This window comes from Nonomuraea sp. PA05 (genome assembly GCF_008086045.1).
GTDB lineage: Bacteria > Actinomycetota > Actinomycetes > Streptosporangiales > Streptosporangiaceae > Nonomuraea > Nonomuraea monospora.
The window spans coordinates 278185-335855 of the sequence record NZ_VSEY01000007.1; the positions used below are offsets into that span (position 1 = coordinate 278185).

The 57671-nt window shown below is 72.3% G+C and carries 46 protein-coding genes (2 of these 46 only partly in view); 30 read left to right on the forward strand and 16 right to left on the reverse strand.

Features of this window, described 5'->3' with window-relative positions; genetic code table 11:
- From FXF51_RS13955 to FXF51_RS60770, 16 genes are all read left to right on the forward strand, one after another.
- Window positions 1–1434 carry the 3' portion of a peptidoglycan D,D-transpeptidase FtsI family protein gene (locus FXF51_RS13955; protein WP_262379506.1) on the forward strand. Its footprint begins 354 nt before the window's first position, so only the last 1434 of its 1788 coding nucleotides appear in the window; the start codon falls outside the window, past its left edge; it ends in the stop codon at window positions 1432–1434.
- Between the two features lie 40 nt (window positions 1435–1474).
- Window positions 1475–3004 carry a UDP-N-acetylmuramoyl-L-alanyl-D-glutamate--2,6-diaminopimelate ligase gene (locus FXF51_RS13960; RefSeq protein WP_148434843.1) on the forward strand — a complete coding sequence of 510 codons (1530 nt, stop codon included), beginning with the start codon at window positions 1475–1477 and terminating at the stop codon, window positions 3002–3004.
- Entirely contained in the window at window positions 3004–4710 is a 1707-nt protein-coding gene (locus FXF51_RS13965; RefSeq protein WP_316247620.1) for a UDP-N-acetylmuramoyl-tripeptide--D-alanyl-D-alanine ligase, read from the forward strand. Before FXF51_RS13960 ends, FXF51_RS13965 begins: the two co-directional genes overlap by 1 nt.
- On the forward strand, window positions 4707–5762 hold the full coding sequence (mraY, locus tag FXF51_RS13970; RefSeq protein WP_148434844.1) for a phospho-N-acetylmuramoyl-pentapeptide-transferase: 1056 nt from the start codon (window positions 4707–4709) through the stop codon (window positions 5760–5762). Before FXF51_RS13965 ends, mraY begins: the two co-directional genes overlap by 4 nt.
- Window positions 5762–7138, forward strand: coding sequence for a UDP-N-acetylmuramoyl-L-alanine--D-glutamate ligase (gene murD / locus FXF51_RS13975; protein ID WP_148434845.1), 1377 nt, complete (start codon window positions 5762–5764; stop codon window positions 7136–7138). Before mraY ends, murD begins: the two co-directional genes overlap by 1 nt.
- Window positions 7122–8411, forward strand: coding sequence for a putative lipid II flippase FtsW (gene ftsW, locus FXF51_RS13980; RefSeq protein ID WP_148434846.1), 1290 nt, complete (start codon window positions 7122–7124; stop codon window positions 8409–8411). Before murD ends, ftsW begins: the two co-directional genes overlap by 17 nt.
- 12 nt (window positions 8412–8423) lie before the next feature.
- The gene (gene murG, locus FXF51_RS13985) at window positions 8424–9500 is read left to right on the forward strand and encodes an undecaprenyldiphospho-muramoylpentapeptide beta-N-acetylglucosaminyltransferase (protein ID WP_148434847.1); all 1077 of its coding nucleotides are present in this window, start codon (window positions 8424–8426) and stop codon (window positions 9498–9500) included.
- Window positions 9497–10894, forward strand: a complete 1398-nt coding sequence (gene murC / locus FXF51_RS13990; protein WP_148434848.1) for a UDP-N-acetylmuramate--L-alanine ligase — start codon at window positions 9497–9499, stop codon at window positions 10892–10894. The genes murG and murC overlap by 4 nt, the downstream gene beginning before the upstream one ends.
- 199 nt (window positions 10895–11093) lie before the next feature.
- The gene (locus FXF51_RS13995) at window positions 11094–11762 is read left to right on the forward strand and encodes a cell division protein FtsQ/DivIB (protein WP_148434849.1); all 669 of its coding nucleotides are present in this window, start codon (window positions 11094–11096) and stop codon (window positions 11760–11762) included.
- A 336-nt stretch (window positions 11763–12098) separates the two neighbouring features.
- Window positions 12099–13550 (forward strand): cell division protein FtsZ, encoded by a 1452-nt coding sequence (gene ftsZ, locus FXF51_RS14000; RefSeq protein WP_148434850.1) that lies wholly within the window; start codon window positions 12099–12101, stop codon window positions 13548–13550.
- 124 nt (window positions 13551–13674) lie between these two features.
- On the forward strand, window positions 13675–14367 hold the full coding sequence (locus FXF51_RS14005) for a YggS family pyridoxal phosphate-dependent enzyme (RefSeq protein ID WP_148434851.1): 693 nt from the start codon (window positions 13675–13677) through the stop codon (window positions 14365–14367).
- Between the two features lie 138 nt (window positions 14368–14505).
- A complete protein-coding gene (locus tag FXF51_RS14010) occupies window positions 14506–15006 on the forward strand; it encodes a cell division protein SepF (protein ID WP_148434852.1) in 501 nt (166 codons plus the stop codon).
- A gap of 80 nt (window positions 15007–15086) precedes the next feature.
- Window positions 15087–15380, forward strand: a complete 294-nt coding sequence (locus FXF51_RS14015) for a YggT family protein (protein WP_148434853.1) — start codon at window positions 15087–15089, stop codon at window positions 15378–15380.
- A gap of 104 nt (window positions 15381–15484) precedes the next feature.
- Window positions 15485–16363, forward strand: a complete 879-nt coding sequence (locus FXF51_RS14020; protein ID WP_148434854.1) for a DivIVA domain-containing protein — start codon at window positions 15485–15487, stop codon at window positions 16361–16363.
- Between the two features lie 77 nt (window positions 16364–16440).
- On the forward strand, window positions 16441–18525 hold the full coding sequence (locus tag FXF51_RS14025; protein WP_148434855.1) for a hypothetical protein: 2085 nt from the start codon (window positions 16441–16443) through the stop codon (window positions 18523–18525).
- 133 nt (window positions 18526–18658) lie between these two features.
- Window positions 18659–18811 carry a hypothetical protein gene (locus FXF51_RS60770; protein ID WP_187414360.1) on the forward strand — a complete coding sequence of 51 codons (153 nt, stop codon included), beginning with the start codon at window positions 18659–18661 and terminating at the stop codon, window positions 18809–18811.
- Between the two features lie 80 nt (window positions 18812–18891).
- Here the strand turns inward: FXF51_RS60770 and ileS are convergent, their stop codons facing one another.
- On the reverse strand, window positions 18892–22038 hold the full coding sequence (gene ileS / locus FXF51_RS14030; protein WP_148434856.1) for an isoleucine--tRNA ligase: 3147 nt from the start codon (window positions 22036–22038) through the stop codon (window positions 18892–18894).
- 455 nt (window positions 22039–22493) lie between these two features.
- Between ileS and FXF51_RS14035 the strand changes: the two genes are divergently transcribed.
- From FXF51_RS14035 to FXF51_RS14045, 3 genes are all read left to right on the forward strand, one after another.
- On the forward strand, window positions 22494–22883 hold the full coding sequence (locus FXF51_RS14035) for a TraR/DksA family transcriptional regulator (RefSeq protein WP_187414361.1): 390 nt from the start codon (window positions 22494–22496) through the stop codon (window positions 22881–22883).
- Window positions 22884–22948: 65 nt separating this feature from the next.
- On the forward strand, window positions 22949–23461 hold the full coding sequence (gene lspA, locus FXF51_RS14040; protein WP_222871265.1) for a signal peptidase II: 513 nt from the start codon (window positions 22949–22951) through the stop codon (window positions 23459–23461).
- Window positions 23454–24383, forward strand: coding sequence for an RluA family pseudouridine synthase (locus tag FXF51_RS14045; protein WP_148434859.1), 930 nt, complete (start codon window positions 23454–23456; stop codon window positions 24381–24383). Before lspA ends, FXF51_RS14045 begins: the two co-directional genes overlap by 8 nt.
- A 6-nt stretch (window positions 24384–24389) precedes the next feature.
- On the opposite strand, the gene FXF51_RS60775 is transcribed toward FXF51_RS14045, so the two are convergent.
- Genes FXF51_RS60775 through FXF51_RS14075 form a run of 6 tightly spaced genes read right to left on the reverse strand, consistent with a single transcriptional unit; the run spans window position 24390 to window position 31273 of the window.
- Window positions 24390–25718, reverse strand: coding sequence for a serine/threonine-protein kinase (locus FXF51_RS60775; RefSeq protein WP_187414362.1), 1329 nt, complete (start codon window positions 25716–25718; stop codon window positions 24390–24392).
- 9 nt (window positions 25719–25727) lie between these two features.
- Entirely contained in the window at window positions 25728–26039 is a 312-nt protein-coding gene (locus FXF51_RS14055) for an AzlD domain-containing protein (RefSeq protein ID WP_148434860.1), read from the reverse strand.
- On the reverse strand, window positions 26036–26698 hold the full coding sequence (locus FXF51_RS14060) for an AzlC family ABC transporter permease (RefSeq protein ID WP_148434861.1): 663 nt from the start codon (window positions 26696–26698) through the stop codon (window positions 26036–26038). The genes FXF51_RS14055 and FXF51_RS14060 overlap by 4 nt, the downstream gene beginning before the upstream one ends.
- 11 nt (window positions 26699–26709) lie before the next feature.
- A complete protein-coding gene (locus tag FXF51_RS14065; protein ID WP_262379507.1) occupies window positions 26710–27552 on the reverse strand; it encodes an AraC family transcriptional regulator in 843 nt (280 codons plus the stop codon).
- Window positions 27549–29285 carry a serine/threonine-protein kinase gene (locus FXF51_RS14070; RefSeq protein ID WP_148434862.1) on the reverse strand — a complete coding sequence of 579 codons (1737 nt, stop codon included), beginning with the start codon at window positions 29283–29285 and terminating at the stop codon, window positions 27549–27551. The genes FXF51_RS14065 and FXF51_RS14070 overlap by 4 nt, the downstream gene beginning before the upstream one ends.
- Before the next feature lie 14 nt (window positions 29286–29299).
- Window positions 29300–31273, reverse strand: a complete 1974-nt coding sequence (locus tag FXF51_RS14075; RefSeq protein ID WP_148434863.1) for a serine/threonine-protein kinase — start codon at window positions 31271–31273, stop codon at window positions 29300–29302.
- 285 nt (window positions 31274–31558) lie between these two features.
- Between FXF51_RS14075 and FXF51_RS63455 the strand changes: the two genes are divergently transcribed.
- A complete protein-coding gene (locus FXF51_RS63455) occupies window positions 31559–32416 on the forward strand; it encodes a chorismate mutase (RefSeq protein ID WP_148434864.1) in 858 nt (285 codons plus the stop codon).
- Here FXF51_RS63455 and FXF51_RS14085 read toward each other — a convergent pair.
- Together FXF51_RS14085 and FXF51_RS14090 are read right to left on the reverse strand one after the other, a co-directional pair.
- Window positions 32370–33581 (reverse strand): SGNH/GDSL hydrolase family protein, encoded by a 1212-nt coding sequence (locus FXF51_RS14085; RefSeq protein ID WP_262379508.1) that lies wholly within the window; start codon window positions 33579–33581, stop codon window positions 32370–32372. The two genes, FXF51_RS63455 and FXF51_RS14085, sit on opposite strands and share 47 nt — an antisense overlap.
- 97 nt (window positions 33582–33678) lie before the next feature.
- Complete coding sequence (locus FXF51_RS14090) at window positions 33679–35016, reverse strand: amino acid permease (protein ID WP_222871266.1); 1338 nt, start codon at window positions 35014–35016, stop codon at window positions 33679–33681.
- A gap of 166 nt (window positions 35017–35182) precedes the next feature.
- On the opposite strand from FXF51_RS14090, the gene dnaE reads away from it, so the two are divergent.
- The 3 genes from dnaE to FXF51_RS14105 all read left to right on the forward strand — a co-directional run bounded on the left by dnaE (window position 35183) and on the right by FXF51_RS14105 (window position 42768).
- Window positions 35183–38710 (forward strand): DNA polymerase III subunit alpha, encoded by a 3528-nt coding sequence (gene dnaE / locus FXF51_RS14095; protein WP_148434930.1) that lies wholly within the window; start codon window positions 35183–35185, stop codon window positions 38708–38710.
- A 76-nt stretch (window positions 38711–38786) separates the two neighbouring features.
- Window positions 38787–40169, forward strand: a complete 1383-nt coding sequence (locus FXF51_RS14100) for an amidase (protein WP_148434865.1) — start codon at window positions 38787–38789, stop codon at window positions 40167–40169.
- Window positions 40170–40332: 163 nt separating this feature from the next.
- Complete coding sequence (locus tag FXF51_RS14105) at window positions 40333–42768, forward strand: alpha/beta-hydrolase family protein (RefSeq protein WP_148434866.1); 2436 nt, start codon at window positions 40333–40335, stop codon at window positions 42766–42768.
- 75 nt (window positions 42769–42843) lie between these two features.
- Here FXF51_RS14105 and FXF51_RS14110 read toward each other — a convergent pair whose 3' ends face one another.
- Window positions 42844–43368 (reverse strand): hypothetical protein, encoded by a 525-nt coding sequence (locus FXF51_RS14110; RefSeq protein ID WP_148434867.1) that lies wholly within the window; start codon window positions 43366–43368, stop codon window positions 42844–42846.
- A gap of 185 nt (window positions 43369–43553) precedes the next feature.
- Here FXF51_RS14110 and murA point away from each other — a divergent pair, with 185 nt between their 5' ends.
- Complete coding sequence (gene murA, locus FXF51_RS14115) at window positions 43554–44864, forward strand: UDP-N-acetylglucosamine 1-carboxyvinyltransferase (protein ID WP_262379509.1); 1311 nt, start codon at window positions 43554–43556, stop codon at window positions 44862–44864.
- Window positions 44865–44917: 53 nt separating this feature from the next.
- A complete protein-coding gene (locus FXF51_RS14120; RefSeq protein WP_262379510.1) occupies window positions 44918–47266 on the forward strand; it encodes a transglycosylase domain-containing protein in 2349 nt (782 codons plus the stop codon).
- A 52-nt stretch (window positions 47267–47318) separates the two neighbouring features.
- Here FXF51_RS14120 and ybaK read toward each other — a convergent pair whose 3' ends face one another.
- Window positions 47319–47774, reverse strand: a complete 456-nt coding sequence (gene ybaK, locus FXF51_RS14125) for a Cys-tRNA(Pro) deacylase (RefSeq protein WP_148434933.1) — start codon at window positions 47772–47774, stop codon at window positions 47319–47321.
- A gap of 377 nt (window positions 47775–48151) precedes the next feature.
- Window positions 48152–48961: an AraC family transcriptional regulator gene (locus tag FXF51_RS14130; protein WP_148434868.1), complete on the reverse strand. Its 810-nt coding sequence runs from the start codon at window positions 48959–48961 to the stop codon at window positions 48152–48154.
- Between the two features lie 54 nt (window positions 48962–49015).
- Here FXF51_RS14130 and FXF51_RS14135 point away from each other — a divergent pair, with 54 nt between their 5' ends.
- Entirely contained in the window at window positions 49016–50137 is a 1122-nt protein-coding gene (locus FXF51_RS14135) for an MFS transporter (protein WP_262379512.1), read from the forward strand.
- A gap of 17 nt (window positions 50138–50154) precedes the next feature.
- On the opposite strand, the gene FXF51_RS14140 is transcribed toward FXF51_RS14135, so the two are convergent.
- From FXF51_RS14140 to FXF51_RS14155, 4 genes are all read right to left on the reverse strand, one after another.
- Complete coding sequence (locus tag FXF51_RS14140) at window positions 50155–51924, reverse strand: DUF11 domain-containing protein (RefSeq protein WP_148434870.1); 1770 nt, start codon at window positions 51922–51924, stop codon at window positions 50155–50157.
- A 90-nt stretch (window positions 51925–52014) separates the two neighbouring features.
- On the reverse strand, window positions 52015–53019 hold the full coding sequence (gene ligD / locus FXF51_RS14145; protein WP_148434871.1) for a non-homologous end-joining DNA ligase: 1005 nt from the start codon (window positions 53017–53019) through the stop codon (window positions 52015–52017).
- 48 nt (window positions 53020–53067) lie between these two features.
- Window positions 53068–53262, reverse strand: coding sequence for a hypothetical protein (locus FXF51_RS14150; protein WP_148434872.1), 195 nt, complete (start codon window positions 53260–53262; stop codon window positions 53068–53070).
- 51 nt (window positions 53263–53313) lie between these two features.
- Window positions 53314–54237: a hypothetical protein gene (locus tag FXF51_RS14155; RefSeq protein ID WP_148434873.1), complete on the reverse strand. Its 924-nt coding sequence runs from the start codon at window positions 54235–54237 to the stop codon at window positions 53314–53316.
- Between the two features lie 326 nt (window positions 54238–54563).
- Here FXF51_RS14155 and hisD point away from each other — a divergent pair, with 326 nt between their 5' ends.
- The 4 genes in view from hisD to FXF51_RS60780 are tightly spaced (each overlapping or abutting the next) and all read left to right on the forward strand, a layout consistent with a single transcriptional unit that may run on beyond the window.
- A complete protein-coding gene (hisD, locus tag FXF51_RS14160; protein WP_148434874.1) occupies window positions 54564–55871 on the forward strand; it encodes a histidinol dehydrogenase in 1308 nt (435 codons plus the stop codon).
- Window positions 55868–56938 carry a histidinol-phosphate transaminase gene (locus FXF51_RS14165; protein WP_148434875.1) on the forward strand — a complete coding sequence of 357 codons (1071 nt, stop codon included), beginning with the start codon at window positions 55868–55870 and terminating at the stop codon, window positions 56936–56938. The genes hisD and FXF51_RS14165 overlap by 4 nt, the downstream gene beginning before the upstream one ends.
- On the forward strand, window positions 56935–57528 hold the full coding sequence (gene hisB / locus FXF51_RS14170) for an imidazoleglycerol-phosphate dehydratase HisB (protein WP_148434876.1): 594 nt from the start codon (window positions 56935–56937) through the stop codon (window positions 57526–57528). Before FXF51_RS14165 ends, hisB begins: the two co-directional genes overlap by 4 nt.
- On the forward strand, window positions 57525–57671 hold the 5' portion of the coding sequence (locus FXF51_RS60780; RefSeq protein ID WP_187414363.1) for a hypothetical protein. Its footprint extends 9 nt past the window's final position; 147 of the gene's 156 nt are visible here — the first part of the coding sequence; its start codon is at window positions 57525–57527; its stop codon lies beyond the right edge, outside the window. Before hisB ends, FXF51_RS60780 begins: the two co-directional genes overlap by 4 nt.

Here is a 57671-nt window from a genome sequence, read left to right on the forward strand (position 1 = left end):
CAGCTCGGCAAGAGCGAGCAGGAGATCGCCGCGAAGCTGGCCAGGACGGGCACCCACTACCAGCTCCTGGCCAGGGACGTCGATCCCGTGGTGGCCACGCGCCTGCTGCAGGGGCCGGTGCCGGCGCTGTCGGCGAAGAAGACGTACAAGCGGCTGTATCCGGCGGGTGAGCTGGCGGGCAGCCTGATCGGGTTCGTCGGCGACGAGGGCAACGGCCTCGGCGGCATGGAGCAGGCCAGGAACTCGCTGCTGGCCGGGCGCGACGGCGAGCAGCGGGTGGAGACCGGCCGCGACGGCCAGCGCATCCCGATGACGAGCAGCCAGCGCACCGCGCCCGTGGACGGGCAGGACGTGCGGCTGACGATCGACCGCGACATCCAGTGGGCCGCGCAGAAGTCGATCGGCGAGCAGGTGCGCAAGTCCGAGGCCGACAGCGGCACCGTGATCGTCATGGACGTGCGGACGTCGCAGATCGTCGCCATGGCCAACGCCCCCGAGCTCGACCTGAACAACTGGCGCAAGGCCCCCGCGTCCCGTTACTCGAACAAGGCCGCCGCCGACGTGTTCGAGCCTGGCAGCACCAACAAGGTGATCACCGCCGCCGCCGCGCTGGAGGCCAAGGCGGTGACGCCCGACACGGTGTACCAGGTGCCCGACCGGATCAGGTGCGCCGACCAGGTGCTGCGTGACGCGCACGCGCACAAGGTGGAGGCGCTGACGTTCCGTCAGGCGATGGCGCAGTCCAGCAACGTGGCCACCGTCATGGCGGCGCGCAAGGTGGGCAGCCAGAAGCTGTACGAGATGCTGAAGGCGTTCGGGTTCGGCAGCACGCCGGGCGGCGGCGTGCCCAGCGCGGAGGCGGGCCTGCTGCCCGACTACCGCAAGTGGTCGGGCAGCCAGAGCTGTACGGTCGCCTACGGGCAGGGCGTCTCGGTGACCGCGTTGCAGATGGCCAGCGTCTACCAGACGATCGCCAACGGCGGCGTGCGGATCGAGCCGCAGATCGTGGCGGGCACGACGGACGCCACGGGCAGGTTCGTCCCGGCTCCCGCAGGCAAGCAGACCAGAGTGGTGAGCGAGACGACGGCCGAGGAGATCGCGACGATGCTGGAGAGCGCGGTGGGCGAGGAGGGCACGGGCCAGCTCGCCGCCATCGACGGTTACCGGGTCGCGGGCAAGACCGGCACCGCCAACCGCTACGATGCCGAACTCGGCCGCTACGAGGGCTACACCGCCTCGTTCGTCGGCTTCGCCCCGGCGGACGATCCCAGGCTGGTGGTGCTCTCAGTGGTGCAGAACCCGAAGAATGGCCATTTCGGGGGCGAGTTGGCGGCCCCTGTCTTCAAGGATGTGATGACGTTCGCCATCAAGAGCAAGAAGATTCCTCCCACAGGCTCCGCCGCGCCGACGGTGCGTACGCGCGCCGGACAGTGACCAGGGAAGGTACGCTCTCGCCGTGCGTCCCCCGTCGTCTATGCGTCCCACGACCAGCCCGCCTCGCCCGCTGACCGGGCTCGCGACCATGCTCGACGCCGATTCGGGCACCTCGCGATCACCGCATGCCGCGCTGACAGGCGTCACCATCGACAGCCGCAACGTCAGACGCGGCGACCTGTACGTCGCGCTGCCCGGTAACCGGGTGCACGGCGCCACCTTCGCCGCCGACGCGATGGCGGGCGGGGCGGTGGCCGTGCTCACCGACCGCGCCGGCCGCGACGCCGCCGTGGCCACCGGGCTGCCCGTGCTCATCGTGCCCGACCCGCGCGCGCTGCTCGGGCAGATCTCCTCCTGGGTGTACGGGCAGCCGGCCCACGACATCCAGGTGCTCGGCGTCACGGGCACCAGCGGCAAGTCCACCACCACGTTCATGCTGGAGGCGGGCCTGCGGGCCGCCGGGCACCGGGCGGGGCTGGTGGGCGGCGTCGAGATCCACGCGGGAGACCTGCGCTTCCAGCCCACGCTGACCACCCCGGAGGCCAGCGACCTGCACGGCCTGTTCGCGCTGATGCGCGAGGAGGGCGTCACCGCGGCCGCCATGGAGGTCTCCAGCCACGCGCTCGCGCTCGGCAGGGTCGACGGCCTCTACTACGACGTCGCCCTGTTCACGAACCTGTCGCAGGACCACCTCGACTTCCACAAGGACTTCGAGGACTACTTCGCTACCAAGGCGAAGCTGTTCCAGCCGGAGCTGAGCCGCGCCGGGGTGACGAACTTCGACGACCGCTACGGGCGGGAGCTGCTGGACCTGGCGAAGGTGCCGATGACCACGTTCTCGGCGCTGGGCGACCCGGCGGCCGAGTGGCGGGCGGTGGACGCCAGGCTCGGCTCCGACGGCAGCGTCTTCCGGGTGGTCGGGCCGGGCGGCGTCGAGGCCGACGCGAGCGTGGCGCTGCCGGGCCCGTTCAACGTGGCCAACGCGCTCGGCGCGATCGTCACGCTCGTCGAGGCCGGGGTGCCGCTGCACACGGCCGTGCACGGCGTCGGCGGGCTGACCGGGGTGCCGGGGCGCATGCAGCGCGTCACGGGCGCGCAGGACGACTTCCAGGCCGTCGTGGACTACTCCCACAAGCCGGGCGCCGTGGAGTCGGTGCTGCGCTCGCTGCGTACGGTCACGAACGGCACGCTGACGATCGTGCTCGGCTGCGGCGGCGACCGCGACAAGGGCAAACGACCCATCATGGGCGAGATCTCCGCCGAGCTGGCGGATGTGGCCATTTTCACGAGCGACAACCCCCGCTCGGAGGATCCGCTGGCCATCCTCGCGACGATGATGGAGGGAGCGCTCCGCGTTCCGCAGCACGACCGCGCTCATGTGATCATTGAGCCCGACCGCGCGGCCGCCATCGGCCTGGCGATCGCCAGGGCCGGGCGCGGCGACGTGATCGTCGTAGCAGGCAAGGGTCACGAGCAGGGCCAGTACGTTTCAGGCGAGGTGATCCCCTTCGACGACCGCGAAGTGGTCGCCGAAGCGATCGACGCACGCAAGGAAAGCAGGAAGCACTAATGATCCCGTTGCCTCTGGCCAGGATCGCCGAGATGACCTCGGGAGCCCTGTCGGGCATGGCCGATCCCCGCGCCGTGGTGCGCGGGCCCGTCGTGATCGACTCGCGGGCCGTAGAACCGGGATCCCTGTTCGTCGCCATCAAGGGCGCGCGGGTCGACGGTCACGACTACGCCGCGCAGGCCATCCGGGCCGGAGCCGTCGCCGTGCTGGCCTCCAGGCCGGTCGAGGCGCCCGCGGTGATCGTGCCCGACACCGCCGCCGCGCTGGCCGAGCTGGCCGCCGCGCAGGTCCGCATGCTGTCGAACGTCACCGTCATCGGCGTGACCGGCTCGGCCGGCAAGACCAGCACCAAGGACCTGCTCGCCCGGCTCACCGCCAGGATCGGCGCCACCGTCGCGCCCAAGGGCAGCTTCAACAACGAGCTCGGCCACCCCCTGACCGTGCTGCGCGCCGACCTCGACACCCGGTACATGGTGCTTGAGCTGGCCGCCCGCAACATCGGCCACATCAAGGACCTGACGCGCATCGCGCCGCCGCAGATCGGCGTCGTGCTCAACGTCGGCACCGCGCACCTCGGCGTGTTCGGCGGCAAGGAGGCCATCGCCAAGGCCAAGGGCGAGCTGGTCGAGGCGCTGCCGCGCTCCGGCGTGGCCGTACTGAACGCCGACGACCCGCTGGTGCGCGGCATGGCCTCGCGCACCGAGGCGCGCGTCACCTACTACGGGCGCGGCGAGCAGGCGTCCATCAGGGCCGAAGGGGTCGTCGTCGACGCGCGCGGGCGCGCCTCGTTCACCCTGCGCACCCCCTCGGGGGCCGCGCACGTCTCGCTGCAGCTGTACGGGGAGCACGCCGTCGAGAACGCGCTCGCCGCGGCCGCGGCCGGGTACGAGCTGGGCCTTCCCGTCGCGACCATCGCCGAGGAGCTGTCGGAGGCCACCCCGCGCAGCCGGTGGCGGATGGAGGTCACCGACCGGGCCGACGGGGTGACCGTCGTGAACGACGCCTACAACGCCAACCCCGACTCCATGAAGGCGGCCTTCTCCGCGTTCGAAATGCTCGGGAAGGGGCGGCGGCGCTTCGCGGTCATCGCGGCGCTGCGCGAGCTGGGCGAGGACGGGCCCGCGCTCAACGCCGAGCTCGGGCGGCTCGCCGGTGGGGCGGGGCTGGCGGGGCTCATCGTCGCAGGGCCCGACGCCGAGCCGGTGCTGGCCGGCGCGCACGCCGCCGTCCAGGAGCGCGTGGCCCAGGCGGGTCCCGGCGCGCCGCTGCCCGGCCCCCAGGGGGCGGTGCCCGGTGCTCATGGGCCGGTGCCGCACGGTCAGGTGCCGCGCAGTCAGGTGCCGTCCGGCGGGCCGGGGTGGCAGGCTCCCGACGGCGCGCCGGCGTGGCAGGCGCCGCAGGGCGGCGGGCCCCACGTGGCCGGGCCTCAGGTGGGCGGGCCTCAGGCGGGCGGGCCGCACGCAGGCGGGCCTCAGGCGGGCGGGCCGCAGGTGGGCGGGCCGTATGTGGGAGGGCCGCCTCCGGGAGCGCCCGCGCAGCCCGGTTACGGGCAGCCGACGCGGATCGTGCACGTGCCCGACGCCGAGTCGGCCGCGGCCGAGCTGGCCGGGTGGCTGCGCCCCGGTGACGCGGTGCTGATCAAGGGCCCGAGGGCCATGGGCCTGGAGCGGACGGCCGAGCTCGTGCTCGGGGGTGCCCCCCAGTGACCAACATCATCATCGCCGGTGCGGTGGGCCTGATCCTCTCGATGCTGGGCACCCCGCTGGCGATCAGGCTGTTCTCGCGGCGCGGCGTCGGCCAGAACGTCCGCGAGGACGGCGTGCAGGCCCACCTGGGCAAGAAGGGCACGCCCACGATGGGCGGCATCGTGTTCGTGCTGGCCGCGCTGCTCGCCTACGGGGCCTCCCACCTGGCCATGCTGGAGCCCCCGACGGTGTCGGGCATGCTGGTGCTGTTCCTGATGACGGGGCTGGGCGCGGTCGGGTTCCTCGACGACTTCATCAAGATCTACAAGCAGCGCAGCCTGGGCCTGCGCAGCGGCGCCAAGGCGCTCGGCCAGCTCGTCGTCGGCGCGGTGTTCGCGTTCCTGGTGACGCGCCAGCCGAACGTGTACGGCATCACCCCCGCCGAGACCCGTGTGTCGTTCCTGCGTGACATCGGCCCGTCGATCGGCATCGTCGGGTTCACCATCTGGGTGCTGATCATGATCGTCGGGTTCTCCAACGCGGTGAACCTGACCGACGGTCTCGACGGCCTGGCCAGTGGCGCGACGGGCGCCGTGCTGGCGGCGTACGTGCTGATCGGCAACTGGCAGCTCCGCAACAACTGCATCGACCAGCTCGGCCCCAACTGCTACTGGGTGCGCGACCCGCTGGACCTGGCCGTGGTGGCCGCCGCCGTGCTGGGGGCGCTGATCGGGTTCCTGTGGTGGAACGCCCCGCCCGCCAAGATCTTCATGGGCGACACCGGCTCGCTGGCCCTGGGCGGTGTGCTGGCCGGGCTGGCGATCGCCACCCGCACCCAGCTCCTGCTGATCATCCTGGCCGGCCTGTGCGTGGTCATCACGCTGTCGGTCATCATCCAGGTCGGGTCGTTCAAGATGACAGGGAAACGCGTGTTCAGAATGGCCCCCCTGCAGCATCACTTCGAGCTCAAGGGCTGGGCCGAGACCACGATCGTGGTCCGCTTCTGGCTGATCGCGATCCTGTGCGCGGCGCTCGGGCTCGGGCTGTTCTACGTGGAGTGGATGCCCAAGTAATGAGTTACACCTGTGTGGCCGGGCTGGGAGTGTCCGGCACCGCCGTGGCCAGGGTGCTGGCGGGGCGTGGCGAGCGGGTCGTGGTCGTGGAGGGCGTGGAGGGCGAGCGGCAGCTCGCCGCCGCGGCCGAGCTGGCCGGGCACGGCGTCGAGACCCGGTTCGGCGCGATGACGCTGCCGGACGGGGTGACCCGCGTGGTCACCACCGGGTGGGCGCCGCACCATCCGCTGATCGCCGCCGCGCTGAGCGCCGGGGTCGAGGTCGTCGGGGAGGTGGAGCTGGCCTGGCGGCTGCGGCCGGAGCAGGCCGCCCCCTGGCTGGCGCTCACCGGCACCAACGGCAAGACCACCGCCGTGCGCATGCTCACCTCGATGCTCCAGGCCGACGGGCGCAGGGCCCTGGCCGTGGGGAACGTGGGCGTGCCCGTCGTGCAGGCCGTGGCGGAGCCGTACGACGTGCTGGCGGTCGAGCTGTCCAGCTTCCAGCTCCACTGGTCCGGCACGCTGGCCCCGCACGCCGCGGCGATCCTGAACGTGGCCCCCGACCACCTCGACTGGCACGGGTCCATGGAGGAGTACGCCGCCGCCAAGGGCCGCGTGTACGAGCGCGCCGGGACCGTGATCTTCAACGCGGACGATCCCGGGACCGCCCGGCTGGCCGCGCCGTACCCGGGCGCCGTCGGGTTCACGCTGCGCGTGCCCAAGCGGGGCGAGATCGGCGTGGTGGAGGACCTGCTGGTGGACCGGGCGTTCGTGAGCGACCCGGTGGAGGCGGCCGAGGAGCTGGCGACGCTGGAGGACATCCGTCCCTTCGCGCCGCACAACGTGGCCAACGCGCTGGCCGCCGCCGCCCTGGCCCGCTCGCTCGGCGTGCCGTCCGAGGCCGTACGGCAGGGGTTGCGTGACTTCGTGCCCGACCCGCACCGGCTCGCCCACGTGGACCGGGTCGGCGAGGTCGACTACATCGACGACTCCAAGGCCACCAACCCGCACGCCGCCGCGGCGGCGCTGGCGTCGTACCCGTCGGTGGTGTGGGTGGCGGGCGGGCAGCTGAAGGGCGCCGACGTCGACGACCTGGTGCGCCAGGCCGCCCCCAGACTGCGCGGCGCGGTCCTGCTGGGCGCCGATCGCGCCAGGATCGCCGAAGCCATCGCGCGACACGCGCCGAATGTCCCCCTCGTGGACATCCCGGATCGGGACACTGGTGCGATGGAAAAAGTCGTCACCGAAGCCGCGCGGCTGGCCTCTCCAGGAGACACCGTGCTGCTCTCCCCGGCGGGGGCTTCGCTCGACATGTTCGCCAACTACCCGGCGCGGGGGGAGGCCTTCGCGCGTGCCGTACGGGAGCTGAAGCAGCGACATGAGCGCGAGCGCTGAGGAACGGGTCCGGCCGCCCGCCCCCGCGCAGCAGAACCCGCAGGGATGGGCGCGCGAGCAGCTCGGCGCGCTGAAGGAGCTGCTCGACCGGCCGCTGACCACCTACTACCTGATCATCATGTGCAGCGCGCTGCTGCTCGCGCTCGGGCTGATGATGGTCCTGTCCGCCTCCAGCATCGAGGCGCTGCAGAAGACCGGCAGCCCGTTCTCGTGGTTCATCAAGCAGTCGCTGTCGGCCGCGATCGGCGTGCCCGTCATGTACGTGTGCTCGCGGCTGCCCGACAAGTTCTTCCGATGGGCCGGCTACCCGCTGATGGCGCTGTCGATCATCGCGCTGGTCATGGTGCTGTTCATCGGCTCGTCCGAGCTGGGCGCGCAGCGGTGGATCTACATCGGCCCGCTGACCATCCAGCCGTCCGAGCCCGCCAAGCTGGGGCTCGTGCTGTGGGGGGCCGACCTGCTGGCCAGGCGGGCGCGGCAGGGCCGCATCGAGTGGCGGCAACTGCTGATCCCGCTCATGCCCGGCACCGCGATCCTGGCCGTCATGGTCATGCTCGGCCGCGACCTGGGCACCACCCTGGTGCTGTTCATGATCTTCCTGTCGCTGCTGTGGGTGGTGGGGGCGCCGGTCAAGCTGTTCGGCGGCATCATGGCGCTGGCGGTGCTGGCCGCGGTCATCATGATCAGGGTGGAGCCGTACCGGATGGCCCGCATCGGCGCCTTCCTCGACCCGTGGGCCGACGCGCAGGGCGCCGGCTACCAGGCCGTGCAGGGCCAGATCGCGATGGGCTCAGGAAGCTGGTTCGGGCTCGGGCTCGGCAGCAGCCGGCAGAAGTGGAGCTGGCTGCCCCACGGCGAGAGCGACTTCATCTTCGCCATCGTCGGCGAGGAGCTCGGGCTGATGGGCACGCTCATGGTGGTGATGCTGTTCGGGCTGCTCGGCTACGCGGGGCTGCGCGTGGCCGTCCGCGTCAACGACGCCTTCATCAGGCTCGCCGCCGCCGCCATGGTCGCCTGGATCGTGGGGCAGGCGACCGTCAACATGGGGGCCGTGCTCAGCGTCCTGCCGATCACGGGCATCCCCCTCCCTCTGGTCTCGTACGGCGGCTCAGCGCTGCTGCCCACCCTCGCCGCGCTCGGCATGCTGCTGTCGTTCGCCAAGCGCGAGCCAGGCGCGCGTGAGGCTCTGGCGGCTCGTGGCCCCGGACCGGCCGCACGGGCCCTAAGCTGGCTTGGCCTGGGGGGTACGTCCAGAGGCCGAGTGACACGTTAGGGAGTGACCGAGATGAGGGTGGTCCTCGCCGGTGGGGGGACGGCCGGGCACATCGAGCCCGCGCTCGCCCTTGCGGACGCGCTGCGTCATCTTGACCGGAGCGTCGGCATCACCTGCGTGGGCACGGAACGCGGCTTGGAGACGCGGCTCGTGCCTGCCAGGGGCTACGAGCTGGAGCTGGTGCCGGCCGTGCCGCTGCCCAGGGCGATCACTCCGAGCCTGCTCACCGTGCCCGGCAGGCTGGCCGGGGCGATCAACGCCACCGCGGCGATCCTCGACCGGGTCAAGGCCGACGTCCTGGTCGGCTTCGGCGGCTACGTGGCGACCCCCGCCTACCTGGCGGCCAAGCGGCGCGGCGTGCCGATCGTCGTGCACGAGGCCAACCCGAGACCCGGCCTGGCCAACCGGCTGGGCGCGCGGCTGACCGACCACGTGTACAGCGGGTTCCCCGACGGCGCGCTGCCCAAGGCCGAGTACATCGGCACGCCGCTGCGGCGCGAGATCGTCACGCTCGACCGGCTGTCCACGGGCGACAAGGCGCGCTCCTGGTTCGGCCTGGAGAACGACCGGCCGACGCTGCTGGTGTTCGGCGGCTCGCAGGGCGCCAGGTCGATCAACGAGGCCGCGCTCGCCGCCGCCCCCGTCCTGCGCAGGGCCGGCGTGCAGGTGCTGCACGTGCTCGGGCCGAAGAACACCGTCGAGCACGAGCCGCCGCCCGGCGACCCGCAGTACGTCCTGCTGCCCTACGTCGACCGGATGGACCTCGCCTACGCCGCCGCCGACCTGGCCCTGTGCCGCAGCGGCGCGCTGACCTGCGCGGAGCTGACCGCGGTCGGGCTGCCCGCCGCGTACGTGCCGCTCCCGTACGGCAACGGCGAGCAGCGCGTCAACGCCGAGCGCATCGCCGCGGGCGGCGGCGGCCTGCTGGTCGACGACGCCGACCTGTCACCCGAATGGATCATCCACAACGTGCTGCCCATCCTCCAGGACCCGGAGCGGGTCGCCGTCATGTCGGAGGCCGCCTCCAGACTGGGGAGGAAGGACGCCGATATCATGCTTGCCAGGAAAGTGTTGGAGATAGCCCGATGAGTCTCGTGAAGCTGGTCGATCCCGTGTCCGTCGAAGAGCTGGGCCGGGTGCACTTCATCGGCATCGGCGGCGCGGGAATGTCGGGCATCGCCCGGATCCTGCTCAAGCGCGGGGTGCGGGTGACCGGCAGCGACGCGCGCAGCTCCGAGCAGATCACCGAGCTGCGCGAGCTGGGCGCCACCGTCCACATCGGCCACGCCGCCTCCCACATCAGGGACGTCGACACCGTCGTCGTCTCCACCGCAATCCGCGACTCCAACCCCGAGCTGGGCGAGGCGCTCAAGCAGGGCCTGCGGATCATCCCGCGGGCCGCCGCGCTGGCCTCCGTCATGGCCGGGCGCACCGCCGTCGCCATCGCCGGCACCCACGGCAAGACCACCACCACCTCGATGCTCACCGTGGCGCTGCAGAAGTGCGGCGCCGACCCGTCCTACTGCGTGGGCGGCCAGCTCGTCACCACCGGGCTCGGCGCCGACGACGGCCAGGGGAACGTCTTCGTGGCCGAGGCCGACGAGAGCGACGGCTCGTTCCTCATGCTCGCCCCCGACATCGCCGTCGTGACCAACGTCGAGGCCGACCACCTCGACAACTACGGCGACCCGCGAGCCGTGCACGACAGCTTCGCCCGCTTCGCCGACCGCGTCGGCGGGCTGCTCATCGTCTGCGCCGACGACCCCGGCGCCGCCGACCTGGCGCGGACGGCCAGGGAACGCGGGCTGCGGGTCAAGAGCTACGGCGCCCAGGGCGACGACTACCGCGTGTCCGGCGTCAGGCCCGACGGGTTCGGCACCGTCTTCAGCATCGAGGGCAGGGGAGAGGTGCGGCTGGCCGTCCCCGGGGCTCACAACGCGCTCAACGCCACCGCGGTGATCGCCGTGGCCGACGAGCTGGGGCTGCCGTTCGAGGAGATCAGGGAGGGCCTGGGGGCCTTCACCGGGGCCAAGCGGCGCTTCGAGGCCAAGGGCGAGGCCGGGGGCATCGCCGTGTTCGACAGCTACGCCCACCACCCCACCGAGCTCACCGCCGACCTGCGGGCCGCCAGGGACGTCGTGGCGTCCTACTCCGGCACCGGGCGGGTCATCGCGATCTTCCAGCCGCACCTGTACTCGCGGACCCGGTTCTTCGCCGACGAGTTCGGGACGGCCCTGGGGCTGGCCGACGAGGCCATCGTGCTCGACGTCTACGGGGCCAGGGAGGATCCCGAGCCGGGGGTTTCTGGGGCGATGGTGGCGGGGCGGGTGCCGTTGCCGCCGGAGCGGGTGGCTTACGCGCCTGACCGGTCGGCCGTGCCGGGGATGGTGGCCGAGCGGGCCAGGCCGGGGGACATCGTGCTGACCATGGGGGCCGGGGACGTCACGGAGCTGGGGCCGCAGATCGTGGCTCGGTTGTCCTGACCTCATCCGGTGGCTCGGGCGTCGGTGACGGGCGCCGGGCTCCTTCGTGACACGACCCGCCGGCGCGGCGCGGGTCTCGCCGGGCGCGTGTCCCGCGGCGGTGCGGCAGGGGTGGGCGTTTGGGCGTGGCGCGCGGGTGTCGGACCGCGCGTCGGCGTAGGTTCGGTGCCGACATGAGCCGCGTGTTGGTGGGAGGGCGATGAAGGCGCGCACGGCGTTCCTGGTGCTGCTGACCGCAGGGGTGGTGGGCTCGGCCGCGTGGCTGGTGTTCTTCTCGCCCGTGCTGGGAGTGCGTTCGATAGAGATCGTGGGAAATCTCACAGTCCCCAGCGATCGCATCGAGCAACAGGCCGGCGTGGCGGACCTGCATCCTCTCGCCACCGTGAACCTCGCCGACGTGGAGACACGCGTCCTGGCCATCAGACAGCTCGCCTCGGCCAAGGTCGACAGGATCTGGCCGGGCACCCTCAAGATCGAGGTGGTCGAGCGCCAGCCGGTCGCCGCCGTGCCGGCGGGCGACAAGGTGGCGATCGTCGACGGGCAGGGCGTGGTGATCGAGGTGAGGGCGGCGGCCCCGCCGATGCTGCCGCTGCTGAAGGTGGACCGCCCGCAGCAGGGCGACCCCGCCATGACGGCGGCGCTCAAGGTCATCGAGGCGGTGCCGGACGAGGTCGCGGCCAAGGTGAGGCAGGTGCGGGCGGGCACGGCCGAGGGCGTGACGCTGGTGTTGTCGGACGGCCGCACGGTCATCTGGGGCGGCCCCGACCGTCCCGAGGAGAAGGGCCGCATCCTGAGCTCGCTGCTCAGGAGCGAAAGGTCGGTCACCCTGTACGACGTCAGTTCGCCCGACGTGGTGACACTGAAGTGATCGTGATCGTCAGGGTCTGGCAACTCAGCGGCAAGGGCATCGCCGAGCCTGTGCGAGGCGGGGGCCGCGGCGTGAGAGCCTGTAGACCGGACTTTCGGCGAAGGAGGCCCGCCACCAGGCGTGACTGCGGAGCGAAACGGACAGCCCGCGACACGCCGGACGTGCTTGCGGCGCGGTTAGTTGACCCGCCTGGAGCGTAACTCCTACTGTCCGTATCAATCCTCAGGTTGACATAAATCTAAATCTCAACCTGAGGTTGAGAGTTACCCGAACTGACAAAAAGCGGAGACAATCCGCACCGAAATGGCAAGTCAACGAGCGGAAAGGCCCCTCGTCGTGGCAGCACCGCAGAACTACCTCGCGGTCATCAAGGTCGTCGGCATCGGCGGCGGCGGAGTCAACGCCGTCAACCGGATGATCGAAGAGGGACTCAAGGGCGTCGAGTTCATCGCGATAAACACCGACGCCCAGGCGCTGCTGATGAGTGACGCCGATGTGAAACTCGACGTGGGCCGCGAGCTCACGCGCGGACTGGGCGCGGGCGCCAACCCCGATGTCGGCCGGAAGGCGGCCGAGGACCACCGTGAGGAGATCGAGGAGGTCCTCAAGGGGGCCGACATGGTCTTCGTCACGGCGGGCGAGGGCGGCGGCACGGGCACGGGCGGCGCCCCCGTCGTGGCGAACATCGCCAGATCGCTCGGCGCGCTCACCATCGGTGTCGTGACCCGGCCGTTCAGCTTCGAGGGACGGCGCAGGGCCTCGCAGGCCGAAGCCGGCATCGAGACGCTGCGCGACGAGGTCGACACCCTCATCGTGATCCCCAACGACCGGCTGCTGTCGATCTCGGACCGGCAGGTGAGCGTGCTCGACGCGTTCAAGGCCGCCGACCAGGTGCTGCTGTCGGGTGTCCAGGGCATCACCGACCTCATCACCACCCCCGGTCTGATCAACCTCGACTTCGCGGACGTGAAGTCGGTCATGTCGGGCGCCGGGTCGGCCCTCATGGGCATCGGCCACGCGCGCGGCGACGACCGGTCGGTGGCGGCGGCGGAGATGGCGGTCTCCAGCCCGCTGCTGGAGGCCAGCATCGACGGCGCGCACGGCGTGCTGCTGTCGATCGCCGGCGGCTCCGACCTCGGCCTGTTCGAGATCAACGAGGCGGCCCAGCTCGTCTCCATGGCCGCCGCGCCCGACGCGAACATCATCTTCGGCACGGTCATCGACGACGCGCTCGGCGACGAGGTGCGGGTGACCGTGATCGCGGCCGGGTTCGACGACGTACCCGGACCGGCGGAGAAGCAGGCGCCGCGACCGGTGGGCCGCGCGCCCGCGCAGCCCGCGCCGGCGGCTCCCGTGTCGCCTCCGCGGCCGAGCGCCGCCGCCCCGAGCATCAAGTCGGAGGCGCCCGCGCCGCGCCCTGAGGTACGCCCTGAGCCCCGTCCCGAGCCGCGTGCGGAGTTCAGGGCCGAGCCGCGGCCCGAGCCCCGTCCTGAGCCGCGTGCGGAGTTCAGGCCCGAGCCGCCGCGCCCCGAGCCGGTGCGCCCGGTCGAGCCGGTGCGGGAGGTGCCGAGGGAGCCCGTCAGGGAGCCGGTGCGCGACACGCTGCGCGACGCCGGGGACGACCCGGCCGACGAGCCGTCCGGCCCCGTCTCGATCCCACGGCCCGCGCCCGAGCCCGCCAACCCGCCCACGCCCATCACCTCCCGCATGTCGGAGCCGCCCAAACGTCCTCGTGTGATCTTCGAGGAGCAGGAAGAGGAACTCGACGTTCCCGACTTCCTCAAGTAGCCGTCAAGTAGCCGCGCCTGACGCCGCTCCCCACAGGGACAACGGGAGCGGCGCCGTCGTGCGTACGGGGGTGAGGCGCGTACGAGGTGCCGGCGCGGACAGTCGAAGTGAGGGGGAGAGGCACGTGAGAAGGGACGAGATCGCGGCCGGTCTCGCCGAGGTCGACGCGCGCATCACCGACGCGTGCCACGCGGTGGGGCGCGACCGGGGCGAGGTCACGCTGATCGCCGTCACCAAGACGCGGCCCGCCGAGGACGTGCGCATCCTGTCCGAGCTGGGCGTGCGCGACGTCGGTGAGAACCGCGACCAGGAGGCCGCCCCCAAGGCGCAGGAGCTCGCCGCCCTTCCGCTGACCTGGCACTTCGTCGGCCAGTTGCAGACCAACAAGGTCCGCTCCGTGGCCGGGTACGCCGACGTGATCCACTCCGTCGACCGCGTCAGGCTGGTGGAGGCGATCAGCAAGGAGGCCGTGCGCCAGGGCCGCAGGGTCGGCTGCCTGGTGCAGATCGCGCTGGACGACGACCCCGCCAGGGGCGGCGTGCGCCCCGCCGACCTGCTGGAGCTCGCCGACGAGGTGGCTCTGGCCGAGGGCGTGTGGCTGGGCGGCGTCATGGCGGTCGCGCCGCTGGGCGAGGAGCCGGCCAAGGCGTTCGCCCGGCTGCGTGACCTGGCCGTACGCCTTCAGGAGCAGCATCCCCGCGCCACGATGGTCTCGGCGGGGATGAGCGAGGACCTCGCCGAGGCCATCGCATACGGCGCGACACACGTGCGGATCGGTACGGCGTTGCTCGGTCGTCGCAAGCCCTTCGTCAGGTAATGTCCCCTCAAGTGGGTCTTCAGGCCCATGACCAAGTAGAGGTCGATCAGCGGTGAGCTCCAAGGGGGTACGGCTACCGCCTCGGACACGGCGACGGGCCCGAGCGAGTGCGACCATGAGCAGGAGGACGACGTAGCGATGGCCGGCGCGATGCGCAAGATGGCGGTCTACCTCGGTCTCGTGGAGGACGACCGCTACGAGAGGTACGAGGCCTACACCGACGACTACACCTACGACGACGAGGTGCAGCGGCCCGGCGAGGAGCGTGCCGTGGCGGTCCAGGAGCGCGAGGACGAGCCCGAGGCCGGGGCGCCCGCACCGCGGCCCACCACGACGATCCTGGAACGCCGCACGACCGATCTGGCCCGCATCACCACCCTGCACCCCCGCACGTACAACGAGGCCCGAACCATCGGAGAGCACTTCCGCGACGGCACCCCGGTCATCATGAACCTGACCGAGATGGTTGACAGTGACGCGAAGCGGCTCGTTGATTTCGCGGCAGGTCTGGTCTTTGGCCTACATGGCAGCATTGAACGTGTTACCAACAAGGTGTTCCTGTTGTCCCCTGCCAATGTCGAGGTGACTGCCGAGGACAAGGCTCGAATCGCGGAACGCGGGTTCTTCAACCAGAGTTAGAGTCTCTGTATGCCTATCGGACCCAACCCGGTCTCGCCGAGACCGGGCGGGCACATCGGAAGTGGAGGCGCGGCCGGGCCGTGGAGATCATCGGTGGGATCTTGGTCGTTGTCCTGTCTCTGTATTTGGTGCTGCTCATCGGCAGGATGATCTTTGAGACGGTGCAGGCGTTCGCCCGTCAGTGGCGGCCTTCCGGTGTCGTCCTGGTGCTGGCGGAGGCCACATACACCGCAACTGACCCACCCCTCAAGTTCCTCCGCCGTTTCATTCCTCCGCTCCGGTTGGGTACGGTGGCCTTTGACCTAAGCTTCACTGTCCTGTTCATCGTGGTTCTGATCTTGATTCAGATCGCCGGTTCCCTCGGCGGGCGATGAACGAGCCGGTGAGGCTCCGGTCGTGATCCAACTCGTGTCCGCGCTGAGGTGATTCGGGTAACCGTCCTCCGGACAGACTCCAAGCGCGCCAAGGAGACCAAAAAATGCCGCTGACGCCCGCTGATGTGCGGAACAAGCAGTTCAGTACCACCCGGCTCCGGCCGGGCTACGACGAGGAAGAGGTCGACGCCTTCCTCGACGAGGTGGAAGCTGAGCTCGACCGCCTGATCCAAGAGAACGAGGAGCTCCGCGCCAAGCTGGCCGAGTGCCTGCGTGGGAAGGTGCCGGGCGGCATGAACATGCCCATGGCCTCCGCCCCGGTCCAGGAGCAGCCCAAGCCCGAGATGATGGCGCCGCCGCAGCCGGAGCCCATGCGGGCCCCCGAGCCGCCGCCGATGCAGCAGCAGCCGCCGGTCCCCGTGGCGATGAGCATGCCTCCCGCCGAGGACAACATGGACACCGCGGCCCGCGTGCTCGCCCTCGCCCAGCAGACCGCCGACCAGGCGATCTCCGACGCCCGCCGGGAGGCGGACGAGACGGTGACCCGCGCCCGGCGCGAGGCCGACGAGATCCTCACCAAGGCCCGCCGCCAGGCCGAGCAGGTCATCGGCGACGCCCGCGCCCGCGCCGAGACGCTCGAGCGCGACGCCCAGGAGCGGCACCGCCAGGCCATGGGCTCGCTGGTGCAGACCCGTGACGAGCTCGAGCGCAAGGTCGAGGAGCTGCGCAGCTTCGAGCGCGAGTACCGCAGCAGGCTCAAGCTCTACCTGGAGAACCAGCTCGCCGAGCTGAACGTCTCCGCCGAGGGCAGCGGCGGCTTCCCCGTCATGTCCGGCGGCCCGCAGGGTCAGGCTCCCGCCATGTCGCACGCCGTGCCTCAGGGTGGCCAGCAGCCTCTCCCCGGTGGTCCGAGCCCGTTCGGCGGCGAGGCTCCGCAGGGCGCCTTCCCCGGCGGTGACGGTCCGCACAACGACCGCCGGTAGAGTAAGGGGTCACTAGGACCTGTCACTCGAAAGAGCCCCCTGTGATCCTTATCAGTGCTGGTTTGGTGCTCGCGGCAGTGGTTCTGCTGATCGCGGGCTTCGTACTGGCGAAGCCGTTCCTGATCATGTGGTCCATCGTGGTCAGCGTGCTGTCCGCGCTGTTCCTGGTGATCGGGGCTTTCCTGCGGCGGAACGAGCTTTTTCCCGGAGGTGGGCAGGCCGCTGCGCCGGCCACCCCCCCGAAGGGGCTCATGCCGTCCGCGCCGCCGTACAACCAGACCGGTCCGATGGTTCACCAGCAGCACACGCCGCCGAGGCCGCAACCCCAGGCGCCTGTCCACGCGCCCCAGCGGACGGCGGCGACCGCACCGGCCCCCGTGCCGCGCCGGCCCGCGCCGACCGGCATCTCGCCGGATGCGATCGTGCTGGTGATCCCCGGGCGCAAGCGGTACCACGTGCCCGGCTGCAGGCAGCTGATCGGCCGGGATCACGAGGAGCTCACCTACGAGGAGGCACGCGAGGAGGGCTTCACGCCCTGCACCACGTGCCTGCCGGACGCAGCGCTCGGCGGACGGCAACTGCCGCCTGCCGCCGACCCCGAGCCCGCCGTCACCCCAGGCGCCGTCCCGTCAGGAGCTGGCACCTCAGGAGCCGGCACCTCAGGCGTCGCCACCTCGGGCACCGCTCCCGCCGCTGACGTTCCCGCGGCGAGCCGGGCCGAGAGCTCCGCGGAGACCCGCGACGTACGTCCGCCGGTCGCCCCGCCGAAGCCCGACACGAAGGCTTCCACCCCCAGCCCGGAGCCTGCCGCCTCCCACGAGGAGGAAGGCGCCACCGGGTGGTTCGGCCGCCCCCCTGCCGCCGCTTCAGGCCAGGGCAAGGCCCCCTCGTCCGCCGCCCCCGAGCCCGGCTCGGACGATGAGCGGGCGGACGAGACACAGACTTCCTTCTTCCGGCCGCCGCCGTTCGCGCGCAAGGCCGGATCCTCCCCCGGCGAGTCCGAAGAGACGGAGACTTCGCCGGGCAACGCCAGACCCGGTCCGGCGGGCGCGAGGCCCGGTCAGACGGGCGGCCAGACGGGCGGCCAGACGGGCGGCCAGACGGGCGGGAGGCCTGGTCAGACGACTGCCTCGCGTGAGCAGGCCGGTGGTGAGCCTGGGCAGAGCGGGGCCAAGCCGCCGCAGGCGGGTGGCAAGGCACCGGCTCCTGGTGGAAAGCCGCAGACACCCGGTGACAAGGTCCCCGGTTCGGGTGGCAAGCCGCAAACGTCCGGTGGTGAGTCGCGGACGTCCGGTGGTGCGTCGGGGATGGCCGGTGAGGCGCGGACCTCCGGGGGTGAGTCGCGGGCGGCCGGAGACAAGCCCGCGGCTTCCGCGAGCAAGCCGCCGACGCCTGGCGGCAAGCCTCAGGCCACAAGCGGCGAGCCGCCGACCCCTGCTGGTGGCAGGCCTCAGGCCACGAGCGGCGAGTCGCCGACCCCTGCTGCTGGCAGGCCTCACACCACGAGCGGCGAGCCGACGACCCCTGGTGGCAGACCGCAGAGCCCGAGTGGCAAGTCTCAGACCTCCGGTGGGCGGCCTGGGTCGGCTGCGGGTGCGGCCGGGAGGCGGGTCGCGGATGACGACGTGTCGGACCCCGACACGGCGCCGCAGCCGCGGGTGAACGCGGCCGGGATGCCGGTCGAGCCGTCGGGCGGCACGGGCGGTACGGGCGGCAAGCGTCCGTCCGAGGAGCCGTCCTCCGGGGAGACCGTGGTGCTGCACGAGCGGCCCGCGTCCTCCGCCGAGTCGACGGCCAAGCCCAAGGGGCCGCTGCCTCCGGGCGCCCCGGCCAAGCCGCCGGCCGCCAAGCCCGCTGCCGCGCCGGCGAAGAGCACGTCCGAGCGTCCGCCCGCGTCCACGGGCGGGGTGGCCAAGGGCGAGCCGCCGAAGGGCAAGGAGAGCGGTGCTGCCGGCAAGGCCGGTGAGGAGCCGGGCAAGAAGGGCGAGCGGCAGGGGACGGTGAAGGTCATCGTCGGCACCCGCCGCTACCACAGCACCGCCTGCCCGCTGATCCGCGGCGCGGGCGAGACCGGGGTGGAGACGATGACGCTGGCCGCGGCTGAGGCGGCCGGGCTGACGAGCTGCTCGGTGTGTCAGCACGACCGCGAGACGGTCGGCTGAGCGCCGCGCGGGTGCGCTTCGGTGTGGACGGAGTGCGGCCCGCGCTGTTCGTTGCGGCGGCGGGTGGCGCGTTGTGGCCGGTCACGGCGCTGGTGACGGGTGCGTGCTGGTCTGCTTCGTAGCCGTCGTGTTGATGCCCGAGACCCGCCGCCGTGGCCTGGACGCGCCTGTGAGCGAGGTGGCCGGGCCGCGGCGGGCGCTGTGGGCGGCCGGCGTCGTCATCGTCGTGTCGCCGGTGCCGGTGTATGCGGCCCTGCGCGAGGTGCGGGACGTGACGGACGCGTGACGCGTGACGCGTGACGCGTGAACGAGGGGCGCACCCGGGAGGTGCGCCCCTCGGCGATCAGGCGCGGCGGAGCTGGGAGGTCAGGCGCGGCGGAGCTGGAAGGTCAGGCCGAGGTCGGCGTCCGTGTGGGACGGCAGGCCGGCTTCCGCACCCTCCGCGATGGCGGTCGCCAGCACCTCCTCGCCCACCACGTGACCCTCCGCCCGCAGCGCGGCGGCCAGGTCGTCGGACGTGGCCGTCCACCACAGCTCGATGCGGTCGGTGATCGACAGGCCGGTCGACTTGCGAGCCTCCTGCACCAGGCGGATGACCTCGCGCAGCAGGCCGGCGCGGCGCAGCTCGTCGGTCAGCTCCAGGTCGAGGGCCACGGTCTCGCCGGTGCCCGTGCCGATGGCGCCCGTCTCGACCGCCCAGCCGGAGCGGGGCTGCTCGTTGACGATCACGTCGTCGGGGCCGAGCATGACCTCGCCCAGCTCGTCCGCCTCCACCATGACCGTGGCGCCCGAGCGCAGGGCTCTGGCGACGCGGGTGGCGTCGGCGGCGGCGACCGCGGCGGCCACGAGCTTGGTCTGCGAGCCGAAGCGCTTGCCCAGGGATCGGAAGTTGGGCTTGACCGTGTAGGACACGAGGTCGGCGTCGAAGCCGGACATGTCCTCCAGGGCCTGGACGTTCAGCTCGTCGGCCACCAGGCCGCGCAGCTCGTCGGCCATCGACGGCCAGCCGTGCGCGCCCACCAGGGCCCGCCGCAGCGGCTGGCGGGTCTTGACGCCCGAGGAGGCGCGGGCCGAGCGGCCCAGCTCCACCAGGCGCCGCACCAGGGCCATCTGGTCCGACAGCGCCGGGTCGAGCAGGTCCTCGCGCACCTCCGGCCAGGAGGCCAGGTGCACGGAGGAGGGCGCGTCGGCCGGGCGCAGCACGTCCCACAGGTGGTCGGTGACGAACGGCGTGATGGGCGCCATCAGCCGCAGCACCGTCTCCAGGCACTCGTACAGGGTCGCGAACGCGTCCTGCGAGCCCTGCCAGAAGCGGCGGCGCGAGCGGCGGACGTACCAGTTGGACAGGTCGTCGAGGAAGTCGGCCAGGCGGCGGCCGGCGCGCTGGGTGTCGTACTCGTCGAACGCCGCCGTGACCTCGGCCACCGTCCGGTGCAGCTCGGCCAGCGCCCAGCGGTCGAGCAGCGGGCGCTGCGCGGCCGGGGTGGCGTCGGCGAGCATGGCCGGCGACCAGGACTCGGCGTTGGCGTAGAGGGTGAAGAACGACGAGGTGTTCCAGAGCGTCAGCAGGACCTTGCGGACGATCTCCTCCAGCGTGCCGTGACCCACCCGGCGGGCCGCCCACGGCGAGCCGGAGCAGGCCATGAACCAGCGCAGCGCGTCGGCCCCGTGCTGGTCCATCAGCGGGATCGGCTCCAGGATGTTGCCCAGGTGCTTGCTCATCTTGCGGCCGTCCTCGGCCAGGATGAGGCCGAGGCAGAGCACGTTCTCGTAGGAGGACTGGCCGAAGACGAGCGTGCCGACGGCCATCAGCGAGTAGAACCAGCCGCGCGTCTGGTCGGTGGCCTCGCAGATGAACTGGGCCGGGTAGACGCCCTCGGGCTTGCCGCGCTCGCCCCACTGGGCGAACGGCATGGAGCCGGAGTCGTACCAGGCGTCGATGACGTCGGGCACGCGCGTGGCGAGCGCGCCGCACGACGGGCAGTCGAAGGAGACGTCGTCGACGTACGGGCGGTGCGGGTCGAGCGCCGAGACGTCCTGACCGGAGAGCGCGCCCAGCTCCTCCATCGAGCCGACGCACGTCACGTGCGACTCGTCCTGCGAGCACACCCACAGCGGCAGCGGCGTGCCCCAGTAGCGCGAGCGCGACAGCGACCAGTCGACGTTGCCGCGCAGCCACTCGCCGAAGCGGCCCCACTTGATCGTGTCGGGGAACCAGTTGGTCTTCGAGTTCTCCGCCAGCATCTGGTCCTTGACCGCGGTGGTGCGGATGTACCAGGAGGGCAGGGCGTAGTAGAGCAGCGCCGTGTGGCAGCGCCAGCAGTGCGGGTAGCTGTGCTCGAAGTGGCCGCCCCGGTAGAGCAGGCCGCGCGCCCGCAGGTCCTCGGTCAGCTCCTCGTCGGCGTCCTTGAAGAACCTCCCGCCGACCATGGGCACGTCGTCGAGGAAGCGGCCGTCGGGGCCGATCGGGTTGACGACCGGCATCTCGTACTTCTTGATCACGGCCATGTCGTCGGCGCCGAAGGCGGGCGCCTGGTGGACCAGGCCGGTGCCGTCCTCGACCGTGACGTAGTCGCCGAGCACGACGTAGTGCGCGCCGGGGATGTCGACCAGGTCGAACGGGCGGGTGTAGGTGGTGTGCTCCAGCTCGCGGCCGGTGAAGCGGGCCACCTCGGTGGCGCCCTCGCCGAGCACCGACAGCAGGGGCTCGGCCACGACCAGCACCTCGCCGGCGGCGGTGCGGGCCGCGACGTAGGTGACGTCGGGGTGCACGGCGACGGCGGTGTTGGAGACCAGCGTCCACGGCGTGGTGGTCCAGATGAGCAGCGCGGCGCCCAGCTCGGCCAGCGGGCCTGAGGTGGCGGGCATGCGGACGTAGACCGACGGGCTGGAGACGGTCTCGTACGCGCCGGGCTGGCCCAGCTCGTGGTCGGACAGCCCGGTGCCGCAGCGCGGGCAGTAGGGCGTGATCCGGAAGTCGCGGAACAGCAGCCCCTTGTCGAAGATGACCTTCAGCGACCACCACACGGACTCGACGTAGGACGGGTCCATGGTGCGGTAGGCCTGGGACAGGTCGATCCAGTAGCCCATCCGCTCGGTCATCTGCTCGAACGCGTCGACGTGCCGCAGCACCGACTCGCGGCACTTGGCGTTGAACTCGGCGATGCCGTACGTCTCGATGTCGCGCTTGCCGGACAGGCCCAGCTCGCGCTCGACGCCCACCTCGACGGGCAGGCCGTGGCAGTCCCAGCCGGCCTTGCGGGGCACGCTGAAGCCGCGCATCGACTTGTAGCGGGGGAAGAGGTCCTTGAAGACGCGCGCCTCGACGTGGTGCACGCCGGGCAGTCCGTTGGCGGTGGGCGGCCCCTCGTAGAAGACCCAGGCGGGGTTGCCCGCGTTCTGCTCCACGGAGCGCTCGAAGATCTTCCCGTCCCGCCAGCGGTCGAGGACCTCGCGCTCGAGCGCGGGCAGGTCGACCTGCGCGGGAAGAGAGCGGAATGTTGGGGAAGACATCTCGGGCGGGACCTCCACGCTTGATCGGCCGGTTGGCTGGACGCGTGAAGGGACGAAGCCTGGCGGCTCCGCGGTACCACCCTTCTTGACCCCGCGGGCGGGGCCCTCTTCATTGAGTCTGCTGCCGGTTCTAATGAGCTCGGGAGAGCCGTTCTTCCGGCGGCTCCGGGGTGATATCCCTCACAGTCGGGCCCCATCAACGCCTTGCAGTCTCAAACCATAACGCAGAGTGGGGGCGGAGGCTTCCTTGTTTTCCTGGTGGCGGCATCCCGCGCCGGTACGCAAGTCGTAAACGGCGCAAAGTTGTGGGAATGGACACCCCCGGGGAGGAGTTGAATGCGCGGGGCGGGATAGTACGGGGGAGGTAAACCATCCGGCGGGTCGTTTGCCGTTCCGTTATGAGGATCCTAAGCTGCCCGCACCATTCACGGCCTTGATCAGCAATGGAGGCAGCCATGGCGGCAGTCACGCAGACCGCTACACCGTCGATGTGGTCGGACGAGGAGCTGGCCGAGGTACGCGGCAGCCTCCAGAAGGAGATCGACGAGCTCGAGGCGGACATCCACCGTCACGAGTCGGAGATAGCCTCTGGAGACGTGACCCAGGGCGCGGGCGACGACCAGGCGGACGCCGGCGCCAAGACGTACGAGCGCGAACGCGAGATCGCCCTTACCCTTAATGCGCGCGATCTGGTCGCGCAGAACGAACGTGCGATCGCCAGGATCGACGCAGGGACCTACGGAGTGTGCGAATCGTGCCACAAGCCGATCGGCAAGGAACGCCTCCAAGCGTTCCCGAGGGCGACGCTGTGCGTGGCCTGCAAGCAGAAGGAGGAGCGCCGGTAACCGGGCACCCCGAAGGCACAGGAGGCGCAGCGGGCAGGCCCCGCCGGCGCCTCTTCGCCGTCCTCGTGGCGCTGGCGGCCGTGATCTACGCGGCCGACCTCGCCACCAAGACGCTGGTGCTGCGCACGCTGGAGGGTGAGCCGCCGCACGTCGTCATCCCGGGGGTCCTGCAGTTCCGGGTGATCTTCAACTCGGGCGCGGCGTTCAGCATCGGCACGGGGATGACGTTCATCTTCACCTTCATCGCGGCCGGCGTGGTCGTGGCGATCGTGCGTACGGCGCGCAAGCTCGGCAGCAGGTCCTGGGCCGTCACGCTCGGCCTCCTGCTGGGCGGCGCGACCGGCAACCTCACCGACAGGCTGCTGCGCTACCCCTCGGGGTTCGGGCGCTCCTCGCAGCTCCAGGGGCACGTCGTCGACTTCATCGAGGTGCTGCCGGGCAACTTCCCGGTCATCGACTACTTCCCCGTCTTCAACATCGCCGACTCGGCGATCGTCTGCGGCGGCATCCTGGCGGTGTTCCTGGCCTGGCGCAACGTGCAGATCGACGGGTCCAGGGAGGTGGCCAAGGATGACTGAGCAGCGCAGCCTGCCGGTGCCCGACGGGCTGGAGGGCGAGCGGCTCGACGCCGCGCTCTCGCGCCTGTTCGGCTTCTCCCGCACCCGCGCCGCCGAGCTGATCACAGCCGGCGAGGTGCTGGTCGACGGCCGCCAGCCGGCCAAGTCGGACCGCGTGCACGCGGGCGCGTGGCTGGACGTCACCCTGCCGCCGCCGGTCACCACCCCCATGCCGGTGGCTGAGCCGGTGCCCGGCATGTCCATCGTGTACGAGGACGACGACATCATCGTGGTCAACAAGCCCATCGGGGTGGCGGCGCACCCCACCGTCGGCTGGACGGGCCCCACCGTGATCGGCGGGCTGCTCGGCGCCGGGCACACGATCGCGACCAGCGGCGCCGCCGAGCGCCAGGGCATCGTGCACCGGCTCGACGCCAACACCACCGGCGCGATGGCGGTGGCCAAGAGCGAGCACGCCTACTCGCACCTCAAGCGCGCCTTCAAGGAGCGCACGGTCGACAAGCGCTACCACGCGCTGGTGCAGGGGCATCCCGACCCGTTCAGGGGCACGGTCGACGCGCCCATCGACCGGCACCCGGCCGGCGACGGCCGGTTCGCGGTGGTGGCGGGGGGCAAGCCGTCCGTGACGCACTACGACACGGTCGAGGCGTTCAGGGCCGCGTCGCTGCTGGACATCAAGCTGGAGACCGGGCGCACCCACCAGATCAGGGTGCACATGTCGGCGCTGCGCCACCCGTGCGTCGGCGACCTGCTGTACGGCGCCGACCCGACGCTCGCGGCCCGGCTCGGGGTCACCCGGCAGTGGCTGCACGCGGTGGCGCTCGGTTTCGAGCACCCCTCGTCCGGCGAGTGGATGTCGTTCAGCACCGACTACCCGCAGGACCTGCAGAAGGCGCTCGACATCGTGCGCGCGGAGTCCTGAGCCCGCTCAGGCGGACCTGCTCCCCTTCTTGACCTTCTTGTCCTTGCCCGCCGCCCGGCCGTTGCTCGCCCCCTCGACCTGGCCGGGGGTGCGGGCGGTGCTCTCCTTCTTGGTCTTGGTCGGCTCCGGCTCCCCTGTGGGGCTCTTCTGCTTGCCCGAGGGCGACGGGCTGCGCGGCTGCTCGCGGGTCGGCGGCGGGGTGCTGCGCGGCGGCGGAGCGGTGCTGCGGGGGGAGACCTGCTGGGGTGAGGCGGCGCTCTCCTCCGGCTGGGTGGTCTTCAGCTCAGGGGTGGGGGATTCGTACACGGTCGTGGCCTTGGTGGTCACGACGGCGGGCAACTGGGTGGGGGTGACCGCCTCCTGAGGGCGCTGCGACCACCAAGCCGCGCCCCCGGTGACCAGCCCGACGGCGAGCGCGCCGCCGGCGATCGCGGCCAGCGGCAGCAGGCGCCGCCGGGTCCGCCAGGGCGGCGTCGCCGCGGGCACGGTGACGGGGCCGGTCCGCTCGGGCGCGCCGCCCGTCATGATCGTGGCCAGGCGCCGCTCGGCCTCGTCCAGCGACATGCGTTCCGCGGGGTCCTTGCGCAGCAACCCGAGCAGGACGGGGGCGAGCACGCCCGCGCGGGCCAGCGGGCGCGGCTCCGCGTGCATGACGGCGCCCAGCGTGGCCAGGGCGCTGTCCCGCTGGAAGGGGGAGTGGCCCTCGACGGCCAGGTACAGCGTCACGCCCAGCGACCACATGTCGGAGGCGGGGCTGGCCCGGCCGCCTGCCGCGCGTTCCGGCGCCATGAAGGCGGGGGTGCCGACCAGGATGCCCGTCCGCGTGACGGGCGCCTCGTCCTCCGTGGTGGCGATGCCGAAGTCGGTGAGCACCGCGCGGCCGTCCTCGGTGAGCAGCACGTTGTCGGGCTTGACGTCGCGGTGCAGCACGCCCGCCGCGTGCGCCGCGCGCAGCGCCTCCAGGAGCTGTAACCCGATCGCGGCGGCCCGCGCGGGCGGCATGGGGCCGTCCTCGCGGATCAGCGCCCCCAGCGTGCGCGAGTGCACGAGCTGCATGACGATCCACGGATGGCCGCGCTCCTCCAGCACGTCGTAGACCGTGGCCACGCCGGGGTGCGCCACCCGGCCCGCGGCCCTGGCCTCGCGGAAGGTCCGCACGGCGAACTCGTCGCGCTCCAGCTCCGTCAGGTTGGGCGGCGGCAGCACCTCCTTGACGGCCACGTCCCGGCCGAGCACCTCGTCATGGGCATGCCACACCATGCCCATGCCGCCCTTGCCGATCGTTCTGAGCAGCCGATACCGCCCACCGACCATCAACCCAGCTGAATCGGACATGCACGGCGACTACCCAAGAAGCATCCGGGCAAGCGCGGTCACCACGGCGGCCGACGCCAGCACGACGAGGAACGGCGCCCGCAGCAGCAGCGCGACCACCGCCGCCCCGAGCCCGGCCGTCCTGGCCGGGTCGAAGCTCAGCCCGCCCTGCGCCGTGAACGTCTGCACCGCGATCAGCGCCGCCAGCAGCGCCACCGGCACCAGCTCAGCGAACCTGCGCACCCCCGGATGGTCCAGCACCCGCCGGGGCGCGGCCAGCCCCGCCAGCTTCAGCGCGTAGCAGCCCGCGCAGACGGCCGCGATCGCCCACCACAACGTCATCGCACCATCACCACCACGACCGCCACGGCCGACAGCAGCACAGGGACCCCGGGGGGCAGGAACGGGGTGGCGCACAGCGCGATCACCGCCGCCCCCGCCGCGAGCCGGCGCAGCTCCGCGCTGCCGGCCAGGCGCGGCCACAGGATGGCCAGGAACGCGACGGGCCCGACCACGTCCAGCCCCAGCACGCCGGGGTCGCCCAGGAACGAGGTGCCGTACGCGCCGGCCAGCGTGGTGAGGTTCCACGCGACGTAGAGGCTGGCGAACGTGGTCACGAAGCCCGTGCGGGCCGCCCGGGGGGTCGGCTGGGCCATGGTGACGGCGGTGGTCTCGTCGATGACGCCGTGGGCGGCCAGCAGCCGGCGCGGCCCGCGTACCCGCAGCAGGTCGGCCATGCGCAGGCCGTAGAGCGTGTTGCGGCCGCCCAGCAGCAGCGCGCCGAGCGTGGCGGCCAGCAGGTCGCCGCCGGCGCCGACGGCGCCCGCCAGCGCGAACTGGGAGGCGCCCGTGAACGCCAGCAGGCTCAGCACGCACGCCTGCGGCACGGACAGGCCCGCGGTCACCGCCGCGGCGCCGAAGGCGATCCCGGACAGCCCCACGGCCAGCCCCACGCCGAGACCGTCCCGCACGGCGGCGGAACGGGAGGTCGTCTCTTCCATGCCGCCCGAGGCTAGACGCTGGGTGAATCGTCCGTCTTGTACGTTCCTGCAGCGCGCTGATACGCGGCGGGCGGAACGCCCACGATGCGCTTGAAGTGACGGCTCAGATGGGCCTGATCGGTGAACCCCACCTCGGCGGCCACCCGCGCGGGCCGCACGCCGGACTGCAGCAGGCGCCGCGCCTGCCGCACCCGCAGCGAGGTCAGGTACGCGTGCGGCGGCAGCCCCGTCGCCGCCTTGAACGCCCGCAGCAGCGCGAACGGCCGCGCCCCCACCGCCCCGGCCAGGTCCTCCAGCGTCGGCGGATCCACCAGGCTCTCGTGCAGCAGGTCGAGCGCCGCGCGCACCGCCCGCCTGCCCTCCGCCGGCAGCACCGTGGCCGGCCGCGGCGCGGCGTGCCGCGTCACCAGCCGGGCGAACAGCGTGCGGCTCAGCGTCGAGGCCGCCAGCGCGTCACCGCGCTCCGCCGCCTCGTGCGCCCCCGCCAGCAGCGCCGCCACCTGGTCGTCGCGCACCACCTGCCGGGGGAAGAACGGCGTCCCGTACGGCGCGCCCAGCTCCGCCGCGATCCCGCGCACCGCCTCGATCGACGGATAGAGCATCCGGTACGCCCACCCGCCCGGCACGCCCGCCTGACCCGTGTGCACGGAGTCGGGGTTCACCAGCACCAGCTCGCCCGCCGCCGCCCGGTGCAGCGTGCCCCGGTAGTCGAACTCCTCCACGCCCGAGACGATCAGGCCGATCGCGTAGCCGTCGTGCACGTGCCTGGAGAAGCGGTGGGTGACGTACCGGGCCTTGAGCAGGTCCGTCTCCGGCACCGCCGGGTGCCGCCAGAACCGGGCCTGCTCCTTCACAGCGGCTTGAACGTCTTGAGGAACGCGGTGAAGTAGTGGCGGTCGCCGGCCCAGCTCGACTGCGGGGTCTCCCAGTACAGCGCGTACGGGCGGCCGTCCTCGGTGTGGAAGCCGCGGTTGATCACGTGGATCGTCCGGCCGTCGCGGAGCCGGGTGAACTCCCAGTCGGCCGCCTTGACGCCCAGGTAGCCGGTGGGGGTGATGCCGATCCGCTTGTAGCGCTGGAACTGGCCCTTGGCCTGGATCTCCTTCTCCAGGCCCAGCCAGTGCCGCTCCGGGTCGTCCCATGGGATGTCGGGGATGGTCCACTCGACGATCAGCGTGCCGGTGGTGCCGGGGCCCTTGAAGGTGATGCTGTCCCTGTCCGGGTTCTTCTGCGGCTGCCAGCGGTCGGGGACGGCGATCTGGAAGCGGCCCGCCGTACTGCGGTAGGAGCGCCAGCCCGCCGGGATCGCGGTGCGGGTGGGGCGTGGCGTGGCGGTCTTCGTGGGCTGCGTGGGTCCTGTGGTGGGCTCTGTGGTGGGCTCGCTGGTCGGGGTCGGGGTCGGGGTGGCGGTCGTCCAGCGGTCGGACAGCAGTACGCCGCCCGTGCCCAGCACCGCTACGGCGGCCAGCGCGACGGCACTGCCGATCCACACCGCCTTGCGGCGTCCGCGCCCGGGCTTGCCCTGGTGCTCGGGCATGGTGGTGTGGGGGGCGCCGCCGCCGGGGTGGGTGCCGCCGGCCGTCTGCCAGGAGCCCGCGCCGCTTCCGCGCCGGTCGGTGCCCGGGTCCTGCTGCCAGGGCAGTGGCGGTGTGCCGGGCCCGCCGATGGGCGTGGAGGCGTGGGGTGCGGGGGCGTGGGGCGCGGAGGTGTGGGGTGCGGAGGCGTAAGGGCCGGGGATCGGGGGCGCGGCGGTCGGTGGGGCGGGTGTGCCGGTGGCCGGTGTGTGCGGGGCGGAGGCGGCCTCGTACAGGAGCCCGGCGGCCTCGGCGGCGGGCAGCCGCGCGCCCGGGTCGCGGCGCAGCAGCCCCATGATGACCGGCTCCAGGACCCCGGCCCGCACCGGCGGCTCGGGCTCGTCGCGCAGCACCGCCGCCACCGTCGCGGCCCACGAGTCGCGCTTGAACGGCGGCCGGCCCTCCACCGCCGCGTACAGGGTGGCGCCCAGCGACCACAGGTCGGACTCGGGCCTGGCCGGGTCGCCGTTCAGCCGCTCGGGCGGCATGTACGCGGGCGTCCCGACGAGGCCGCCCGTCGCCGTCAGCCCAGCCTCGGTCTCCATCGAGGCGATCCCGAAGTCGGTGAGCACGACGCGGCCGTCGTCGGCGAGCAGCACGTTCTCGGGCTTGACGTCACGGTGCAGCACCCCGGTGGCGTGCGCGGCGCGCAGCGCGTCGAGCACCCGGCCGCCGATCACCGCGGCCTGGGCGGGCCGCAGCGGCCCGCTCTCGCCGATCACCTGCGCCAGCGACCGCGAGCGGACGAGCTGCATCACGATCCACGGCCGGCCGTCCTCCTCCACGACGTCGTGGATGACGACGACCGACGGGTGGTCGAGACGCCCGGCCGCCCTGGCCTCCCTGATGGTCCTGCGGTTGAGCTCGGCCCGCTTGGCGTCGCCGACGCCCGTGTAGCGGACCTCCTTGATCGCCACCGTGCGGTCGAGCAGCTCGTCGTAGGCACGCCAGACGACGCCCATCCCGCCCTCCCCGAGCGGCTCGATGAGGCGATAGCGGTTGCTGACGTGCACGCCGCGCAGCCTACCTACTCCGGCGGCACGAACGTCGCGCAGAAGCCCTCGAAGAAGTCGTAGTCCTTCTTCCAGTGGCTGCTGAGCGTGTGCCAGTAGATGGCGTACGTCTTGCCGTTCTCGGCGACGAAGCCCCGGTAGCGGATGCGGCTCTTACCGGTGTTGGTGGGCCAGTAGAAGTCCCAGTCGGCGGCGGCCTCGCGGTAGTCGGCCTCCTTGATGTCGATCTTCTTGTAGCCGCCGTACTTGTCCTTGAGGCTGGGCTCCAGCTTCTTCCAGCCCTTCAGCGGGTCCTTGCCCAGCTTGGGCATCTCCTCGACGCGCACGTGCGCGTTGGGCGCCCCGCCCGGGCCCTTGAACTCGACCCAGCGGCCACCGCGCTGCCACTCGTCCCAGCCCTTGGGCAGGCCGATCTTGAAGCCGAGCTTGTCGGAGTGGTACTTCCAACCGGACGGCAACGGGTCCTTCTTGGTCTCCTCCGGCTTCGCGGTGGGTTCAGCGGTTGGCCCGGAGGAGGGCTCCGAGGAGGGCTCCGAGGAGGGCTCCGAGGTGGGTGAGGCGCTCGGTGGCGTCGTCGCCGGGGAGGCGGACGCGCTCGGCGGCGACTGGGACGGGCTCGCCGTGACGCCCGCCGCCCGCGCGCCGGCGCGCTGCGTCGTCTCGTCGGCGGGGGCCGAGTTCAGGCCGAGGTAGCCGCCCACGACCGCCACCAGCAGGACGGCCACGGCCGCCGCGATGACGATGGTGGGCCTGTTCTGGTGCTCCGGCTTCTTGCCCGCGTCCAGCGTGGACTCGGCGGGCGGCGTCGGCGGCGTCACCGTCGGCGTCTGGGGGATGCGGGCGCCGGTCTCCGGCATGGACTCCTGGGCGGAGGCGGCGAGGAGGTTCGGGTCGGTCGGGGTGTCGTCCTCGACCGGCTCGTAGGGCCGCCTGGCCTTGGCGACGCCGGGACGCTTCGGCCTGGCGGGAGGCGCGGCGGCGGGCGGCGCGGCCGACTGTGCCGCCGACTGTGCCGCCGACTGTGCTGCCGATGGTGCCGCCGGTGGTGCGGCGGGGCGCCTCGGCTCGGCCTGGGCCGGCACGTGCAGCTCCTGCGCGGCGGGGAACTGCTTGGTGGGCGGCGAGACCGACGGCCCGGTCGCGCCGGTGTCCGGCTCGGCGGCGATCATGTCGCGCAGCGCCCGGCGCAGCATGCGCTTGCTCTCCTCGTACGACAGGCGCTGCACCGGCTCCTTGACCAGCAGCCCGCTGATCACGTCGGCGAGCGGGCCCGCGTGCGTGGCCGGGTCGGGCTCGTCGGTGAGGACGGCGTGCATGGTCGCCAGCGCCATCCCGCGCTCGTGCGGGGAGCGGCCCTCCACCGCCGTGTAGAGCGTGGCGCCCAGCGACCACAGGTCGGACTCGCGCCGCGCCGGCAGCCCCTTGAGCCGCTCGGGCGCGATGAACGCCGGAGTGCCCGCCAGGCCCGTCACGGTGAGCTGCGTCTCGGTCTCCAGCGTGGCGATGCCGAAGTCGGTGAGCACGACGCGGCCGTCGTCGGCCAGGAGCACGTTCTCGGGCTTGACGTCACGGTGCAGCACGCCCGCCTCGTGGGCGCGGTGCAGCGCGTCCAGGACGGCCAGGCCGATCTCGGCCACCCGCTTGGGCGGCAGCGGCCCGTCCTGCTTGATCACGGCGCCCAGCGACCGCGACTGGACGAGCTGCATGACGATCCAGGGACGATCGTCCTCCTCGATCACGTCGTGCACGACGATCACGTTCGGATGCTCGAACCTCGCCGCCGCTCTCGCCTCGCGCATCGTGCGCCGGTTCAGCAGCTGCACCTCTTCGCCCAGGGCGGCGGCGTACCTGACCTCCTTGACCGCGACCGTGCGGTCCAGGAGCTCGTCGTAGGCGCGCCAGACGATGCCCATCCCGCCCCTGCCGATGGGTTCCTGCAGCTGGTAGCGGCCGGCGATGCGGCGTCCGTCCTGCTTGCGATCCGACATCAACGGCCTCAAACCCTCCTCTAGGCCAAGAAATACTCTCACGGGCAGGGATCAACGGCGACTTGCCGGAAGGGCAGTCCGGCATGTGAGAAGCGCCGCCCAGCAGGTGGAGGCGGGGGTGTAGGGTCTATATATGACTTGTCGTCGCTACGCGTTTACCGAGCCGGCTCCGGGAGAGCCGGTCGTCAGCTAGCGACCACCTGGAGTCGGCACGAGGCAGAGACAACCGTCTCTGCCTTTTTCGTTTTCCGCCGGCTCCGGAGGCCGGCCGAGTGGGGAGTCGGGATGTCATCGATCTTGGAACGGCACGCGGTCGCCGTGGGCGGCCTCCTCGTGGGCGCGGGGCCCGCCGTGGTGATCGGCGACCGGGTGAGCCTGCGCGCGGACCCGCACGCGGATCCGCGGGCGGGGTTGCGGGCGGGGGTCACGCTCGCGGAGCCGGCCACGGCGGCCGACCTGCCCGCCATCGCCGAGCACGCGGCGGCCGTGGTGGTGGGCGCGTCGTGGACGCGTGACATCCCCCTCGTGCGCGCCGCCGCCGGGCTCGGGCTGCCCGTCGTCGTGGAGCGGAGGGCCGGCGCCTCCATGGAGGAGTGGCTGGGGCTGGCCGCCTACTGCGCGGGCGAGGGCGACGGCCGGGTGATCCTCTGCGAGGCAGGCAGCCGCCCCGACCTGGCGCTCGTGCGGGCCGCGCGGGCCGCGTCAGGGCGTCCCGCGCTGGTGGACGTCTCGGCCGACATCGGCCTGTCGGCCGCCGCCGTCGCCGCGGGCGCCGACGGCCTGATCATCGGCACGGGGACGTCGTCCGGCGCGGAACGGCGGGTCGCCGAGGAGTCCGTGACCGTCGTCGGCGCGCTGCTGCGCGACGAGACGCCCGGTACGCTGCCCGAGTGCAGGCAGGCGATCGACCGGGTCGACGCCGCCCTCGCCACGCTGCTGGAGCGGCGCGCCGAGCTGGCCGGCATCGTGCAGCGGCTCAAGCCCGTGGGCGGGTTCGCCGGGCGCGACCTGGGCAGGGAGCGCGACGTGGTGGCCAGGATGGCCGTGCGGGCGCCCGCGCTGGGCGAGTCGCGGCTGTCGGCCATCATGAACGCCGTCATCGAGGCGGGGCTGCACCTTGCGGAGGAGCGTTCTGGCCGGTGACCAGGACGTTGTTCATCGGCCTGCCGGGGCCCGCGGCGATCTGCTTGGTGATCAGCTCGGCGAAGCGGCGGTACCCGTCACCCGTCGGATGGTAGCTGCGCGCGTTGACCCGCAGCGCGTCCATGTCCAGGGCCAGCCCGTTCAGGAACGGGCGCGGGCGGCCCACCTCGTGTCCGGTGAAGGCCTCGTAGGCGTCTACGTACTCGGCGCTCCCCGGCGCCCCGAAGGCCGCGATGGCCCGGTCGAAGTCCGCGACCACGGCGCCCACCGTGTCGTTGAGCCGCCGCGTCACGGTGTTCAGCCAGCGCTGGTCCGCCACGGTCAGGTTGTCGACGCCGCCCACCGGCTCCGCCGGGAACGGGCGCGGGTAGCCGAGCACGATGACGCGCGCTCCCGGCGCGCGCACGCGCACCTCCTTGAGCACCCTCAGCATGCTCGTGCGCAGCTCCTCGATGCGCCGGTTGACCGCCGCGTCCTGGTCGACGCAGGCGGACGACCACGGGATCTTCACGATGCAGCCCGTCAGCACCCTGGTGAAGCCGGCGTCGTTGCCGCCGATGCTCAGCGTCACCAGGCTCGTCGCCGCGCTCACGCGGGTGATTTGGGGCTGATGGCCGTACTGGCCTGACAGGAGCTGGCGGGTGGTGGCGCCGCTGCAGGCGTAGAACGCGGTCCCGCCGCCGAAGCGGTAGGCCCGGGCGACGAGCGGCACGTACGAGCCCTCCGAGCGGTGGCAGCGGTCGGCCCCGTCGTTGACCGGCGGCTGATCCAGCTCCCAGACGCCCTCGCCGGAGGAGTAGGAGTCGCCGAGCGCCACGTACGTGCCGCTCTGGGCCACCTGGACGGCCGTCAGCCTGGTCACCCGCGGTAACTCGCCCCGGGGCGCGGCGGCGGTGGGGCAGCCCGCGTCCAGCACGGCGCAGGCCAGCTTGGGGTAGAGGTCCAGCGGCAGGCACGCCACGGCCAGCGCGACGCCGATCGCGGCCGCGGCCGCCGCCCGGACGATCCGCCGCCTCGGAGCGTCTCGCGCGGCGTCGTCCCGCGCGAGGTCGTCCCGCGCGGCCTCGTCCCGTGCGGGTTCACCGCGTGCGACCTCGTCCCGTGCGGGTTCACCCCGTGCGGCCTCGTTCAGCACCGCCGCATCCCGTGTGACCTCGTCCAGCACGACCTCCCCGAGCGGTGACTCCTCTGCTGCGCCATCGAGACTACCCAGCGGGGGCGTCCGCGCGGAGCTGTCGCGGGCGTGCGGAAAGGGGTCCTGTTCAGGCGCGGCGGCGGCGGACGGCGTACCAGCCGAGCGCGATGCCGGCCACGAGCAGCGGGATGAGGAAGAACGCCACCCGCTGGTCCTGGTCGGCGAACGGCATGAGCAGCACCACCAGCGCCAGGAACGCCAGGGTGAGCCAGTTGGTCCAGGGCGTGCCCGGCATCGGGAAGGCCGAGCGGTGGCCGGTGCGGCGCAGCCGGGCCTGGCAGTGCACCAGCACCCCCCACGTCGTGATCACGCCCAGGGAGGCCACGGCGGTGGCGATGTTGAAGGCGCGTTCCGGCAGGAAGTAGAACAGGGCCACTCCCGCCAGGAACATGGCCGCGGTGAACACGATGCCGCCGACGGGCACGTGCCGGCCGCTGAGCGCGCCGGCGAAGCGGGGGGCCTCCTGCTTCATCGCCATCGAGCGCAGGATGCGGCCCGTGGCGTACAGGCCGGAGTTGCAGGACGACAGCGCGGCGGTGATCACGACGAGGTTCATGGCGTCGGCCGCCCACGGGACGCCCAGCCCGGAGAAGACCGTCACGAACGGGGAGGTGCCCGCGCTGTAGGCGGTCCACGGCAGGACCATGGCCAGCAGCGTCACCGAGCCCACGTAGAAGATCGCGATGCGCCAGACGACGCCGTTGATGGCCTTCGGCATGACCTCGTGCGGCCTGGCCGTCTCGCCCGCCGTGATGCCGACCAGCTCGATCGAGGCGTACGCGAAGACCACCGACTGCAGGCTCATCAGCACCAGCGGGAACCCGGTCGGGAAGAACCCGCCGTGGCTGACCAGGTTGTGCGGCCCCGCCTCGCCGACGGCGAACACCACCAGCACCAGGCCGACGACCAGGAACACCGTGATGGCCACGACCTTCAGCATGGCGAACCAGAACTCCAGCTCGCCGAACAGGCGCACCGACAGCAGGTTGACCGTCATGACGAAGGCCAGCGCGATCAGCGCCGTGAGCCACTGGGGGAAGGCGGGGGCCCAGTAGTTGATGTAGGTGGCGATCGCGGTCAGCTCGGCGACGCCGGTGGCGGCCCAGTTGATCCAGTACATCCAGCCGCTGGCGAAGGCCGCCCACGGGCCGATGAACTCACCGGCGTACTCGACGAACGAGCCGGAGACGGGCCGGTAGAGGACCAGCTCGCCGAGCGCCCGCATGACGAAGAACGCGGCCAGCCCGGCGGCGGCGTAGGAGAGCACCAGGGCGGGCCCCGCGGCGGCCAGCCGGCCGCCCGCGCCGAGGAAGAGGCCGACGCCGATGGCCCCGCCGATGGCGATCATCTGGACCTGGCGGTTGCCCAGCGCGTGCGTGTATCCCTCTTCGGTCTGCGTGCGCACTCCGCGACTCCTCGATCACCCGGCGTGACTTCGAGGATATCGGGGCTGCTGATCGCGACGGCCCGCGGCGCGCCGGTCCCCGGCGCCGCCGGAGGGGCCCCGGGTTGTCGGCCGGGGCCACTAGAGTCAGATGCCACAACCCATCGAGACCGGGAGGCGCCGCTCCATGTCGTCCAGCGACTCGTTCGTGCACCTGCATGTTCATACGGAATACTCCATGCTGGACGGGGCCGCCCGCCTCAAGCAGATGTTCAAGCAGGTCGGCGACCTGGGGATGCCCGCGATCGCGATCACCGACCACGGCAACATGCACGGCGCCTACGACTTCTACAAGCAGGCCACCGGCGCCGAGATCAAGCCGATCATCGGCATCGAGGCCTACGTCGCGCCGGAGTCGCGGCACAACAAGAAGCCGGTGCTGTGGGGCGAGCCGCACCAGAAGCGGGACGACGTCTCAGCGGGTGGTTACTACACCCACATGACGATCTGGGCGCGCAACAAGACGGGCCTGCACAACCTCATGCGGCTGTCCTCGCGCGCCTACACCGAGGGCTTCGTGCGCAAGTGGGCGCGGATGGACGCCGACATCCTCGCCGAGCACGCCGACGGCCTGATCGCGACGACCGGCTGCCCGTCGGGCGAGGTGCAGACGAGGCTGCGGCTCGGCCAGTACGACGAGGCGGTCAAGGCCGCCGCGAAATATCAGGACATCTTCGGCAAGGAAAACTTCTTCCTGGAGATCATGGACCACGGCCTCGACATCGAGCGCCGCGTCCGCGACGGCCTGACCAGGATCAGCAAAGAGCTGAACATCCCGCCGCTGGTGACCAACGACTCGCACTACACCTACGAGGCCGACGCCTCCTCCCACGACGCCCTCCTGTGCATCCAGACCGGCAAGCAGCTCTCCGACCCCGACCGCTTCCGCTTCGACGGCTCCGGCTACTACATCAAGAGCGCCGACGAGATGCGCGCGGTCGACTCCTCCGACCTGTGGGCCGAGGGCTGCCGCAACACGCTGCTGGTGGCCGAGAAGGTCGATCCGGCCGGGTTCTTCGAGTTCAAGAACCTGATGCCGACCTTCCCCATCCCCGAGGGCATGACGGAGAGCGCGTTCTTCCGCCAGACCGTCTGGGAGGGCATGGACCGGCGCTGGCCCGAGGGCTACGACGAGGAGCACCGCCGGCAGGCCGAGTACGAGATCGGCATCATCGAGCAGATGGGCTTCCCGAGCTACTTCCTCGTGGTCGCCGACTTCATCATGTGGGCCAAGCAGAACGGCATCCCGGTCGGCCCCGGCCGTGGCTCGGCCGCCGGTTCGCTGGTCGCGTACGCGATGGGCATCACCGACCTCGACCCGCTCCCGCACGGCCTGATCTTCGAGCGGTTCCTCAACCCCGAGCGCGTCTCCATGCCCGACGTCGACATCGACTTCGACGAGCGCAGGCGCGGTGACGTGATCCGCTACGTGACCGAGAAGTGGGGCGCCGACAAGGTCGCCATGATCGCCACGTTCGGCACCATCAAGGCGAAGGCCGCCATCAAGGACGCGGGCCGCGTCCTGGGCTACCCGTACGCGCTGGGCGACCGCGTCTCCAAGGCGTTCCCGCCCGCCGTCATGGGCAAGGACATCCCGCTGTCGGGCATCTTCGACAAGGACCACCCGCGCTACGCCGAGGCGGGCGAGCTGCGCCGCCTCTACGACGAGGACGTCGACGTCAAGGCGACGATGGACCTCGGCAAGGGCCTGGAGGGCCTGATCAGGCAGACCGGCGTGCACGCCGCCGGCGTGATCATGTCCGCCGAGGTGCTGACCGACCACGTCCCGATCATGCGCCGCGACTCCGACGGCGCGATCATCACGCAGTTCGACTACCCGACCTGCGAGACGCTCGGCCTGCTGAAGATGGACTTCCTGGGCCTGCGCAACCTCACCATCATGGACGACTGTCTCAAGATGATCGAGTCGACCACGGGTGAGAAGATCGACCTGCTGGCGTTGCCGCTCGACGACCGCAAGTCGTACGAGCTGCTGGGCAGGGGCGACACGCTGGGCGTGTTCCAGCTCGACGGCGGCGGCATGCGCTCGCTGCTGCGCCTGATGCGCCCCGACAACTTCGAGGACATCTCCGCCGCCCTCGCGCTCTACCGTCCGGGCCCGATGGGCGCCAACTCGCACACCAACTACGCGCTGCGCAAGAACGGGCAGCAGGACATCACGCCGATCCACCCGGCGCTGGAGGAGCCGCTCAAGGACATCCTCGACACGACCTACGGCCTGATCATCTATCAGGAGCAGGTCATGGCCATCGCGCAGAAGGTGGCCGGCTTCTCGCTCGGCGCCGCCGACCTGCTGCGCCGCGCCATGGGCAAGAAGAAGAAGTCGGAGCTGGACAAGCAGTACGCCGGCTTCGAGGGGGGCATGCTGGAGCGGGGCTATCCCGCCGAGGCCATCAAGGCGTTGTGGGACATCCTGCTGCCGTTCTCCGACTACGCCTTCAACAAGGCGCACACCGCCGCCTACGGCCTCATCGCTTACTGGACCGCCTACCTCAAGGCCAACTACCCGGCCGCGTACATGGCCGCGCTGCTCTCGTCGGTCAAGGACGACAAGGACAAGTCGGCCCTGTACCTGAACGAGTGCCGCCGCATGGGCATCAAGGTGTTCCCGCCGGACGTCAACGACTCCGACTTCGACTTCACCCCGCGCGGCACCGACATCCGCTTCGGCCTGTCGGCGGTCCGCAACGTCGGCGGCAACGTCGTCGACGGCATCATCTCCGCCCGCAAGGAGAAGGGCCGCTTCGGCGACTTCAAGGACTTCCTGCGCAAGGTGCCGGCCATCGTCTGCAACAAGCGGGTGATCGAGTCGCTGATCAAGGCGGGCGCGTTCGACTCGCTGGGGCACGTGCGCAAGGGCCTGGTCATGGTGCACGAGCAGGCCGTGGACGCGATCATCGACATCAAGAAGAACGAGGCCATCGGCCAGGACTCCCTGTTCGGCGCGATCGACGGCGGCGAGGACCAGACCTTCGACGTGCAGATCCCGGTGGGGGAGTGGGACAAGAACACGCTGCTGCAGTTCGAGCGGGAGATGCTCGGCCTGTACGTGTCCGACCACCCGCTGTTCGGCGTGGAGCACATCCTGGCCGCCGGGGCCGACTGCTCGGTCGCGGCCGTGCAGGACGAGAGCCGGTCCGACGGGCACGTGGTGACGGTGGGCGGCATCCTGAGCGGGGTGCAGCGCAAGGTCACCAAGAAGGGCGACACCTGGGTGCTGACCCAGCTCGAAGACCTGGCGGGCTCGATCGAGGTGATGATCTTCCCGTCGGCGTACCAGCTCTGCTCGACGCTGCTGGCGGAAGACGCGATCGTGTTCGTCAAGGGCCGCATCGACAAGCGCGAGGACGTCGCCAAGATCATCGCCACCGAGGTCACGGCCCCCGACCTCACCCAGGAGGCGGGCGGGCCGCTGCTGGTCAGCCTGCCGCTGACCCGCTGCACGCCGCCGGTGGTGGGGCGGCTGAAGGAGATCCTCACCACCCATCCGGGCACGTCCGAGGTGCACCTCCAGGTGCACAACGGGCCCAAGACGACGGTGATGCGGGTGGACGACCGGCTGCGGGTGACGCCCTCGCCCGCGCTGATGGGCGACCTCAAGCAGCTCCTCGGCCCGGCCTGCCTGGGCGCGTGACTCTCCCGCTCCGGCGGGGCGGCGTCGGCAACCCTCGCCGTCGCCCCGCCGGAGCCCGTGGGGCAGGATCGCAGACGTGAGCGAACTGCATTTCCTGACCGCGACCGAGCTGGCCCGGCTGATCCGCGCCCGGCAGGTGAGCGCCGTCGAGGTGCTCCAGGCCCACCTCGACCGGATCGAAGAGGTCAACCCGCACGTCAACGCCATCGTCACCCTCGCCGCCGAACGGGCCATGAAGGCGGCCGAGGACGCCGACGCCGCCCTGTCGGCCCAGGAGGCGGCCGGGCCGCTGCACGGCGTGCCCGTCGCGCACAAGGACCTCGTCGACACCGCCGGGATCAGGACCACCTACGGCTCGCCGCTGTTCGCGGACCACGTGCCCGAGCAGGACGACCTGATCGTCCAGCGGCTGCGCGCGGCCGGGGCCGTCACCGTGGGCAAGACCAACACGCCGGAGTTCGGCACCGGCTCCCACACCGTCAACGAGGTGTTCGGCGCCACCAGGAACCCCTACGACCTGTCCAGGTCCGCCGGCGGCAGCAGCGGGGGAGCGGCGGTCGCGCTGGCGACCGGGATGGTGCCGCTGGCCGACGGCTCCGACATGGGCGGCTCCCTGCGCACCCCCGCCTCGTTCTGCAACGTCGTCGGCCTGCGGCCGACGCCCGGCCGGGTGCCCGACGTCACCGACGTCAACGCCTGGTACACGCTGAGCGTCTCCGGGCCCATGGCCAGGACGGTCGAGGACGTCACGCTCATGCTCGGGGCCATCGCCGGGTTCGACCGGCGCTCCCCGTTCTCGATCAAAGAGGTGTTCACGCCCGAGCCCGAGCAGGGAGTGGCCGGGCTGCGCGTGGCGTGGAGCCCCGACCTGGGCGGGCTGCCGGTCGATCCGCGCACGGCGGCCGTCACCGCCACCGCGCCCGCCGTGTTCGAGCGGCTCGGCGCCCAGGTCGAGCAGGTCGAGCTCGACCTGAGCGACGCCGAGGACGCGTTCAGGACCTACCGGGCGTGGAACTACCTGCTCGTCCATGGCGACAAGAGCGGCCTGGGCCCCAACTCGGCGTGGAACGTCGAGCAGGGCCGCAAGGTCACCGGGGCCGACCTGGCCAGGGCCGAGCGGGCGCGCAGCCGCCTCTACCAGCGCATGGCCGCCTTCTTCGACACCTACGACGTGCTGATCGCGCCGGTCAGCCAGGTGCCGCCGTTCCCCGTCGAGCATCCGCACGTCAGCGAGATCAACGGCGAGAAGCTGCCCGACTACCTGGCCTGGATGCGGTCGGCCTACTGGATCAGCGTGCTGCACGCGCCCGCCGCGTCCGTCCCGGCCGGGTTCACCGAGGACGGGCTGCCGGTGGGGGTGCAGATCGTCGGCAGGCCGTTCGAGGACGCCAGGGTGCTGCGGGTGGCGCGGGCCTTCGAGCAGGCCACGGGGCACGGCCTGCGCCGGCCGCCGCTCTGAGTCTTGGGGGTCGCCCGGAGCGGGTGATGCCGCCCGTACGCCGTCCGTGACACGTTCTCCTGATCGGGTCGTGCGGCGGGGCGGAGGTGGCAGGGATGTTCGCAGCTCACAGGGCGATCAGGCCACGGTGGGGTGAGAGGTGACGGGGCGTCGCCTCCGGCTCGTGAGACGGGCCGGAGCCCAGGCGTTGCGGCGGATCGTGTCGGCCGACACGGGGACGGTCGAGGCGGCGGGGCTGCTCGCCGCGGCCGGCAGCGTGGGGCCGTCCTTCCAGCCGGGCCTGCTCCCGCGCACCACCCGCGACCAGGCCCTGATCACCGGTGTGGTGGCCAGCGCCAACTACGCGTTCGCCGCCACGACGCAGGCGCTCGCCGAGGCGGTGGCGCGCCGCCTCGGCCGGCGCCTGGCCGTCGCACGAGGCCGCCCGCCGCGCCTGGAGGCCGGACGAGGGCGCCTGTCGCGCCTGGCCGTCGTACGAGGCCGCCTGTCGCGCCTGGATGCCGGACGAGGGCGTCTGCCCCGCCTGGCCGCCGCACGGGGCCGTCCGCTGTCGCGCCTGGACGTCGCACGAGGGCGAGGGCGTACGGGCCTGCACGGGATCGTCTCCGACCCCCGGACGACCGCGCTCCTCACCCAGGTGTGCGCCTGCGGGGCTGGGGTCGCCCTGCAGCGGCTGGCGGCGCAGCGCCCGGGAGAGGGGCTGGGCCGGGCGGCGGTGCGGGTGTTCGGGTGGCGGCTGACGGCGGGAGGCGTTGCGGGGGCCCTGGCCACGGCGGCCGACGCGGTGGCCGATCGGCTGACCGGCGCGCCGACGGGGGCGCGGATTAACGTCGCCGCCACGCTCCTGGCGGGCGCGGGCGTCAGCGCCGTCCTCTACGCCCGCCAGCGCCGGGCAGCGGCCCTGCCCGCGGCGCCGCAGCCGATGCGGTCGGCGGTGCCCGCCGGGGCGCGGTCGGTGCACGTGCCTCATGGGGCGCGGGCGGTGCGGTCGGTGGATGCGCCTGGCGAGGCGGGGGTGGATGCGCCTGGCGAGGTGGGGGCGGTGCGGTCGGTGGACGTGCCTGGCGGGGCGCGGGCGGTGCGGTCGGAGGATGCGCCTGGCGAGGTGGGGGCGGTGCGGTCGGAGGATGCGCCTGGCGAGGTGGGGGCGGTGCGGTCGGCGGGCGTGCCCGGCGGGGCGCAGGCCGTGCGGCCGGCGGGCGTGGCCGCCGGGGTGGAGGCGGGGCAGGCAGGCGGCGTGGGCACCGGGGTGCAGGCGTTGCAGGCGGTCGGCGTGGGCACGATCATCTCCGCCTCGATCCTGGCGGCGGCGCGGGCGGAGGCCGCCGCGGCGGCGGCGCTCGGCCGGGCCATCGCGCTGGCCGTGCCGTCACTCGCGCCCGCGGAACGCGTCGCCGGCCACGCGATCACCCTGGCTCTGCTCACCTACGCGGCCCGCCGCGCGGCCGTGGTCGCCTACCGCCGCATCGACTCCGCCGGCGTGGTGGTCGAGCCCGCGCACCAGGAGCAGCCCACGTCCCGCCTGGTCAGCGGCGGCCCCGCCAGCCTGGTCCGGTGGGCGGACTTCGGCCGCGAAGGCCGCAGGTACGTCGGCATGACGCTGACCGCCCAGGACATCGCGCACGTCACCGGCGCCGCGGACGCCCGCGACCCGATCCGCGTGTTCGTCGGCCTGGCCTCGGCCCTGACTCCCGGCGAGCGGGCCGACCTGGCGATGCGCGAGCTGGAGCGCTCGGGAGCGTTCGAGCGGAGCGTCCTGGCCTACTTCTCGCCCACGGGCAGCGGATACGTCAACTACGTGGCCGCCGAGACCCTGGAGTACCTGACCAAGGGCGACGTGGCGTCGATCGCCATCGCCTACTCCGTCCGGCCGTCCTTCCTGTCGCTGGACAGGGTACGGGCCGCGTGGGAGGAGAACCTGGCGTTCCTGACGGCGCTGAGCTGGCGGCTGCGCTCCATCGACCCGGCCCGCCGCCCACGGCTGGTGCTGTTCGGGGAGAGCCTGGGCAGCCAGGCGGCCCAGAACGTCTTCCTGCACCAGGGCGCGCGGGGCCTGGACCTGCTCGGCATCGACCGGGCGCTGTTCGTCGGCACGCCGTTCGCGTCGGCCTGGCGGCAGGCCTGGCTGGACGACCCGGCGGGGTGCGACGGTGAGGGCCGCGTGGCGGAGGTGGCGTCGTACGAGGAGTGGCTCGCGCTGCCCGAGGAACGGCGGGAACGGGTGCGGGTGGTCCTGCTGACCCACCACGAGGACCCGGTGCCGAAGCTGGGGCTGCCGCTGCTGATCCAGAGCCCCGGCTGGCTGGGGCCGGAGCGCGGCCCCGGCATCCCGGCCGCCGCCCGGTGGCGGCCGTTCGTCACCGCGCTCATCACGTTCGTGGACGTGCTGAACGCTATCCACGTCGTGCCGGGGCAGTTCGTGTCGCTCGGCCACGACTATCGGGGTGACCTGGCGCGTTTCGTCCGGCTCGCCTTCGACCTGCCCGCCGACGAGGCGACGATGGCGGCCGTCGAGCGGGCGCTGCGGGATCGCGAGCTGGACTGGGCCAACCGGAGGGTGGCGGGCGGCAAGGAGGAGGGCGCCACCCTGCCCGCGTAACTGTCAGCCGCCGTGCCCGCGCGATCGCGAGCCGCCCGGCCCGCGTGATCCCGAGCCGCCGTGCCCGCGTGACCGCTAGGACACGATCTCGCCGTACGGCTGCCGCAGCGGCGACTCGCGGTAGCCGTGCATGCCCTCCAGCAGCCCGAAGAACCCCACGGCCAGCAGCGGCCAGGACACCAGCACGCCGGTGGCGGTCAGCTTCAGCGCGCCGGGGACGATCTTCGCGTCCGGCACCATCACGCTGGGCGCCGCCTCCACCGTGACGGCCCCGAGCGTGAAAGTGGACCCTGTCCACAACGTCAGGAACGCGGCCGCCACCCCGCCGGCGCACAGCCCGAGCAGCACGGGCAGCATCCACCGCCGCGCCGAGAACCAGGCGACGCCGCCGCACAGCAGCCCGAGCCCGCCCGTGATCGCCGCGAACCAGCCGTCGGCCGCGATCAGCGCCTGCGTGGTCGGGTCGGCCAGTACCGTGCCCTGGTCGGTGACCTGGTACGGCGCCCGCGGCGTCAGCCCTGACCAGAGCAGCCCGGCGGTGACCCCGAGAGCGGCGAGTGTGAGGACAGTTACCGCAAAAGCGCGTACTTCCCTCGTCACGCCACTCCCCCTCACATGTACGGCCGAATCAGCTCGATGGTATCCCTCAGCCCGGCCCGCGACCCCGCCGCGGCCTGTGAAGGCTGGCCCCCGGAGCACACGAATGCGGACTCTTGGGAACCTCGACGTACGATCGTGCATCGTGTGCGGTTGCGCACGACCTCGATTGAAAAGGGCAGAACTTCGTGATTGCAGACGAGTCCTGGCTAATTGAACCTTCCGGACCCCTCCGGGGAGACGTCGAAGTACGCGGTTCCAAGAACGGCGTGTCCAAGCACATGGTCGCGGCCATGATGGGCAACGGCGAGAGCAGCATCCACAACGCCCCCGAGGTGGGCGAGGTGGAGATCACCGCCGCCATGCTCCGGGCACTCGGCATCCACGTCGAGATCTCCCGTACCGAGATCAGGATCGAGAAGGGCGCGGAGATCGAGCCCCGGGTCCCCGACGCGTTCACCGGCCTGAACCGCATCCCGATCCTCATGCTCGGCCCCCTGCTGCACCTGGCGGGGGAGGCGTTCGTGCCGCTGGTCGGCGGCGACCCGATCGGGCGGCGGCCGGTGAACTTCCACGTGGACGCCCTGCGCGCGATGGGCGCCGAGGTCCAGGTGGGCGACACCGGCATCTACGCCAAGGCCAAACGGCTCAACGGCACCAGGATCGAGCTGCCGTACCCGAGCGTGGGCGCCACCGAGACGGTGCTGATGTCGGCGGTGCTGGCCGACGGCAAGACGGTGCTGAAGAACGCGGCCACCGAGCCGGAGGTGGTGGAGCTGGCGCTGTTCCTGCAGCGGATGGGCGCCAGGATCGAGCTGTCGCCCGACCGCAGGATCGTCATCGAGGGCGTCGAACGGCTGCGCGGCGCCCAGACCTGGCTGACCGGCGACCGCATCGAGGCGTTCTCGTACCTGGCGGCGGGCCTGATCACCCAGGGCGAGGTGCGCGTGCACGGCTGCCCGCAGGACCGGCTGGTCACCGCGATCACCACGCTGGCCAGGATGGGCGCCCAGTTCGACATCAACGACGAGTACCTGTGCGCCACCGCGCCCCCCGAGGGCCTGCGCTCGGCGGCCGTGCAGACCGACACCCACCCCGGCTTCATGACCGACTGGCAGACGCCGCTCATGGTGCTGTTCACGCAGAGCCAGGGCATGTCGGTGCTGCACGAGACGGTCTTCGAGAACCGCCTGGTGTACGTGCCCGCGCTGCAGAAGATGGGCTGCGAGATCGAGGTGTTCGACCAGTGCCTGGGCGGGCCCGCCTGCCGCTACCACGACACCAACGCCCGCCACTCGGCCGTCGTGCGCGGCGTGTCCAAGCTCAAGGGCGCCGACGTGACGCTGCCCGACATCAGGGCCGGGTTCTCGGCGGTGCTGGCGGCGGCGGTGGCCGACGGGCCGTCCACGCTGCGCGGCGTGCACCACATCGAGCGCGGCTACCACCGGCCGTTCGAGCAGTTCGTGTCGCTCGGTCTGAACATCACACGCCAACGGTAAAGAGGCAGGAAGCGGGCGTTTGCCGCCCATCCGGACGTCGCAGATCATCTGACGTGACCGTACTCAGATCCGTCGGGACGCTCGGCCTGGCGGGGGCGCTCGGCGGGGTGCTGGCGGCCGCGCTGGCCGCGCCGCTGGTCGGCGGGGGCGGCCTCGCGGCGATGAGCGTCACGAACACCTTCGTGGACCTGCCGCCCGCCCCGCGCGAGGAGCCGCTCGCCCAGGTGACCAGGCTCCTCGACAAGGACGGGCGGCCCTTCGCCCAGTTCTACGAGGCCAACAGGACGGCCGTCAGGCTCGGCGCCGTCGCGGCCGTCATGCGCAAGGCCATCGTGGCGATCGAGGACGCGCGCTTCTACGAGCACGGCGGCCTCGACGTCAGGGGCACCGTCCGGGCGCTGCTCACCAACACCCAGGCGGGCGGCATCCGGCAGGGCGGCTCGTCGCTGACCCAGCAGCTCGTCAAGAACATCCTGGTGGAGAGCGCGCGCAGCGACGCGGAACGCGACAGGGCCCGCGCCCCGAACCTGGCCCGCAAGATCACCGAGCTGCGGTACGCGCTCGCGCTGGAGAAGAAGTACCGCAAGGACGAGATCCTGGAGCGGTACCTGAACATCGCCTACTTCGGCGCAGGAGCACACGGCGTCGAGGCCGCGGCCAGGCGGTTCTTCTCCACCTCCGCCTCCCGGCTGACCCTCACCCAGGCGGCCACGCTGGCGGGCGCGGTGCGCATGCCGTACTCGACCGACCCCTCGCTCGGGCAGGCGCACAGGGAGCGCCTGAAGATGCGCCGCGACCTCGTGCTCGACCGCATGGCGGGGCTCAAGCAGATCACTCAGCAGGAGGCCGCGCAGGCCAAGGCCGCGCCGCTCGGCATCAGGCTGCGGCCGGAACCCGGCGGCTGCGCGCAGAGCCAGTACCCGTTCTACTGCCTGTACGTGCAGCGCGAGCTCCTGTCGAACCCCGTCTTCGGCAACACCGCACGCGAGCGGCAGGCGCGGATGGCCAGAGGCGGCCTGACGATCAGGACCAGCCTCGACCCCACCGCGCAGCGCGCCGCCGAACGGGCCATCCGCGAGCACGTCGCCGCGGAGGACACCGAGGTGGCCGCCGAGGCCATGGTGGAGCCGCGCACCGGCCGGATCAAGGCGATGGCCGCCAGCAAACGCTTCGGCCGCAACCCCGGCGACCGCAAGAACGGCCCCAAGACGACCTTCAACCTGCCGGCCGACGTCGCGCACGGCGGCGGGCAGGGCTTCCAGGCAGGCTCCACGTTCAAGGTGTTCACCCTGGCCACCGCGCTGCAACAGGGCTGGCGCTTCGGCGACGGCTTCCAGACGCCCGGCTCGCTGGTGCCAGGTCAGGGCTACCGCGACTGCACGGGACGCCCCGTCAACGACCCCGGCACCCGCGTGCTCAACGCCAGCGGCGAGGGCGAGGGCGGCCCGCACAGCATCGAGACCGGCACCTGGAAGTCGGTGAACATCTTCTACATGATGCTGGAGCGCAAGGTCGGCCTCTGCAACGTCGTCCGCATGGCCAGGACGCTCGGCGTCACCAGGGCGGACGGGGAGCCGCTCAAGGAGGTGCCCACGTTCACGCTCGGCGTCAACGAGATGGACCCCGTGACGGTCGCGGCCTCGTTCGCGGCGTTCGCCGGGCGCGGGCTGTACTGCCGGCCGCTGGCCATCGTCGAGATCACCGGCAGGGACGGGCGGCGCACCCACGTGCCGCCCTCCTGCGAGCAGGTCATCGAACGGCCCATCGCGGACGCCGTCAACCACGTGCTGGAAGGCGTCTTCGACCAGGGCACCATGAAGGGGCAGAGCATCGGCCGGCCCGCCGCGGGGAAGACCGGCACCAACAACGGCTACACCTCAGCCTGGTTCGCCGGCTACACGCCCCACCTGGCGGCGGCGGTCAGCGTGGGGGACATCCGGGGGTCCTACCGGTTCCCGCTCCAGGGGGTGGAGATCGGGGAGCGGTACTTCGGGTCGGTGCAGGGAGCCTCGCTGCCGGGGCCGATCTGGGTGGAGTCGATGAGCTCGGCGCTACGGCGTACGGAGCCGCGCGGGTTCACCGGGCCCGACATGTCACGCTTCGGCGGCGGGCACACGCCGGGGCTGGAGAAGGCGCTGGCGGAGGAGGAGCGCAAGAAGCGCGGGAACAACCCGTTCGGGCGGCGGATGCGGCGGCTGTTCGAGCGGCTGCTGGGGCAGAGCCCGGGGTCGGCGTCGGTGGAGTGGCCGCCGGCGCGCGACGGCGGACGTCCCGACGTGCTGCTGGAACGTCCGCCGGCCCTGGAGCGTCCGCGCCGCCCGGACCGGCCCCGTCGCGACCGCGCCCTGCGGCCGTACCCGCGCCTGGGACCCGAGGGACGGCGTCACGGACGCGGGCAATGAGAGCGTCGCCTCAGCGGGCCTGCCCCGAACGGGTGTCATCAAGGGGCTTGCCTCAGCCGGCCTTCCCGATGGGGGCCGTGACGGCGCGGGTGAGCGTGATGAGGTTGTCGGGGGCGGTCTCGATCTGCAGCCCCCGCTTCCCGGCCGAGAAGTAGATCGTCTCGAAGTCCAGCGCCGACGAGTCCACCACGGTGGGAAGCTGCTTGCGCTGCCCCAGCGGGCTGATCCCGCCGACGACGTACCCCGTCACCCGCTCCACCTTGGCGGCGTCGGCCATCGCGGCCCGCTTGCTGTTGAGCGCACCGGCCAGGGCCTTCAGGTCCAGCTTGCCCGCCACCGGCACCACCGCCACCGCCAGCCCGCTCTCGACCTCGGCGACGAGCGTCTTGAAGATCCGCTCGTACGGAACGCCCAGCGCGTCGGCGGCCTCCTCTCCGTAGGCCTGCGCGGCCGGGTCATGGTCGTACGGGTGGAGCGTGAAGTCGGCCTTGGCGTCGGCCAGCGCCATGGTGGCGGGGGTGCCGCCCTTGCCTTTCGATTTACTCACGGCACGCGATTGTAGGGCGTACTCCTCGGCCAGCCGGCGGAACGGCGCCATGGCCTCGCCTGCCTCACGGTGGAACTCCTCCTCCTGCTCGGCCGTGGCGGGCCGGTCCGCGCCGTCCACGCCGTGCCGCCGCTCCCGGTCCAGGCTCTTCCCTCGTGATCATCAGTACCAGAGCGCCCTCGGCGCGGCGGTTTCCGGCCCCGATCCGGCTGAACTCGTACGCCGTCAGCGGGTAGCCGTCCTCCCAGGCCCGGTCGAAGGCGTCCACCAGCTTCTTGCAACCAAACAGCGCGCGAACGAAAGAGGCATTCCGGCCGCACGTCACCAAAGGCCACCGATCATTCGCTCGACGGCCGCACGCGCCCCGGCGTGTACCCGAACGCCCTCCTGAACACGTCGATGAACGCGCTCGCCGACGCCCACCCGCACCGGTGCGCCACCGTGGTCACCGGGAGGCCGTCGGCCAGCAGGAGGAGAGCGCGGTGGAGGCGGAGCTGGGTGCGCCACTGCGGGAACGTCATGCCCAGCTCTGCCCGGCAGAGGCGGGCCAGGGTGCGGTCGCTGGTGCCGGCCCGGGCGGCGAACTGGGCAAGGGTGCTCGGATCGGCCGGGTCGTGGTGCAGGGCGGCGCAGACGGCGGCCAGGCGGGGGTCCGTGGCGGTGGGCAGGTGCAGCGGCTGTTCGGGGGCGTGCCTGAGCTGGTCGAGCAACACCGCCAGCAGCCGCTCCCGCTCCCCGCCATCCTGCCGCTCCCGCTCCCGCTCCCGATCCCTGCCATTTCCGCGCCCTCGCTCCCCGCCACCCAGGTGTCCCGTGGTGTCGGCGGTGTAGGCGATGATCAGCTCGCGCAGCAAGGGGCCGACCGCGAGCACGGCGGGCCGATCCAGCCCCAGCGGGTTCTCCGTGAGGCCGACCAGGCGCAGGTCCGTGTCCCCGTGGGCGCGATGCTCGTGGACGGTTCCCGCGGGCACCCACAGGGCCCGGTTCGCGGGGGCCACCCAGGTGCCGGCGCCGGTGGTGACGGAGATGACGCCGCGGCAGGCGTACGCGATCTGGTGGGTGTCGTGGCGGTGCGCGTCGATGCCCGCGCCGGGCGCCAGCGGCCGCCGCCCGGTCGGCGCTTCGGACAGATGGCGGATTTCCGGCATGAATTGGCATTTTATCGGAAGCGGGCCATCCGCCCCCAGGCTGAGGATCGAGAGGTGAACAGGATCCCCTCGCTCTCCGCCGGACACGCCACCGTGGACTTCTACCAGGGCGCCGTCCCGGCCCTCGTGCCCTTCCTCGTGGCCGGGCGGGGCTATGGGTACGTCGCCGTCTCCGGCATCGTGCTGGCCGCCACGCTGCTGTCGTCCATCGTGCAGCCGCTCTTCGGCCTGCTCACGGACAGGTGGCGGATGCCGTGGCTGATCCCGGTGAGCATGATCCTGGCCGGGACGGGCGTGGCGATCTGCGGCGTCTCCGACTCGTACGTGCTGACCTGGCTGGCCGCCGCCCTGTCCGGGCTCGGCGTGGCCGCCTACCATCCGGAGGCCGCGCGCCTGGCCAGGATCGCCAGCGAGGGCAGCCATGTACGGATGAGCTGGTTCTCCACCGGCGGCACGCTCGGCTTCGCCTCCGCACCTGTGCTGGTGACGCCGCTGCTGGCCGGATGGGGGCTGGGCGCCTCGCCGTTCCTCGTGCTGCCCGCCCTGCTGGGCGCGGTCCTGACGTTGCCCGCGATCAGGGCACTGTCCGGCGGCGCGCGGGCGGCCCGCGCCGCAGGGCCCGTCTCCGGCAGGGACGACTGGCCGTCGTTCGCCCGCCTCACCCTGGTGATCGTCTTCCGCTCTGTCGTGTACGTCGGGCTGAGCGCCTTCGTGGCCCTCTACCTGGGCGGCGGCGCGGCCGGGGCGGTGGCGCTGTTCGTGCTGTTCGCGGGCGGCGCGGTGGGCACCGTCGTGGGCGGCAGGATGGCGGCCCGCCTGGGCCGGGTGCGCACGATGCGGCTGTCGTACGCGCTGGCCGTGCCCGCCGTGGCCGGCGTGGTGCTGGTGCCGGGCCCCGCCGCGTACGCGTTCGTCGCCGCCTCCTCCATCGCCCTGTACGCGCCGTTCTCCCTGCACGTGACGCTGGGCCAGGACTTCCTGCCGACCAGGGTGGGCACGGCCAGCGGCGTCACCCTGGGGCTGGCCGTCAGCGTCGGCGGCCTGGCCAGCCCGCTGGTGGGCGCGGTGGCCGAGGCGGCCTCCCTGCGTACGGCGCTGGCCTGCCTGATCGCGTTCCCCGTGCTGGCGCTGCTCATGGCCCGCACCATCAAGGAGCCCGACCCGGTGGCCGCCTGACCACTGCGCCCGCCTGGCTAGCCGGTGGTCGTGAGGCGCAGGACGCTGGTGTTGTCGCGCTGCGTCGGGTCCAGGCGGGTGGAGGTGACGCGCGCCGTGACGGGCAGCCTGCGCGGCGCGTCCGAGGCGACGCGGAGGCGCGCGGTCAGCCGCACCGGCCTGCCGGGATGGATGGTGCCGATCGTGCAGGCGGCCTCGCGATGCCCGCTCTTGCAGGTGGCCCCGCTGACCGAGGCCAGAGCCGCGCCGGGCGGCAGGGTGAGTGAGACCGGCACCTGGGCGGCGGCCATCAGCCCGCGCATGGTGACGGTGGCCGTGACAGAGACGGTGCCGCCGCGCCGGACCGGCCGGCCGGGGCCCGACAGGCTGACGGACAGCGCGTCGTACACGCCGCGCGGGTCCGCCCGCTTGACGATGGCGCCGTAACCGTCGATGTTGATCGCGTTGGCGACCGAGTTGCCGTCGGCCTCGCCGTCCTCCTTGCCCGCCGACAGCACGCCCACCAGGTCGCCGGTGCCCTTGACCACCCACGCCGCGCCGCTGTGCCCCTTGTACAGGTGGCAGTTGAACGTCTCCAGCCGCCCCGCCTTCGCCGCCGGGGCCGCGCTGCGGGCGGCGAGCATGGTGTCCGCGTGGGCGATCCCGAGCGCCTGCCTGGTCCTGGCCAGGCACCAGAGCTGGTCCCTGCCGTCGTACGGCTTCCTGCCGAGCAGCCCCGGATAGCCGATGGTGGCGATCGTGTGCCTGCCACCCTGGTTGAGCAGCGGAGTGAAGGCGCCCACGGCGTCCTGGAGGGTGCCGTCGCGCCTGCCCACCTCGACGAGGGCGACGTCGTAGATCGAGTTCCAGTCGCCGCCCGGCATGCCGGTGTAGCCGTCGGGCTTCCACGCGCGCCGGCCGCCCCACCGGCCGTACGGCTCGCGCTGCCGGACGGTGGCGCCCCGGCCGTCGTAGGCGGGCACGAACGCGAAGTTCGTGTGCCAGCGGCCGGCCGCCGCGCCCGCGGGCACGCCGTACACGCAGTGGGCGGCGGTGACGACGAGCAGCCTGGAGGCCGAGCGGACCACCGAGGCGCTGCAGGAGTCGCCATTGCCCGCCGCGTTGACGAAGAACAGGCGGCCGCTGATCCGGCTGGCGGGTGCGGCCGTGTACGGGCGGCGCACCCGGGCGTAGCCGTTGGTGTCGCCGCCCGGGGTGATGCGTCTGGAGGCGGGCACGCTGCGCTGCCGCTGGGCGGCGGCGCCGCTGTCGTCGGACTCCTCGCCGGTCGCGTCCTGGCCGCCGCCCGCCTCCGCGCCCTGGCTTCCACCGGCGTCCGTGGCCACCTCCGCGCCGGCCACCGCGCCCGCTCCCGCCACGGGACCCGCGTTGGTCGCCGTGCCCGTGCTCGCTCCGCCCGCCGCGCCTGCTCCGCCCGCCGCGTCCGTCACGGCCTCCGCGCCGATGCCCGTGCCCGTGCCCGCGCCGATGCCCGTGCCCGTGCCCGCGCCGGTGCCCGTGCCCGTGCCCGCGCCGGTGCTCGTGCTGGGCATGCTCGCCGGCAACTCCGCCGCCTTGGCCTTGGCCTGCTTGCCCGCCGTCCAGTACCGCACCGCCCGCCCCGGCCGCATCACCGGGGAGGCCGCGGCCCCCCAGGAGTCCTGCCGCACGATGGACGACGTCTGGGCGGCGCCGGTGACGGGTGAGGTCCGCCCGGCGGGTGCGGCCGGCGGCGGGTCGGCCGCCGCGGGCAGCGCGAGCGTGACGCCGGCCAGCGCGGTCAGGGTGGTGACCAGAGTCTTCTGCACAGTTGTCCCCCGAACAGCTCGATGACCTTCCGATCACTTTAAGTCACCAATAGGTGACTAAGTGTTGTCCGGGGGTGTGTGTCGGGTAAATCAGCCCGCGGCGGCGTCCCCCTGCCCGGGCGGCAGTTCGGCGGTGGTGGCCTCGCGCGGCTCGCGGTCGGGCCGCAGCCCCCGCCACGACGGGTGCCGCAGCCGCCCGTCGCCGGTGACCTCGGCGTACTGCACCTCACCGACCACCTGGGGGTCCACCCAGTGGGCGTCGCGGGCGTGCTCGCGCGGCACCGGCTCGTCGAACGGCGGATCGTCCCGCTCCAGGGGCGCCAGCCGTTCCCGCAAGTCGCGCAGCATGGCCTCGGTGAAGCCTGTGCCGACGTGGCCGACGTACCGCAGCCGGCCGCGCGGGTCGTACGCGCCGAGCAGCAGCGACCCGATCGTCCCCGACCGCCGCCCGCTGCCGGGCTTCCACCCGCCGATGACGACCTCGACGGCGCTGACGTTCTTGATCTTGGTCCATTCGCCGCTGCGCCGGCCCGGCCGGTACGGCGAGCTCATCCGCTTGCACACGACCCCTTCGAGCCCGAGCTGCCGCGAGGAGTCGAAGGCCTGCGAGGCGTGGTCGGCGAACCAGACGGGCACCTGCCACCGGTAGCCGGGCCGCAGCGTGCCCTCCAGCAGCTCGCGCCGCTCGACGTACGGCCGCGACACCACGCCGCTCTCGCCGAGGTGCAGGATGTCGAAGGCCATGAACGTCACGGGCACCGCCCTGGTCAGCTCGGCCACGGCCGCCGGGTTGCGCTGGTGCATCCGGGGCTGCAGCGCCTCGAAGCTGGGCCGTCCGGCCTCGTCGAAGGCCACCACCTCCCCGTCGATGACGGCCGCGCGCCCGCCGGTGGAGCCGGCCATGAGCTGCAGTTCGGGGTAGGCGGGGGTGATGTCCTTGCCGTTGCGCGACATCAGGCGGACGGCGCCGTCCTCGACGTAGGCGAGAGCGCGTACACCGTCCCATTTCATCTCGACGGCCCAGTCGTCGCCCTGGACGGAGGTCAGCGTCCCGAGCTGGGCCAGCATCGGCGCGTAGGCCGGCAGCCGCACCATGGTGCATGCCGTACCCCGCCTGCTTGATCGACAGTGGTGAAGAGGGGTCTACAGATGGTCAAGCGAGCTGTCTTCGACCAGTTCGGCCAGGTCCACGCCGTGCCGGCCCAGGTCGGAGACCGTCGCGCAGTATCCGCGCAGGTAGGTGCGGCCGTTGACCTGGTGGGAGACACGCAGCAGCGGGCGATCGTCCAGGATGATCGCCTCTACGAGGATGCCGCCGGGCCCGCGCCACTGTCCCATGCCGGTAAGAGTAGATGCCCGGACATAATGGACAGGTAATAAAGGGTGTCGTCAGGGGAAGGCGGGGCCCGGCTCGGGGGCGCCCGCGGGCCACGTGCGCCGCAGTCGCAGCACCGCCGCCGGGGCGTCGGGCGACTTCACGAACGCGTCCTTGAGCGGGAAGCACAGGTAGCCGCGAGTCGTCCAGATGTGGTGGCCGCCGAGGTCGAAGCAGCGCGCGCCGCGCGAGTCGTGCTGAGGGAATCCGGTCATGGCGAAATACAGGTGGCCGGAGTAGACGCCGCCGACGCCGTAGACGTCGATCCGGCCGCGCTCGCCCGCCTCGACGAGCAGGTGCGAGTGGACGATGTCGGAGGTGGGCCAGGAGCAGGCGTCGCCCACGCCCTGGGTGTAGCTGCCGGTGAACTGGGCGTGGCCGGGGATGACGACGTCGAGCGTGCCGCCGGCCGCCCACCCGCCGGCCGCGGTGCCGGCCTTGAGGATCTCGCTGCCGACGGAGTACGGCAGCCTGGTGCCGCCCTCGGCGGTGGCGGTGGCGGCCCGCCACGGATAGCGGACGTCGAGGCAGCCGCCGAACGCCAGGTGCCCGGCGTACCGCGAGATCAGCTCCTCGAAGTGGTCGAGCACCAGCCTGGCGGTGGGATGCCCGGTGCGGTGGTCGACGATCGTGGTGCCGCGCGCCCGCTCGCCGTCGTTGAAACAGCTCGGGCAGACCTTCTTCACCTCGGCCCACCGCTCCTCGCACGGCTCGACCCCGGAGACCGTCTTCCACTGCGCGCCGCGCGGCACGCCGGCGGCGGCGACGTGCCGCGGGACCGTGTAACCGGGGTCGGTGCCCGGCGGGACGAGCGGGATGCCGGCCACCGCGTCGGGCTCGGCCTCCTCCACCTGGTGCGACGCCGCGGCGTGCCGCGCGGACGAGCAGACCACCAGGCCCTGATGGTGCGTGTCCGTGCCGGTGCTGTTGTGGTGCATGAGACGGCCCCCCTACGACACGTGCCCGGCCGTAAAGGCGACGTAACGTTAGTTTGGGATTACGCTGAGTTTTTCTTGGGTTTGTACGTTAGGAGCCGCTTGTCCCGGGCAGATGTGACCCCTTGAGCTTTTCCCTGCCGTGGCTGTGCCCCCGTGACGGCCACGGCTTCCGCCCCGGCAGGCCCGGTCCGGGGTGATGGTGGCCGCGGGGCGTGCGTCGGCGAGCGCCGCCCCGCGGCCTTCAATCTGCACGGCACTCCGTACGGCGACATGTCCGGATCGTGGACAGAACCTGATTCAGGGCCCGGACTCCGTAGACTGTCAGGGTGATTTCCCGTATTGACATGCGCGGTTCTCTGCCCGAGGACCTGCGCGACGTGCTGCCCCGCGCCGAGCTCGACGTCGAGGCCGCCCTGGAGAAGGTGCGGCCCATCTGCGACGACGTGCGCCATCGCGGGGCGGCAGCCGTACGGGAGCTGACCGCCAGGTTCGACGGTGTCGAGATCGCCTCCGCGCGCGTGCCCGCCGAGGCCATCGACAGAGCCCTCGCCGAGCTCGACCCCAGGGTCAGGGCCGCGCTGGAGGAGTCGATCAGGCGGACCAGGCGGGTCCACCGCGACCAGCGGCGCACCGACGTCACCACGCAGGTCGTGCCGGGCGGCACGGTGACCGAGCGGTGGGTGCCGGTCGACCGGGTGGGCCTCTACGTCCCCGGCGGCCGGGCGGTCTACCCGTCCAGCGTGGTGATGAACGTGGTGCCCGCGCAGGAGGCGGGCGTCGCCTCGCTGGCCGTGGCGAGCCCGGCGCAGAAGGAGTTCGGCGGGCTGCCGCACCCCACGATCCTGGCCGCGTGCGCGCTGCTCGGCGTGGACGAGGTCTACTCCGTGGGCGGGGCGCAGGCCGTGGCCATGTTCGCGTACGGCACCGAGGAGTGCGCGCCGGTCACCATGGTGACCGGCCCCGGCAACATCTACGTGGCGGCGGCCAAGCGGCTGCTCAAGGGCCTGATCGGCATCGACTCCGAGGCGGGCCCCACCGAGATCGCCATCCTGGCCGACGAGACGGCCGACCCGGTGCACGTCGCCGCCGACCTGATCAGCCAGGCCGAGCACGACACGATCGCCGCCGCCGTGCTCGTCACGACCAGCCCCGAGCTGGCCGACGCCGTCGAGAAGGAGCTGCCCGGCCAGGTCTCGGCCACCAGGCACTCCGAGCGCATCACCGAGGCGCTGAGCGGCAAGCAGTCGGGCATCGTGCTGGTCAGCTCGATCGACGACGGCCTCGCGGTCGTCGACGCCTACGCCGCCGAGCACCTGGAGATCCACACCGCCGGCGCGGCGGCCGTCGCGGCCCGGGTGCGCAACGCCGGGGCGATCTTCGTCGGCACGTACGCGCCGGTCTCACTCGGCGACTACCTGGCCGGCTCCAACCACGTGCTGCCCACGGGCGGCTGCGCCTGCCACTCCAGCGGCCTGTCCGTGCAGTCGTTCCTGCGCGGCATCCACGTCGTCGACTACAGCCGCGAGGCGCTCGCCGCCGCGGCGGCCCACGTGTCGGTCCTGGCCGACGCCGAAGACCTGCCCGCACACGGCGCGGCGATCCGCGCCCGATTCGACTGGCGAGTGCCCGAGTGAACCTCGACGACCTGCCCATCCGCGACGACCTGAGGGGCAAGACGCCGTACGGCGCGCCCCAGCTCGACGTCCCGGTCCGGCTCAACACCAACGAGAACCCCTACCCGCCCTCGCCCGAGCTGGTCGCCGACCTGGCCAGGGCGATCGGGGAGCAGGCGGGCGAGCTCAACCGCTACCCCGACAGAGACGCCGTCGAGCTGCGCGCCGACCTGGCCGCCTACCTCGGCCACGGGCTGACCACCGAGCAGGTGTGGGCGGCCAACGGCTCCAACGAGGTGCTCCAGCAGATCCTCCAGGCGTTCGGCGGCCACGGCCGCACCGCCATGGGGTTCGAGCCGTCGTACTCGATGCACCCGATCATCACCAGCGGCACCAGCACCGAGTGGATCGACGCCAGCCGCGAGGAGGACTTCTCGCTCGACCCCGGCAAGGCCGTGGCCGCGATCGAGGAGCACCGCCCCGACATCGTCTTCATCACCTCGCCCAACAACCCGACCGGCACCGCGCAGCCCCTCGACACGATCGCGGCGATCGCCTCGGCGGCGCCCGGCGTCGTGGTGGTGGACGAGGCCTACGCCGAGTTCGCCCGCGAGGGCACGCCGTCGGCGCTGACGCTGCTGCCCGCGCACCCGCGGATGATCGTCACCAGGACGATGTCCAAGGCGTTCGCCATGGCGGGCACCCGGGTGGGCTACCTGGCCGCGCACCCGGCCGTGGTGCAGGCGCTGCTGCTGGTGCGGCTGCCGTACCACCTCTCGACGCTCACGCAGACGGCGGCGCGGGTGGCGCTGCGGCACCAGGAGGAGCTGCTGGGCACCGTCGACGCGCTGCGCCGCGAGCGCGACGACACGGTGACGTGGCTGCGCTCCAAGGGCCTGGTCGTGGCCGATTCCGACGCCAACTTCGTGCTGTTCGGGCGTTTTCCCGACCGGCGCGCGGTGTGGCAGGGGGTGCTGGAGCGCGGCGTGCTCATCCGCGAGGTGGGCCCGCCCGAGTGGCTGCGGGTGTCGATCGGCACCGGCGAGGAGATGGCGGCCTTCCGCGCCGCCCTGGAAGGAGTGCTTTGAGCCGCGTAGGTCGCATCGAGCGTGTCACCAAGGAGACCTCGGTCCTGGTCGAGGTGAACCTCGACGGCACCGGCCGGGTCGAGGTGGCCACCGGGGTCGGGTTCTACGACCACATGCTGGCCCAGCTCGGCAAGCACGGGCTGTTCGACCTGACCGTCAAGACCGAGGGCGACCTGCACATCGACTCGCACCACACGATCGAGGACACCGCGCTCGCGCTGGGCGCGGCGTTCCGCGAGGCGCTGGGCGACAAGTCGGGCATCAGGCGGTTCGGTAGCGCGTCGTGCCCGTTGGACGAGTCGCTCGCCCAGGTCACCGTCGATCTGTCCGGCCGCCCCTACCTCGTGCACCACGAGCCCGAGGGCATGGCGCCGATGATCGGCCCCGAGTACGACACGACGATGACCCGCCACATCCTGGAGTCGTTCGTCGCGCAGGCCGCGATCTGCCTGCACGTGCACGTCCCGTACGGCCGCAACGCCCACCACATCGTGGAGGCCCAGTTCAAGGCGCTGGCCAGGGCGCTGCGGGAGGCGTCGGAGCTCGACCCCAGGGCGACCGGGGTGCCGAGCACCAAGGGCGTCCTATGACTGACAACGTCCTCGCGATCGTGATGGTCTTCCTCGGGCTGTTCCTGATCGGTGGCGTGTTCTCCCTGGGCAGGCAGGGGCTGAAGATCGGTGCGGTCGTCTGCGCGCTGGGCGCGGCGATGGCGATCACGGCGGGGGTGCTG

Bases quoted from the DNA above. Each gene is read 5' to 3' on its own strand.
- FXF51_RS13960 (WP_148434843.1), top strand. From the start codon at position 1,475: ATGCGTCCCACGACCAGCCCGCCTCGCCCGCTGACCGGGCTCGCGACC.
- FXF51_RS13965 (WP_316247620.1), top strand. From the start codon at position 3,004: ATGATCCCGTTGCCTCTGGCCAGGATCGCCGAGATGACCTCGGGAGCC.
- murD (WP_148434845.1), top strand. From the start codon at position 5,762: ATGAGTTACACCTGTGTGGCCGGGCTGGGAGTGTCCGGCACCGCCGTG.
- ftsW (WP_148434846.1), top strand. From the start codon at position 7,122: ATGAGCGCGAGCGCTGAGGAACGGGTCCGGCCGCCCGCCCCCGCGCAG.
- murG (WP_148434847.1), top strand. From the start codon at position 8,424: ATGAGGGTGGTCCTCGCCGGTGGGGGGACGGCCGGGCACATCGAGCCC.
- murC (WP_148434848.1), top strand. From the start codon at position 9,497: ATGAGTCTCGTGAAGCTGGTCGATCCCGTGTCCGTCGAAGAGCTGGGC.
- FXF51_RS13995 (WP_148434849.1), top strand. From the start codon at position 11,094: ATGAAGGCGCGCACGGCGTTCCTGGTGCTGCTGACCGCAGGGGTGGTG.
- FXF51_RS14010 (WP_148434852.1), top strand. From the start codon at position 14,506: ATGGCCGGCGCGATGCGCAAGATGGCGGTCTACCTCGGTCTCGTGGAG.
- FXF51_RS14020 (WP_148434854.1), top strand. From the start codon at position 15,485: ATGCCGCTGACGCCCGCTGATGTGCGGAACAAGCAGTTCAGTACCACC.
- FXF51_RS60770 (WP_187414360.1), top strand. From the start codon at position 18,659: ATGCCCGAGACCCGCCGCCGTGGCCTGGACGCGCCTGTGAGCGAGGTG.
- ileS (WP_148434856.1), bottom strand. From the start codon at position 22,038: ATGTCTTCCCCAACATTCCGCTCTCTTCCCGCGCAGGTCGACCTGCCC.
- FXF51_RS14035 (WP_187414361.1), top strand. From the start codon at position 22,494: ATGGCGGCAGTCACGCAGACCGCTACACCGTCGATGTGGTCGGACGAG.
- FXF51_RS14045 (WP_148434859.1), top strand. From the start codon at position 23,454: ATGACTGAGCAGCGCAGCCTGCCGGTGCCCGACGGGCTGGAGGGCGAG.
- FXF51_RS60775 (WP_187414362.1), bottom strand. From the start codon at position 25,718: ATGTCCGATTCAGCTGGGTTGATGGTCGGTGGGCGGTATCGGCTGCTC.
- FXF51_RS14055 (WP_148434860.1), bottom strand. From the start codon at position 26,039: ATGACGTTGTGGTGGGCGATCGCGGCCGTCTGCGCGGGCTGCTACGCG.
- FXF51_RS14060 (WP_148434861.1), bottom strand. From the start codon at position 26,698: ATGGAAGAGACGACCTCCCGTTCCGCCGCCGTGCGGGACGGTCTCGGC.
- FXF51_RS14075 (WP_148434863.1), bottom strand. From the start codon at position 31,273: ATGTCGGATCGCAAGCAGGACGGACGCCGCATCGCCGGCCGCTACCAG.
- FXF51_RS63455 (WP_148434864.1), top strand. From the start codon at position 31,559: ATGTCATCGATCTTGGAACGGCACGCGGTCGCCGTGGGCGGCCTCCTC.
- dnaE (WP_148434930.1), top strand. From the start codon at position 35,183: ATGTCGTCCAGCGACTCGTTCGTGCACCTGCATGTTCATACGGAATAC.
- ybaK (WP_148434933.1), bottom strand. From the start codon at position 47,774: ATGGCGCTGGCCGACGCCAAGGCCGACTTCACGCTCCACCCGTACGAC.
- FXF51_RS14130 (WP_148434868.1), bottom strand. From the start codon at position 48,961: ATGCCGGAAATCCGCCATCTGTCCGAAGCGCCGACCGGGCGGCGGCCG.
- ligD (WP_148434871.1), bottom strand. From the start codon at position 53,019: ATGGTGCGGCTGCCGGCCTACGCGCCGATGCTGGCCCAGCTCGGGACG.
- FXF51_RS14150 (WP_148434872.1), bottom strand. From the start codon at position 53,262: ATGGGACAGTGGCGCGGGCCCGGCGGCATCCTCGTAGAGGCGATCATC.
- FXF51_RS14155 (WP_148434873.1), bottom strand. From the start codon at position 54,237: ATGCACCACAACAGCACCGGCACGGACACGCACCATCAGGGCCTGGTG.